56 protein-coding genes, 1 tRNA gene and 1 riboswitch (2 of these 58 running past the window's edge) are annotated in these 55,339 nt (G+C 59.9%); of the genes, 26 read left to right on the top strand and 31 right to left on the bottom strand.

Translation table 11 applies throughout. The features are described 5' to 3' along the window. A protein-coding gene (locus OKC42_RS08340) for an AraC family transcriptional regulator (protein WP_270819492.1) crosses the window boundary here: on the top strand, positions 1-800 show its 3' portion. The gene continues 61 nt to the left of window position 1, outside the view; the window shows 800 of its 861 coding nt (coding positions 62-861); its start codon lies off the left edge, out of view; its stop codon occupies positions 798-800. Positions 801-896: 96 nt separating this feature from the next. Here OKC42_RS08340 and OKC42_RS08335 read toward each other — a convergent pair whose 3' ends face one another. Then, positions 897-1,484, bottom strand: a complete 588-nt coding sequence (locus OKC42_RS08335) for a superinfection exclusion B family protein (RefSeq protein WP_005336432.1) — start codon at positions 1,482-1,484, stop codon at positions 897-899. A gap of 172 nt (positions 1,485-1,656) precedes the next feature. Next, a riboswitch (yybP-ykoY riboswitch) is annotated at positions 1,657-1,764 on the top strand. Positions 1,765-1,851: 87 nt separating this feature from the next. On the opposite strand from OKC42_RS08335, the gene OKC42_RS08330 reads away from it, so the two are divergent. Continuing rightward, a complete protein-coding gene (locus OKC42_RS08330; RefSeq protein WP_270819454.1) occupies positions 1,852-2,838 on the top strand; it encodes a sodium:calcium antiporter in 987 nt (328 codons plus the stop codon). A gap of 67 nt (positions 2,839-2,905) precedes the next feature. Here OKC42_RS08330 and OKC42_RS08325 read toward each other — a convergent pair whose 3' ends face one another. The 3 genes from OKC42_RS08325 to pepA form a co-directional block, all read right to left on the bottom strand. Next, entirely contained in the window at positions 2,906-5,758 is a 2,853-nt protein-coding gene (locus OKC42_RS08325; protein WP_270819453.1) for a valine--tRNA ligase, read from the bottom strand. Positions 5,759-5,822: 64 nt separating this feature from the next. Next, entirely contained in the window at positions 5,823-6,278 is a 456-nt protein-coding gene (locus OKC42_RS08320; RefSeq protein ID WP_040068777.1) for a DNA polymerase III subunit chi, read from the bottom strand. Between the two features lie 174 nt (positions 6,279-6,452). Further along, the gene (gene pepA / locus OKC42_RS08315) at positions 6,453-7,961 is read right to left on the bottom strand and encodes a leucyl aminopeptidase (RefSeq protein ID WP_005336423.1); all 1,509 of its coding nucleotides are present in this window, start codon (positions 7,959-7,961) and stop codon (positions 6,453-6,455) included. Between the two features lie 172 nt (positions 7,962-8,133). Between pepA and lptF the strand changes: the two genes are divergently transcribed. Together lptF and lptG are read left to right on the top strand one after the other, a co-directional pair. Continuing rightward, positions 8,134-9,246: an LPS export ABC transporter permease LptF gene (gene lptF, locus OKC42_RS08310; protein ID WP_270819451.1), complete on the top strand. Its 1,113-nt coding sequence runs from the start codon at positions 8,134-8,136 to the stop codon at positions 9,244-9,246. A 25-nt stretch (positions 9,247-9,271) separates the two neighbouring features. Continuing rightward, positions 9,272-10,342 carry an LPS export ABC transporter permease LptG gene (lptG, locus tag OKC42_RS08305; RefSeq protein WP_128814835.1) on the top strand — a complete coding sequence of 357 codons (1,071 nt, stop codon included), beginning with the start codon at positions 9,272-9,274 and terminating at the stop codon, positions 10,340-10,342. A 74-nt stretch (positions 10,343-10,416) separates the two neighbouring features. Here the strand turns inward: lptG and OKC42_RS08300 are convergent, their stop codons facing one another. Further along, positions 10,417-10,950 (bottom strand): RDD family protein, encoded by a 534-nt coding sequence (locus tag OKC42_RS08300; protein ID WP_167557201.1) that lies wholly within the window; start codon positions 10,948-10,950, stop codon positions 10,417-10,419. A 143-nt stretch (positions 10,951-11,093) separates the two neighbouring features. On the opposite strand from OKC42_RS08300, the gene OKC42_RS08295 reads away from it, so the two are divergent. Beyond that, positions 11,094-11,179 (top strand) — tRNA-Leu (locus OKC42_RS08295). Positions 11,180-11,413: 234 nt separating this feature from the next. On the opposite strand, the gene OKC42_RS08290 is transcribed toward OKC42_RS08295, so the two are convergent. The 8 genes from OKC42_RS08290 to OKC42_RS08255 all read right to left on the bottom strand — a co-directional run bounded on the left by OKC42_RS08290 (position 11,414) and on the right by OKC42_RS08255 (position 21,781). Next, the gene (locus OKC42_RS08290; RefSeq protein WP_064335250.1) at positions 11,414-12,037 is read right to left on the bottom strand and encodes a PepSY-associated TM helix domain-containing protein; all 624 of its coding nucleotides are present in this window, start codon (positions 12,035-12,037) and stop codon (positions 11,414-11,416) included. Between the two features lie 64 nt (positions 12,038-12,101). Further along, positions 12,102-14,144 carry a TonB-dependent receptor gene (locus tag OKC42_RS08285; RefSeq protein ID WP_270819448.1) on the bottom strand — a complete coding sequence of 681 codons (2,043 nt, stop codon included), beginning with the start codon at positions 14,142-14,144 and terminating at the stop codon, positions 12,102-12,104. 294 nt (positions 14,145-14,438) lie between these two features. Beyond that, complete coding sequence (locus tag OKC42_RS08280) at positions 14,439-15,476, bottom strand: acyltransferase (RefSeq protein ID WP_270819447.1); 1,038 nt, start codon at positions 15,474-15,476, stop codon at positions 14,439-14,441. A 222-nt stretch (positions 15,477-15,698) separates the two neighbouring features. Then, a complete protein-coding gene (pbpG, locus tag OKC42_RS08275; protein ID WP_005336410.1) occupies positions 15,699-16,610 on the bottom strand; it encodes a D-alanyl-D-alanine endopeptidase in 912 nt (303 codons plus the stop codon). 260 nt (positions 16,611-16,870) lie between these two features. Next, positions 16,871-18,337: a glutamate/gamma-aminobutyrate family transporter YjeM gene (gene yjeM, locus OKC42_RS08270; protein WP_270819446.1), complete on the bottom strand. Its 1,467-nt coding sequence runs from the start codon at positions 18,335-18,337 to the stop codon at positions 16,871-16,873. A gap of 435 nt (positions 18,338-18,772) precedes the next feature. Then, entirely contained in the window at positions 18,773-19,651 is an 879-nt protein-coding gene (locus OKC42_RS08265) for a DMT family transporter (RefSeq protein WP_333563372.1), read from the bottom strand. Positions 19,652-19,684: 33 nt separating this feature from the next. Then, the gene (locus tag OKC42_RS08260) at positions 19,685-20,605 is read right to left on the bottom strand and encodes an ABC transporter substrate-binding protein (RefSeq protein ID WP_270819444.1); all 921 of its coding nucleotides are present in this window, start codon (positions 20,603-20,605) and stop codon (positions 19,685-19,687) included. Positions 20,606-20,725: 120 nt separating this feature from the next. Next, a complete protein-coding gene (locus tag OKC42_RS08255; RefSeq protein ID WP_019444867.1) occupies positions 20,726-21,781 on the bottom strand; it encodes a porin in 1,056 nt (351 codons plus the stop codon). A gap of 221 nt (positions 21,782-22,002) precedes the next feature. Here OKC42_RS08255 and glpX point away from each other — a divergent pair, with 221 nt between their 5' ends. Both glpX and OKC42_RS08245 read left to right on the top strand, forming a co-directional pair. Further along, entirely contained in the window at positions 22,003-23,013 is a 1,011-nt protein-coding gene (gene glpX / locus OKC42_RS08250) for a class II fructose-bisphosphatase (protein ID WP_005336386.1), read from the top strand. Positions 23,014-23,147: 134 nt separating this feature from the next. Then, positions 23,148-23,399 carry a YkgJ family cysteine cluster protein gene (locus OKC42_RS08245; RefSeq protein WP_005336384.1) on the top strand — a complete coding sequence of 84 codons (252 nt, stop codon included), beginning with the start codon at positions 23,148-23,150 and terminating at the stop codon, positions 23,397-23,399. A 69-nt stretch (positions 23,400-23,468) separates the two neighbouring features. Here OKC42_RS08245 and OKC42_RS08240 read toward each other — a convergent pair whose 3' ends face one another. The 4 genes from OKC42_RS08240 to hemC are packed head-to-tail and all read right to left on the bottom strand — an operon-like array spanning position 23,469 to position 27,349. After that, entirely contained in the window at positions 23,469-24,632 is a 1,164-nt protein-coding gene (locus OKC42_RS08240; protein WP_160880542.1) for a heme biosynthesis HemY N-terminal domain-containing protein, read from the bottom strand. A gap of 10 nt (positions 24,633-24,642) precedes the next feature. Then, the gene (locus tag OKC42_RS08235; protein WP_236322479.1) at positions 24,643-25,692 is read right to left on the bottom strand and encodes a uroporphyrinogen-III C-methyltransferase; all 1,050 of its coding nucleotides are present in this window, start codon (positions 25,690-25,692) and stop codon (positions 24,643-24,645) included. After that, positions 25,689-26,423 (bottom strand): uroporphyrinogen-III synthase, encoded by a 735-nt coding sequence (locus tag OKC42_RS08230; RefSeq protein WP_270819440.1) that lies wholly within the window; start codon positions 26,421-26,423, stop codon positions 25,689-25,691. Before OKC42_RS08230 ends, OKC42_RS08235 begins: the two co-directional genes overlap by 4 nt. After that, positions 26,420-27,349 carry a hydroxymethylbilane synthase gene (gene hemC / locus OKC42_RS08225; protein WP_139473287.1) on the bottom strand — a complete coding sequence of 310 codons (930 nt, stop codon included), beginning with the start codon at positions 27,347-27,349 and terminating at the stop codon, positions 26,420-26,422. The genes OKC42_RS08230 and hemC overlap by 4 nt, the downstream gene beginning before the upstream one ends. Before the next feature lie 323 nt (positions 27,350-27,672). Between hemC and OKC42_RS08220 the strand changes: the two genes are divergently transcribed. Continuing rightward, positions 27,673-30,192, top strand: coding sequence for a class I adenylate cyclase (locus OKC42_RS08220; RefSeq protein ID WP_021231823.1), 2,520 nt, complete (start codon positions 27,673-27,675; stop codon positions 30,190-30,192). A gap of 66 nt (positions 30,193-30,258) precedes the next feature. Here the strand turns inward: OKC42_RS08220 and OKC42_RS08215 are convergent, their stop codons facing one another. Together OKC42_RS08215 and cyaY are read right to left on the bottom strand one after the other, a co-directional pair. Next, on the bottom strand, positions 30,259-30,912 hold the full coding sequence (locus OKC42_RS08215) for an alpha/beta hydrolase (RefSeq protein WP_206874202.1): 654 nt from the start codon (positions 30,910-30,912) through the stop codon (positions 30,259-30,261). Next, complete coding sequence (cyaY, locus tag OKC42_RS08210) at positions 30,909-31,223, bottom strand: iron donor protein CyaY (RefSeq protein ID WP_040068798.1); 315 nt, start codon at positions 31,221-31,223, stop codon at positions 30,909-30,911. The genes OKC42_RS08215 and cyaY overlap by 4 nt, the downstream gene beginning before the upstream one ends. A gap of 73 nt (positions 31,224-31,296) precedes the next feature. Between cyaY and lptM the strand changes: the two genes are divergently transcribed. From lptM to OKC42_RS08180, 6 genes are all read left to right on the top strand, one after another. Next, positions 31,297-31,473 (top strand): LPS translocon maturation chaperone LptM, encoded by a 177-nt coding sequence (gene lptM, locus OKC42_RS08205; protein WP_019444858.1) that lies wholly within the window; start codon positions 31,297-31,299, stop codon positions 31,471-31,473. A gap of 32 nt (positions 31,474-31,505) precedes the next feature. Beyond that, positions 31,506-32,756, top strand: coding sequence for a diaminopimelate decarboxylase (gene lysA / locus OKC42_RS08200; protein ID WP_204480756.1), 1,251 nt, complete (start codon positions 31,506-31,508; stop codon positions 32,754-32,756). A gap of 164 nt (positions 32,757-32,920) precedes the next feature. Then, the gene (gene dapF / locus OKC42_RS08195) at positions 32,921-33,751 is read left to right on the top strand and encodes a diaminopimelate epimerase (protein ID WP_005336371.1); all 831 of its coding nucleotides are present in this window, start codon (positions 32,921-32,923) and stop codon (positions 33,749-33,751) included. Positions 33,752-33,842: 91 nt separating this feature from the next. After that, entirely contained in the window at positions 33,843-34,523 is a 681-nt protein-coding gene (locus tag OKC42_RS08190) for a DUF484 family protein (RefSeq protein WP_216947481.1), read from the top strand. Continuing rightward, positions 34,516-35,493 carry a tyrosine recombinase XerC gene (xerC, locus tag OKC42_RS08185; protein WP_270819435.1) on the top strand — a complete coding sequence of 326 codons (978 nt, stop codon included), beginning with the start codon at positions 34,516-34,518 and terminating at the stop codon, positions 35,491-35,493. The genes OKC42_RS08190 and xerC overlap by 8 nt, the downstream gene beginning before the upstream one ends. A gap of 32 nt (positions 35,494-35,525) precedes the next feature. Beyond that, positions 35,526-36,236, top strand: coding sequence for an HAD-IA family hydrolase (locus OKC42_RS08180; RefSeq protein ID WP_270819434.1), 711 nt, complete (start codon positions 35,526-35,528; stop codon positions 36,234-36,236). Positions 36,237-36,312: 76 nt separating this feature from the next. Here OKC42_RS08180 and OKC42_RS08175 read toward each other — a convergent pair whose 3' ends face one another. Together OKC42_RS08175 and OKC42_RS08170 are read right to left on the bottom strand one after the other, a co-directional pair. Then, positions 36,313-36,711 carry an STY0301 family protein gene (locus tag OKC42_RS08175; RefSeq protein ID WP_005336367.1) on the bottom strand — a complete coding sequence of 133 codons (399 nt, stop codon included), beginning with the start codon at positions 36,709-36,711 and terminating at the stop codon, positions 36,313-36,315. 45 nt (positions 36,712-36,756) lie between these two features. Continuing rightward, a complete protein-coding gene (locus OKC42_RS08170; protein ID WP_021231830.1) occupies positions 36,757-38,283 on the bottom strand; it encodes a cyclic nucleotide-binding domain-containing protein in 1,527 nt (508 codons plus the stop codon). 145 nt (positions 38,284-38,428) lie between these two features. Between OKC42_RS08170 and OKC42_RS08165 the strand changes: the two genes are divergently transcribed. Continuing rightward, complete coding sequence (locus OKC42_RS08165) at positions 38,429-38,812, top strand: hypothetical protein (protein ID WP_040069030.1); 384 nt, start codon at positions 38,429-38,431, stop codon at positions 38,810-38,812. Between the two features lie 12 nt (positions 38,813-38,824). Here the strand turns inward: OKC42_RS08165 and OKC42_RS08160 are convergent, their stop codons facing one another. Together OKC42_RS08160 and yjgA are read right to left on the bottom strand one after the other, a co-directional pair. Further along, the gene (locus OKC42_RS08160) at positions 38,825-39,607 is read right to left on the bottom strand and encodes a gamma-glutamyl-gamma-aminobutyrate hydrolase family protein (RefSeq protein WP_270819432.1); all 783 of its coding nucleotides are present in this window, start codon (positions 39,605-39,607) and stop codon (positions 38,825-38,827) included. 397 nt (positions 39,608-40,004) lie between these two features. After that, positions 40,005-40,529: a ribosome biogenesis factor YjgA gene (gene yjgA, locus OKC42_RS08155; RefSeq protein ID WP_005336359.1), complete on the bottom strand. Its 525-nt coding sequence runs from the start codon at positions 40,527-40,529 to the stop codon at positions 40,005-40,007. Positions 40,530-40,643: 114 nt separating this feature from the next. Here yjgA and pmbA point away from each other — a divergent pair, with 114 nt between their 5' ends. Then, entirely contained in the window at positions 40,644-41,987 is a 1,344-nt protein-coding gene (gene pmbA / locus OKC42_RS08150) for a metalloprotease PmbA (RefSeq protein ID WP_040068810.1), read from the top strand. A gap of 87 nt (positions 41,988-42,074) precedes the next feature. Here the strand turns inward: pmbA and murA are convergent, their stop codons facing one another. From murA to mlaF, 7 genes are read right to left on the bottom strand one after another with little or no spacing between them, the layout of a single operon-like run. Next, a complete protein-coding gene (gene murA, locus OKC42_RS08145) occupies positions 42,075-43,331 on the bottom strand; it encodes a UDP-N-acetylglucosamine 1-carboxyvinyltransferase (RefSeq protein WP_111899806.1) in 1,257 nt (418 codons plus the stop codon). 18 nt (positions 43,332-43,349) lie between these two features. Then, complete coding sequence (gene ibaG / locus OKC42_RS08140) at positions 43,350-43,607, bottom strand: BolA family iron metabolism protein IbaG (RefSeq protein WP_005306001.1); 258 nt, start codon at positions 43,605-43,607, stop codon at positions 43,350-43,352. Beyond that, positions 43,607-43,879 carry an STAS domain-containing protein gene (locus tag OKC42_RS08135; protein ID WP_005336352.1) on the bottom strand — a complete coding sequence of 91 codons (273 nt, stop codon included), beginning with the start codon at positions 43,877-43,879 and terminating at the stop codon, positions 43,607-43,609. Before OKC42_RS08135 ends, ibaG begins: the two co-directional genes overlap by 1 nt. Then, positions 43,876-44,508, bottom strand: coding sequence for an MlaC/ttg2D family ABC transporter substrate-binding protein (locus OKC42_RS08130; protein WP_005336350.1), 633 nt, complete (start codon positions 44,506-44,508; stop codon positions 43,876-43,878). The genes OKC42_RS08135 and OKC42_RS08130 overlap by 4 nt, the downstream gene beginning before the upstream one ends. A gap of 2 nt (positions 44,509-44,510) precedes the next feature. Next, positions 44,511-45,008: an outer membrane lipid asymmetry maintenance protein MlaD gene (mlaD, locus tag OKC42_RS08125; RefSeq protein ID WP_005336348.1), complete on the bottom strand. Its 498-nt coding sequence runs from the start codon at positions 45,006-45,008 to the stop codon at positions 44,511-44,513. 7 nt (positions 45,009-45,015) lie between these two features. Next, positions 45,016-45,795 carry a lipid asymmetry maintenance ABC transporter permease subunit MlaE gene (mlaE, locus tag OKC42_RS08120; RefSeq protein WP_005336345.1) on the bottom strand — a complete coding sequence of 260 codons (780 nt, stop codon included), beginning with the start codon at positions 45,793-45,795 and terminating at the stop codon, positions 45,016-45,018. Next, entirely contained in the window at positions 45,795-46,595 is an 801-nt protein-coding gene (gene mlaF, locus OKC42_RS08115; RefSeq protein WP_270819430.1) for a phospholipid ABC transporter ATP-binding protein MlaF, read from the bottom strand. The genes mlaE and mlaF overlap by 1 nt, the downstream gene beginning before the upstream one ends. A 207-nt stretch (positions 46,596-46,802) precedes the next feature. Between mlaF and OKC42_RS08110 the strand changes: the two genes are divergently transcribed. From OKC42_RS08110 to npr, 10 genes are all read left to right on the top strand, one after another. Then, positions 46,803-47,798: a KpsF/GutQ family sugar-phosphate isomerase gene (locus OKC42_RS08110; protein WP_058057518.1), complete on the top strand. Its 996-nt coding sequence runs from the start codon at positions 46,803-46,805 to the stop codon at positions 47,796-47,798. Beyond that, a complete protein-coding gene (gene kdsC, locus OKC42_RS08105; RefSeq protein ID WP_108542371.1) occupies positions 47,798-48,352 on the top strand; it encodes a 3-deoxy-manno-octulosonate-8-phosphatase KdsC in 555 nt (184 codons plus the stop codon). The genes OKC42_RS08110 and kdsC overlap by 1 nt, the downstream gene beginning before the upstream one ends. Further along, positions 48,349-48,909: an LPS export ABC transporter periplasmic protein LptC gene (gene lptC / locus OKC42_RS08100; protein WP_270819428.1), complete on the top strand. Its 561-nt coding sequence runs from the start codon at positions 48,349-48,351 to the stop codon at positions 48,907-48,909. Before kdsC ends, lptC begins: the two co-directional genes overlap by 4 nt. Next, positions 48,896-49,423 (top strand): lipopolysaccharide transport periplasmic protein LptA, encoded by a 528-nt coding sequence (gene lptA / locus OKC42_RS08095; RefSeq protein WP_040068817.1) that lies wholly within the window; start codon positions 48,896-48,898, stop codon positions 49,421-49,423. The genes lptC and lptA overlap by 14 nt, the downstream gene beginning before the upstream one ends. 3 nt (positions 49,424-49,426) lie before the next feature. Further along, positions 49,427-50,152, top strand: a complete 726-nt coding sequence (gene lptB / locus OKC42_RS08090; protein ID WP_005336333.1) for an LPS export ABC transporter ATP-binding protein — start codon at positions 49,427-49,429, stop codon at positions 50,150-50,152. 65 nt (positions 50,153-50,217) lie between these two features. Continuing rightward, positions 50,218-51,657 carry an RNA polymerase factor sigma-54 gene (locus tag OKC42_RS08085; RefSeq protein ID WP_005336331.1) on the top strand — a complete coding sequence of 480 codons (1,440 nt, stop codon included), beginning with the start codon at positions 50,218-50,220 and terminating at the stop codon, positions 51,655-51,657. 20 nt (positions 51,658-51,677) lie between these two features. Beyond that, a complete protein-coding gene (gene hpf / locus OKC42_RS08080) occupies positions 51,678-51,965 on the top strand; it encodes a ribosome hibernation promoting factor (RefSeq protein ID WP_005336323.1) in 288 nt (95 codons plus the stop codon). A 2-nt stretch (positions 51,966-51,967) separates the two neighbouring features. Then, a complete protein-coding gene (ptsN, locus tag OKC42_RS08075; protein ID WP_005336322.1) occupies positions 51,968-52,414 on the top strand; it encodes a PTS IIA-like nitrogen regulatory protein PtsN in 447 nt (148 codons plus the stop codon). Between the two features lie 45 nt (positions 52,415-52,459). Further along, entirely contained in the window at positions 52,460-53,326 is an 867-nt protein-coding gene (gene rapZ / locus OKC42_RS08070) for an RNase adapter RapZ (protein ID WP_088868292.1), read from the top strand. Between the two features lie 20 nt (positions 53,327-53,346). Further along, complete coding sequence (npr, locus tag OKC42_RS08065) at positions 53,347-53,619, top strand: PTS phosphocarrier protein NPr (RefSeq protein WP_005336318.1); 273 nt, start codon at positions 53,347-53,349, stop codon at positions 53,617-53,619. A gap of 17 nt (positions 53,620-53,636) precedes the next feature. Here npr and OKC42_RS08060 read toward each other — a convergent pair whose 3' ends face one another. Beyond that, positions 53,637-55,339, bottom strand: partial view of a BglG family transcription antiterminator gene (locus OKC42_RS08060; protein WP_270819426.1) — the 3' portion only. It continues 202 nt past the right edge of the window; only the last 1,703 of its 1,905 coding nucleotides appear in the window; its start codon lies off the right edge, out of view; it ends in the stop codon at positions 53,637-53,639.

Raw genomic sequence — 55,339 nt, 5'->3', positions numbered from 1 at the left:
TCTCCATCGAAACGCTGGCAAGCAGTGCCTGCTTGTCTTTCTACCATTTTCACCGGGTATTTACGGCTGTGGCGGGGGAGACGCCCGGGGAGATGTGTCGTCGTCTGCGCATTCAGCGGGCTGCTTGGCAGCTCTGCTATACCGATGCCAGTGTCACGGCCATTGCGTTGGGGGCGGGGCTCGCCAGCTCCCAGGCGTTTGCCAAGGTATTTCGCCGTTACTATGGTTGCACGCCGGGAGAGTTTCGCCGCGACAAGAGCAAGAATGGACACTTGATGAGCAAGGATGGACACGCACTTGTGCAGCCTAATCCTTATGCTGAGGGTCACTCATCAGCAAGGAGCAATACCATGAAAACCATCGAGATGGACGCCCGCACTCTGGCCTATATACGTGTCACCGGCCCCTATGGCGAGGGGTATGACCCCGTCTGCAGCAAGCTGCATCAGTGGGCCAGCGCCCGCGGTCTGGAAGGTGGGGAGTGGATCTTCATCTATCACGATAACCCCGAGGTGACTCCGCCAGCCCAGTGTCGCACTGACATCGGGGTGACGGTGCCTGCGGGGACGGTGGGGATGGAAGCGGTCGAGATCCAGCTTATTCCCGCCGGTCGTTACGCCCAGTCCCGTTATCTTATTACCGACCGCAGTCAGTATGGCCCGCGTTGGCAGGAACATATCGGCGACATCGTTGCTGCCGGGCTGGAGTTTGGCAATGGTCCCTGCTTCGAGCTCTATCACAGCATGAGCGATAATCCGGTGCAGGACGATGTCAGCTTTTGCTCCAGCCTAAAGGGGTAGGGCGCAACAAGACGCAAGGGATGTACAGAACGTCGCGCAGAAACGAGAGAGCCGGACAGTGTCCGGCTCTTTTGCATCTGGCGGATGGGGCGGCGGTTAGCGCTGGAACCCCTTCTGGGCGAACTTGGGACGGGCGTTCATGATCTGCTCCACCTGCTCGTCGCTCATCTTGCCGCGCGACAGCCCCAGCACCTTGTAGGTGAGCAGCGGTCGGGCGGGCAGGGCGATCATCAGGGCGCGGATCTGGTTCTCGTCATCCTTCTCCCGGGTCGGCTTGCCGTAGGCGTAGGTGAGGACGCCGGCATCCATCAGGTTTTTGACGGCGGGCTCGGTGATCGGCAAGTTTATGACGCTTTTACGCTGCAGCACGAACTCGCGCAGCACCGCTTTCTCGTTGAAGTCGAGGAAGCCGATCATCTGGGCCAGCTGGTCCTGCTGACGGCGCGCCTGCCACTCTTCGCATGCCCACTCCCAGGCGATCAGGAAGCCCTGACTGCAGAAGTAGGAGATGGCGATCAGCATGCCGACCCCCAGCCAGGCCGCATGATCCGCAGCCCACTGGCTGACGGCCCCTTTCATCAGCCCGGCCGGAAACAGCAGAATGATGCTGCAGCAGAGCAACAACCAGACCATCAGCCAATTGAGGCGGTTCAGTTGATAGAAATGTTGGATCCACCGTTTCATTGTTCATCCTTCCCAAACTGTTGTGGATAGTGAACTACCTACAGCAATCGGTGTGCCAACAGCGCAATGGTGGCGGGGAGGGGGCGCTGGTGAGGTTACATTCCCTTACAACTTATTGAATGAGTTGTCATTAATTTGCCTTGTGAGGCGGCGGTCGAGTTGCTAAAACGTCCCCTCAGTCATTGGGGAGTAGCAACCCGCCCGCATTCCGGGCCGGGCCCATGTCAACACTCTTGGGTCTTCGGATCCATGGCATGGGCGGCGATAGGCACTATCGCTCTGCAAGACCTTTGGCCTCGATATGCACGCCAGCCGGGCGAGCCATGTCGGGTCCATCGGTTATTCTGCTCGCCTGGCGGTATCTATTATGTTGATTACCCTGCTGTTATTTCTCGTCTCTGCGGTCACCATCTACCTTGCCTGCGAATACTTCGTCAACGGCATCGAGTGGACCGGCCACCACTTCAAACTCTCCCAAAGCGCCACCGGTTCGCTGCTGGCGGCACTGGGTACGGCGCTACCCGAGTGTATCGTGACCCTGACCGCTCTGCTGATGGGCAACACAACCGCCCAGCAGGAGATCGGCATTGGCGCCGCCCTTGGCGGGCCGCTGGTGTTGGCCACCATCGGCTATGCAGCGGTCGGTGTTACCCTGCTGCTTTGCATGGGGCGTACCGAACGGGCCATCGATGGCGAGGTGCAGCGCGAGATTGGCCGGGATCAGCGCTGGTTTATGGGTATCTTTCTGGTGGCCACTGTACTGGGTCTGGTCGCCTTTACCGGTAAGAGCTGGCTGGCCCCGCTCTTTGTGCTGGTCTACCTCGTTTATGTGCTGCGTGAGCTGAAACAGAGTGACAGTCACGAAGTCGAACTGCCGGAGCCCCTCAAGCTGGCCCCCGATGCGGGGATCCCGCCCCTTGGCAAGGTACTGCTGCAGACGCTGGGTGCGTTGGTGGTGGTGGCGCTGGCGGCTCAGCTGTTTGTTCATCAGCTGGAGAGCGTGGGCGAACTGTTTGGCCTCTCGCCGGTGCTGGCAGCCCTGCTGTTGAGTCCGGTGGCGACCGAGATGCCGGAGCTGATGAACGTGCTGATCTGGGTGCGACAGGGCAAGAATCGGTTGGCGCTGGCCAATATCTCCGGGGCCATGATGATCCAGGGCTCTATTCCCAAGGCGTTCTGTTTGCTCTTCACCCCCTGGCTGCTGGATGGCGCCATGATGGCTTCCTCGCTGGTGACGTTGCTGGCTGTGGGGCTGCTCTGGTGGGGGTTCAGAAAAGGAAGCATGACCGCCGGACGGCTGGCGCTGGTTGGTCTGCTCTATCTCGGTTTTTGCGGCTGGCTACTGGTGAGCTGAAACGGGAAGCGCGGATATGAAAAAGCCCCCTTGGCAGGGGGCTTTGTTGTATCGGTTGGGGCGGTGCTTACAGCGCGGCGATTTCAGCCTGCTGGGCTTCCAGCTTGGTCAGCTGGAGACGGTAATCTTCCAGCTTCTCGCGCTCTTTGGCGATGACCGCTTCCGGCGCCTTGGCGACGAAGGCTTCGTTGCCGAGTTTGCCTTCGATACGGCCGCACTCGCCCACCAGACGGGCAACCTCTTTGGCCAGACGGGCCAGCTCGGCATCCTTGTCGATGAGACCGGCCATCGGGATCATCAGCTCGGTAGCGCCGATCAGCTTCTTCACTGACAGCGGGGCGGTTTCACCGTCCGCCAGAACGCGGATGGACTCCAGACGGGCCAGCGACTTGAGGAAGGCCTCGTTGTCGGCGGCGCGCTGGGCATCCTTGGCATCGCACTGGAGCAGCACGTTGAGGGGCACGCTCGGTGCCACGTTCATCTCGGCTCGGATGTTGCGGATGCTGACGATGAACTCCTTCACCCACTCCTGATCCGCCATCGCGGCTTCGTCTACCTTGGCGGCGTCGAATTCCGGGAAGGCCTGAATCATGATGGTGTCGGCGTGTACGCCAGCCAGCGGCGCGACCGATTTCCAGATGGTCTCGGTGATGAACGGGATGATCGGGTGTGCCAGACGCAGCAGGGTTTCGAGCACAGTCACGAGGGTGTGGCGGGCAGCGCGCTGCTCGGCCTCGGAACCCTTGGTCAGCACCGGCTTGGTCAGCTCCAGATACCAGTCACAGAACTGGTTCCAGATAAACTCGTACAGTACGCCAGCCGCGATGTCGAAGCGGTAGGTATCGAGGGCGGTACGGAAGTCACGGATGGCCACTTGCAGCTGGGACTGGATCCAGCGGTCCGCCAGACTGAACTGCATCTCGCCGCAGTTGAAGCCACAATCCTGATCTTCGGTGTTCATCAGCACATAGCGGGAGGCGTTCCACAACTTGTTGCAGAAGTTGTTGTAGCCATCCAGGCGCTTCATGTCCCAGTTGATGTCACGACCGGTAGAGGCCAGCGCAGCCAGAGTGAAGCGCAGGGCGTCGGTGCCGTGGGCATCGATCCCTTCCGGGAACTGCTTGGCAGTACGCTTGGCGATCTTCTCGGCCATCTGCGGCTGCATCATGTTGCCGGTGCGCTTCTCCAGCAGATCTTCCAGCGAGATACCGTCGATCATGTCGAGGGGGTCCAGCACGTTGCCCTTGGACTTGGACATCTTCTGGCCCTCTTCGTCGCGGATGAGGCCCGTGATGTAGACGGTCTTGAAGGGGACTTGCGGCTGTCCGTTTTCGTCCTTGATGAAGTGCATGGTCATCATGATCATCCGGGCAATCCAGAAGAAGATGATGTCGAAGCCGCTCATCAGCACGTCGGTCGGGTGGAAGGTCTTGAGTGCCTCGGTGTTGTTCGGCCAGCCCAGAGTGGAGAAGGTCCACAGGGCGGAGCTGAACCAGGTGTCGAGCACGTCTTCGTCCTGACGCAGTACGGTTACGGCCGGGATGCTGTGCTTGGCGCGCACTTCGTCTTCGCTGCGGCCAACGTAGACGTTGCCTGCATCGTCATACCATGCCGGAATGCGGTGACCCCACCACAGCTGACGGGAGACGCACCAGTCCTGAATGTCGCGCATCCAGGAGAAGTACATGTTTTCGTACTGCTTCGGCACGAACTGGATGCGGCCATCTTCCACCGCCTCGATAGCGGTCTTGGCCATCGGTGCCACGCGCACGTACCACTGGTCGGTCAGCATCGGCTCGATGGGCACGCCACCGCGATCGCCGTAAGGCTGTTGCAGCACGTGATCCTTGATCTCGTCCAGCAGACCCAGCTCTTCCAGCTTGGCCAGAATCGCCTTGCGGGCAGCGAAGCGCTCCAGACCGGCGAACTCGGCCGGGAGGGCAGCGTCGTAGGCAGTGCTCGGGTTGCCGTTGGTGTCGACCACTTCGGCTTCGGCACGCACGTGGGCGTCCAGAGTGAAGATGTTGATCATCGGCAGGCTGTGGCGCTTGCCCACTTCGTTATCGTTGAAGTCGTGGGCCGGGGTGATCTTCACGCAACCGGTGCCCTTCTCCATGTCGGCGTGTTCATCGGCAACGATGGGGATCAGACGGTTCACCAGCGGCAGCAGGATGTGCTGGCCGATCAGCGCCTTGTAGCGCGGGTCTTCCGGGTTCACGGCCACGGCGGTATCGCCCAGCATGGTCTCCGGACGGGTGGTGGCGACGATCAGGTAATCCTTGCCTTCGGCGGTCTTGGCGCCGTTGGCCAGCGGATAGCGCAGGTGCCACATGTGGCCCTTGATCTCGCGGTTTTCCACTTCCAGATCGGAGATGGCGGTGTTGAGTTTCGGATCCCAGTTCACCAGACGCTTGCCGCGGTACATCAGGCCATCTTCGTAGAGACGAACAAACACTTCCTGCACGGCGGCGGAGAGACCCTCATCCATGGTGAAGCGCTCGCGCTCCCAATCCACGGAGTCGCCCAGACGGCGCATCTGGCGGGTGATGGTGCCACCGGACTCTTCCTTCCACTGCCAAATCTTGTCGATGAAAGCATCACGGCCGTAATCGTGGCGAGTCTTGCCCTCTTCTGCGGCGATCTTGCGCTCAACCACCATCTGGGTGGCGATACCGGCGTGGTCGGTACCTGCCTGCCACAGGGTGTTCTTGCCCTGCATGCGGTTGTAGCGGATCAGGGTATCCATCAGGGTTTGCTGGAAGGCGTGACCCATGTGCAGGCTGCCGGTGACGTTCGGCGGCGGGATCATGATGCAGAAGGAGTCTTTGCTGGTGTCGCCGTGGGGCTTGAAGTAACCCTGGGCTTCCCAGTGCTGATAGAGCGCCTGTTCGATGGCGTTGTGATTAAAAGTCTTTTCCATGGTCTCGCCGTAATCTGGATGGATGGAGTCTGGTGTTGATTCTTTATGGATCAATTGGTTGCAGTCAGGGCTGCGCCGGATCCGGTGCGGCAAGGACGGGCTGATCCCTCATTTCGAGGGTATGGCCTGCCTGGCGATAGTGCTTGTAGCGCTCGCGGGCTTGCTGCTTTTGTGTTTCGTCAGTGGGGACAAAATCTACCACTTGAGCGAAGTGTCCTGCAAACAAAGGTGTCGCAGTGGCCAGATTGATGAGGCGGGCGTAGCGCCGTTTCGGTGGCTGATAGCCGATCTCCACCGGGGCCATGCCGCTTTCGCCTTGCAGCTGGTGCGGCACGAAGCGCTCCGGCGGCAGTTGCCACAACAGCTCGTCGAGGCGCAGGGCCTGGGCCTCATCGTTGCAGAACAGGTAGATATGGCCCGCCCCCCACGACTCGGCCGCAAGAGTGCAGGCCAGTCGCTCGACCGCAGAGGCCTGCGCGTCATCCTGTTCGCTCATCAGGTAAAAGGTCACTTGGCTCATCAGGTTGATCCCGTTTTGCGGTGACGGACTGTTGACCGCCTCATGAGGCTGACGGGGCGTTTCCCGTCCGCAGCTCACTGATTCAAGAATGAAACAAGGAAGAGGCGGGCCTCTTCCTTGTGGTTCAGGGTAACGCCAACCCTTTTGATGCACGCATCAGAAGGGATGAAAAAGTTACTCTTTCTCTTCGATATCCACGCCAGCCCGGTTCAGCAGGAACTGGGTCAGCAGGGGCACCGGACGACCGGTGGAGCCTTTATCCTTGCCACTCTTCCAGGCAGTCCCGGCGATATCCAGGTGGGCCCAGTTGTACTTCTTGGTGAAGCGTGACAGGAAGGCGGCTGCGGTGATGGTGCCGGCCGGACGACCGCCGATGTTGGCCATGTCGGCGAACGGGCTGTCGATCTGCTCCTGATACTCGTCAAATAGCGGCAGACGCCAGGCGCGATCACCCGCCTGTTCGGAGGCGTTGAGCAGCTCGTGGGCCAGCGGGTTGTGGTTGGCCAGCAGACCCGAGGTGTGGTGGCCCAGCGCGATGACGCAGGCACCGGTCAGGGTCGCCACGTCGATGACGGTTTCCGGATCGAAGCGGTCCACATAGGTCAGCGCATCACACAGCACCAGACGACCTTCCGCATCGGTGTTGAGCACTTCGATGGTTTGGCCGGACATGGAGGTGAGAATGTCACCCGGACGATAGGCGTTGCCACCCGGCATGTTCTCGCAGCCTGCCAGTACGCCGATGACGTTGATCGGCAGTTGCAGCTGGGCCAGCGCATGCATGGTACCGAGCACGGAGGCAGCGCCACCCATGTCGTACTTCATCTCGTCCATACCGTCGGCCGGCTTGATGGAGATGCCGCCGGAGTCAAAGGTTAGACCCTTGCCGACCAGCACGATGGGCTTGGCATCCGGATGACCCTTGTATTCGATGATGGCCATCATGGCTTCATTGTCGGAGCCGCGGGCCACCGCCAGATAGGAGTTCATGCCGAGCTCGGCCATCTCCTGCTCGCCCACCACCTTGGTGGTGATGTTGTCGTAGGCATCGGCCAGACGACGGGCCTGGGAGGCCAGATAGGCCGGGTTGCAGACGTTGGGCGGCATGTTCGCCACGTCGCGGCAGACCCGCACACCCTTGGCCACGGCCAGACCGTGAGCGATGGCTTTTTCACCAATGGTCAGTTCCCGACGCGTCGGCACGTTGAATACCAGCTTGCGCAGCGGGCGACGTGGCTCGGCCTTGTTGGTCTTGAACTGATCAAAGCTGTAGAGGCCCGCCTTGGTGGTTTCTACCGCCTGGCGCACCTTCCAATAGGTATCCCGACCCTTGACGTGCAGCTCGGTGAGGAAGCAGACCGCTTCCATGGAGCCGGTTTCGTTCAGGGTGGTGATGGTCTTGTTGATGATCTGCTTGTACTGGCGTTCGTCGAGTTCCCGCTCCTTGCCGCATCCGACCAGCAGTACGCGCTCGCTGAGCACGCCCGGTACTTGATGCAGCAGCAGCATCTGGCCTGGTTTCCCTTCCAGGTCACCACGGCGCAGCAGCGAACTGATATAGCCATCGCTGATCTTGTCCAGTTGTTCGGCAACCGGAGAGAGGCGACGAGGCTCAAATACGCCGACTACGACGCAGGCGCTCCGTTGCTTCTCTGGACTGCCACTCTTTACACTGAACTCCATGGAATCTCCTACATCCTAAAGACAAAAGGCACCTTTTATTGAATAATGCGGTGCTTGTTGGGGTATCAGAGGCGGAGCGAACAGCCACAGGCTCCGCAGTTCAAACTGGTAAAAATCCAATATACGGCCCTATTTTTCAGGCATTCGACTAAAAACACAAGTTTACTTGGGAATGACTGTGATCGTTTTCCGATATTTGTTCAGGGAAACCCTGAAAACCCAGCTGGCAGTGTTATTCGTATTGCTGCTTATCTTTGTCAGCCAACAATTTATCAAGATCATCGGTGACGCCGCCGATGGCGAGGTGCCGACACGTCTGGTCTCCACCCTGCTGCTGCTCAACTTGCCCAATATGGCGTTGTTGATGCTGCCTATCAGTCTCTTTTTAGCCATTTTGTTTGCCCATGGTCGCCTCTACGCCGAAAGCGAGATGACGGTGATGCATGCGGTCGGCTTCAGCCACCGTTTTGTGATGCGCAGCGCCATGTTGCTGGCCTTGCTGACGGCGGTGGTTGCGGCGTTCAACACTGGCTGGATCGCCCCGCAGGCCAAGGAGCGCGAGTATCAGGTGATCGACGAGTTCAAGTCGGATCCGGGTATCTCCTTCCTGCAGGCGGGCCGCTTTATGGAGCTCGACAAGGGGCGTCTGGTTGCCTATATCCAGGATTTGAACGACAACGGCTCAAAACTGCAAAAGATCTTCGTGCTGCAGCGGGCGGAGGGGAACAATCCTCCCTCGGTGGTGGTGGCGACCGAAGGGGTGGTGACGGTCGATGAGAACGGTCTGCAGTGGCTGACTCTGATGGATGGTTCCCGCTACGAGGGGTACTTCTCCGGCAAACAGTTCCAGATCTCCGATTTTCGCGAATATGGTCTGGTGATCCGCCAGCAGGAGATGGAGCGTTCCAACCGCAAGGCAGCGGCCAAGCCGACCATGGAACTGTTCGGTACCCAGGACAACGCCATGATGGCGGAATTGCAGTGGCGTATCTCGCTGCCCCTCTCCATTCCGGTGCTCACCCTGCTGGTGGTACCGCTGGCGCGGGTCAATCCCCGTCAGGGGCGCTACGCCAAGCTGCTGCCGGCCATCATGCTCTATCTCTCCTACTTCCTGCTGCTCAGCGCCGCCCGTTCGGCCATCGACAGCGGTCGGCTGCCCTACTGGCCGGGGATGTTCCTGGTGCCGCTCGGTTACCTGCTGTTTATCGGCCTGCCCCTCAATGTGCAGGGCACCAGCTGGTGGAACGGGGTGAAAGGGCGCTATTTCAACAGAAAATCAGCATGATGCTGCAACATAGGAACTTCTGCTGATGTTTGGCATTCTCGATAGGTATATCGGTAGGGTCATCTTTATGTCGATCCTGCTGTGTGAAATCACGCTCGTTGGCCTTGCAGCGCTCATCAAGTATGTGGAGCAGCTCAAGTCGGTCGGTGACGGCAATTACGACATGCTCAACGCCCTCTACTATGTGCTGCTTTCGATGCCAAAAGAGGCGGTGCTCTTCTTCCCGCTGGCCGCGCTGCTGGGTGGCCTGATTGGTCTGGGTCAGCTGGCGACCAGTTCCGAGCTGGTGGTGATGCAGGCGGCGGGTCGCTCCAAGATCAGTATCGTGATGGCGGCGCTCAAGACGGCGATCCCGCTGATGATCATGGTGGGGTTGATGGGGGAATATGTGGCCCCCATCGCCAAGCGGATGGCCGATGACATCAAGGCGGGCGCGCTGTCCGAAGGTCGTCTGACGGTTTCCGCCTACGGGGTGTGGGCTCGCGATGGCAACAACTTCGTCAATATCAACGGGGTGCGTAACGATGGCGCCCTCACCGGCATCACCCTCTATCGCTTCACCCCCGAGCGCAAGCTGATCGACGTGGTGCAGGCGCAGGAGGGGGTGTTTGAGCGTCACCACTGGCTGCTCAAGCAGACCCAGGTTACCCGCTTCGACGACCCGGCGCAGATCCGCAGCGAACAGCATGACAAGATGGAGTGGAGCTCGGAGCTGACGCCCAAGCAGCTGGGGGTGGTGAGTATCGACCCCGAGAACCTCTCGGTCTCCGGTCTGCTCGACTACATCGGTTATCTCGATGCCAACAAGCAGGATGCCGGTCGCTACAAGCTGGAGATGTGGCGCAAATTGCTGTCACCGCTCTCGGTGGTGGCGATGATCCTGCTGGCCTCCTCCTTCATCTTCGGCCCGCTACGTTCGGTGAGCATGGGGGCTCGGATGCTGATGGGGATCATGACCGGCTTTGCCGTCTATGTGAGTGATCGGGTGTTTGGCCCCATCAGTCTGGTCTATGCGGTACCGCCGATTCTGGCGGCTATTGCGCCCAGCCTGCTGTTTGGCGGCATCTCCTTCTACATCCTCAGCCGCAAGCAGTAACCCGCACGAGGTTATGAGGAAATGCAAAGAGGGCACCTGTTGGTGCCCTCTTTCGTTGCTGCATTGCTTCGGTATTACTTGTTAAGCAATTCCAGATTTTCCTGCTTGCTCAGCACGATCACTTCGCACTCGGCCCAGATATCCTGAAACGCCCGCGGACGCTGGCGGTTGAACAGGCACATCAGGTTGCCCAGACCAAAGGCGGCGGTGGCGAGACGGATCAGCGCCTGGGTAATACGGATATGGCTGCCATCTTCGTTCTGAATGCGCAGCCGCCAGGCGCGCATGCCGACGGTCTGGCCAGCGCGGGTCCAGAACCAGGTGTAGAAACCACAGATGACGAAGGCGAGCCACAGGGTGTAGATCAGGCTCAGGTGGTGGCGGGTCAGCAACCAGACGGTATCTTCACCCGCGGGTACGCTGGCCATGCCGGTGACCAGCAACAGCTTGGCGACACCCATGCCGATAAAGCCGGCGATGATCAGCAGCGAAGTCACCACCAGCGCATCATAGATGAGGGCGCCGAGGCGACGCATCAGACCCGCTGACGGGTATGGCTGAGTGGCGGGAGAGGGGGATTTTTGTTGGACTTTTTTAGGCTTGGCCATCGTTTTTATTCCATTAAGATGATGGCGGCATTCTATGTAACTGGCCCCGCATCGGCAAGGCGTTGAATAAATGAACAAACGGGAGTGTTCAATCGAAAAACACCTTGCATGGCATCGCGCCATTCGTATAATCCCTCGCAGTTGCCCGGGTGGCGAAATCGGTAGACGCAGCGGATTCAAAATCCGCCGGTGAATAACCGTGTCGGTTCGAGTCCGACCCCGGGCACCATAAAATTCATGACAAAAGGCCATCAGCAATGATGGCCTTTTGTTTTTTGGCGTTCCTGCGCATTGGTGCGTTGCTGCTGAGCAGGCAGTACTTCCCGTTACCTCTTGGTATCCCTTCTCTTTTGCCGCTCTCCGTTATTTCCTTTTCTTGATGTGGCCGCCGGCATCACCGCCAGCGGTCTGTTTCTATTGCGTTTTTTTCCAAACCTTGCTGCATCAGAACATGGTTGCCGTGCTATCCCAGCAGGGCAAACAGCAGGGTACCGAGGGTGCCAGCGAGCGTCAGCGCGATGATGGCTCTGGGTGTACCGTGCAGCTTGGTCCACATAAACAGGCTGGTGAGGGCGAGCAGCAGCAGGGCCAGGGCGGCGATATCGCCAAACAGCTGCCAGCCGAGGCCGGTACCCATGCCGCGGTGCAGCCGGTTTAGGCTGGCGGCAAAGTTAGCCAGTTGCAGGTCGGTACGTACCAGCAGGGTACCCTCAACATAGCTTGCGGCCACGCTCTGGCTGAGGGTGACGCCGCGCATCTCCCACTTGGCGGGCAGGGTGAGCGGGCCGTTCGGGGTGGGCAGGGTCTGGGCCGGGGTGATCATGGTTCGCCCGTCGGCAAAGGTATCGGGATAGCGCTGTTGCAGCAGGCTTTTCAGCTGCTCCGGGCTGGCGAGCGGTGCCTCCAGCACTATCTCTTCACTCGATTTGTCGGTGTGGGGGCCGGGGATGGGCAACACGGCACGGTGTTGCAGCCAGAGACCGGTGATGCCGTACATCAGCATCAGGGCGAGGGTAAAAAAACCGGCCCAGGCATGGAGGCGGCGTACCCATTTGTTGTTGTGAAGGGGAACTCTTCTGCGTTTCATCGTGGTTGCTTCATAAAAAAACTGGCCAGCAAGGGCTGGCCAGTCAGGGTGGTTGTCACAGAGATCAGAAGCGGTAGGTACCGGTCAGACTCAGCTGACGGGGTGTACCCGGCATGATCTGGGTGGCACTGGTGGCGCTGACAAAGTACTCGTGATCGGTAAGGTTTTCGGCGCTCAGCTCGGCTTCCCACTGCTGCCAGCGATAACCGGCGCGCGCATCGAAGCGGGCGTAACCGGGCAGTGTGGTGGTGTTGGCGTTGTCGGCGAAGCGATCGCCCACCGCCGTTACGCCGGTTTCACCGAACCAGCCCTGCTCGCCACTCTTGTAGCCGAGGTAGAACTGGCCATTCTGGCGGGAGACGTTCATCGGGCGCTTGCCCTGCAGATCCGCATCCGCCTTGACCTGCTCCGCATCCTGAATGGCAAAGCCGCCACGCAGATAGATCTCGTCGGTCAGCTCGGCACGGGCGCTCAGCTCGATCCCTTCGGTTCGTTGCAGGCCGGTGAGGATTACCTTGGTGGGATCCAGCGGATCCTTGGTGCGTTTGTTGTACATCTCCAGTCGATAGAGGGAGAGGGTGGTCGCCAGCTTGCCGTTCAGCCAGTCACTCTTCACACCTCCTTCGTAGAGGCGGGTGTGCTGGGGTTCCAGCCCGTTATTCTTGTCACCCGGGGTGATGCCGATCAGCTCGCCGCCCACCGGAGTGAAGGTCTTGCTGTAGGAGGTGTAGAAGGCGTGATCCTCGAAGGGATTCCACACCAGGCCGAGGCGCGGGCTCAGGCTGTTGACCGAGACGCTCTCCTCCTTGTTGAGGTCGTAGCGGCGACTGGTGACGGTGAAGTCGTCACGGCGTAGTCCGCCAACCAGATGCCAGTCACCCAGGCTGAGCTGATCCTGCAGATAGAGGCCATTGCCGCGCACCTTGTGTTTGGCGTCGCTGGAGAGCTTCATGGCGCCATTGTAGGTAGGCAGTGAGCCCGGGTCGTAGGGGTTGCCGGACGGGATGGCGGTGGCGTTCTGGTAGAGCTTGGGTGTGCGCTCCTGCCAGTTCTGCTCGAAGCCAACCAGCAGGCGATGTTCCACCGGGCCGGTCTGGAACAGACCCTCGGCCTCGGTGTTGCTGATCAGGTTCTTCGCTTTCAGATCCTGCTGCCAGCGGGAGCGGGTCACCTTATCCCCTTTGACGCTGGTGACATAGGTGTTGTCAAACTGGCTGTCGAGGGTGGAGTAACCGAGCTGCTGGCGCAGTTGCCATTGATCGTTGATATCCCAGGAGAGTCGTGAGCGGGTGGATTGTGCCACGTCATCGATGAAGTCGCGGCTGGTATCGCTGTAAACATACTCTCGCGGCACATCGGCCGGACGGCCATTGACCCCGGGAATGCCGCGATCCGGGGTGCGGTCATGTTCGTTGCGCTCGTACTGCACCAGCCAGTTGAGGTTGTCGCGGATCTCCCAGTTGGCGGAAGGGGCCAGCAGAGTGCGCTTGCTCTTCACGCCGTTGCGGAAGCTATCTTTGTCCTCTTGCGCCATGTTGAGGCGCAGTTGCACCTGCTCACTCGCCTCGCCATTGAGGTCGGCGGCCAGCCGCTGGCTGTCAAAGCTGCCGACCCGGGCGGTGACGCTGGACTCCTGCCCTTTTTGCGGCTTCTTGCTGACTCGATTGACGATGCCCCCCGTGCTGCCGCGGCCGTAGAGCACGGCAGCCGGGCCCTTGAGCACTTCCACTCGCTCGATGTTGCCGAGATCCCGGGTGTACTGCATGTCGTCGCGGAACCCGTCGAGATAGAAGTCGTTGCTGGCGCTGAAGCCGCGGATATTGACTCCATCGAAGCGGGTATCACCGCTGGCGTTGACCCCGGGAATGCCGCTCAGGGCTTCACTCAGCGTCGGTTGGCCGAAGGCGGTCAGCTCGCTGACCTTGACGCTGTCGATGGTCTGGGGCACCAGCTTGGCTGGCGTATTGGTACGGGTAGCGGTGGCAACTTCCTGATGCTGGGAACGTTTGCCAACCACAGTCATGGTTTCATCGGCGGCCTGGGCTGTGAAGCCGGTGCCCAGCAGTGCCAGCGAGACCAGCGTTCTGCGAAAGTGAGGGTGCTGCATATTCAATATTGACTCTTTGGATGTCGACCTGACGGCTCGAACATATTGATTTAATTATAATTAGCCTGACCTGCTTAAGCGGGATGCCAATGATATTGATTTTCATTTGTCTGGCAAGGTGAAAATGGAGGGGGGTATTGGAGGCGGGTTGTGCGGTCGGGGGGAGCTCGGCTGAAAAGCAGAGCCATTGCAGCAAACCGCGCGAACGAAGCAAGGGAAAAAGGGCGTAGCGGAAGAGAAAGGGACAAAACGTGAAGAGGCATCCGGCCCGATAGGACGGGCCGGATATCGGACTCAGTGGGTGCGCAGCAGTCGGCGGGTGAGGGGCTGTGCCGCCAGCAGGCGATAGACTAGCAACGACGATCCCAGCAGCAGCGGCACCTTGGTGATCTCCCACAGGATGGATGCGCCCTGCGGGCCGAATACGAAGAGCCAGACCACCAGCATCATGTGCAGGCAGTAGATCCCGAGCACTTTGGGGGCCTGGCGCTCAAGCCAGCTGCCCTTGCCCCACTCGGGGTTGGCCAGCAGCAGGCCAAACAGGCCGATAGCCCAGGGAAGGGAGCCGAGCAGGAAGTCGTGGCGGGTGAGCGGCACTGCGGCGAAGTGCTGCAGCGCCCAGGCTTCACAGCCATAGAGCGCCACGCCCGCCAGCAGCAGTTGCCAGCCGGTGCGGGCATCGGGCTGCCACTGACGCTGGCGCAGCAGGGCCCCGAGCGCCACAAACAGCAGGGAGAAGAAGGGGCCGTTACGGGTGAGTAGTGGCCACTCGGTGCCCAGCAGCGGCTTGGCATAGGAGCCCCCCAGCAGCGCCAGCAGGTAAAGGCCAAGACCCAGCCAGAGGGCGAGCGATGGTCTGCCAAGCCGATAGCAGAGTGCCAGCAGGGCCACCGCCATCACCAGGGCTGGCAGAAACCAGAGGTGGATCATGCCGCCCACCAGCCAGCCATTGAGGGGGTCGCCGAGCTGGAATTGCCACTGCCCGCACAGGGAGGCCAGATAGCCCTGTTGCACGGCATCCAGCGGATTGAACGGCACTAGCAGGTAGACCAGACTCCACACCAGCCAGAGCAACAGCAAGGGGCGGCAGTAGTGCCAGGCAACGGTCAGCGGCGCTTCGCGGCTCAGTCTCGGCTGCAGAAAGTAACCGGCACAAAGGAAAAACAGCGGCACTGCAAAGCGGCATAACTGGTTGATGGTGCCGCTCAGCCAGAGCCAGGATCCACTTCCCCACAGAGCGGGATTGAACGGATTGGCGAAGGGGGATACGTGAATGGTCATCACGGCCAGAATGGCCAGTACCCGCCCGCACTCGATACTGGAAATACGCATGGTGGCTCGTCGTTACAGGGGTTGTGATAGCACGCTAAAATTCTTGCTGCCAGGTTACAACCAATTGATTCTATTAGTGTGAATCACGCTGTTGAGTAGTTACGTTTTGTAACGGGATGGAGGAAGGTGTTACCTGTAACGGGAGCAAGCTCCCGTTTTTTGGGCGCGCTCATGCAGATAAAAAAGCGAGGCGGACGCCTCGCTTGGTTGGGGAGCTCGAGCTTACTGGTGAGTCAGCATGCTGCTCTGGTTGGCGGCCAGGGTGGTTCTGCCCGAGCTCTCCAGCCAGGTTTTGATCCGCTTGGCGTCGGCGACCCGATCGTTGGTGGTCTCGGCATTGAGCAGCACCATGATCACCGGCTCACGATTGACCTTGGTGCCCAGCACCAGACAGCGGCCCGCTTCGCGGATATAGCCGGTCTTGGAGAGGGTGAACTCCCATTGCCCTTCGCGGATCAGCCGGTTGGAGTTGAGGTAGTGCAGCTGACGCTTGTTGGTGCGCACATAACTCTGCTCATCGGTGGAATATTGGCGGATCAGCGGATAGGAGGCCGCTGCGGCGGCGAGTTTGGCGAGATCCTGCGCGGTGGAGACATTGCGCGGGTTGAGCCCGGTGCTGTCGGCGTAGCGGGTATTCCACATCCCCAGCATGCGGGCCTTGGCATTCATCGCCTCGACGAAGGCGCGCTGGCCGCCGGGATAGTGGCGGGCCAGCGCCGAGGCGGCGCGGTTTTCAGAGGACATCAGGGCGATATGGAGCATTTCGGCGCGGCTGAGCCTGGAACCGATGGCCAGGCGCGAGCCGGTTCCCTTGATGCGGTCGATGTCGGCATTGGTCACGGTGAGCATTTCGTTGAGGCGCAGGTTGGCATCCAGCACCACCAGCGCCGTCATCAGCTTGGTGAGTGAGGCGATGGGCATTACCCGATTGCCGTTGCGCTCGGAGATCACCTCGCCGGTTCTGTGGTTGGCCACCACGAAAGCGGCCGAGCTGAGGTTGGGCACATCCCGTCGCTCGAGAAAGCCGCTGCTGCTCTTGCTGCTGGCGGAAAAGGGGTTGGCATGGGCACTGTCCATAGTGGCCGGCAACATTACTGCGCCAAGCAACAGGGGAAGGAGGGAACGCATCATCATGATCAGCTCTACCGGACGAAATACAGGGATATCTCGCTAAGTTATATGTCGTGAACTGGCGCTTCACAATCATTCTCACCTTGATATTGATAATTTACGGCGTTGAGCGTGCTTTGACGGCGAGGAGTGCGTAAAAAAGGTCTCCATTGAGTCTTTTTTTTGCATTGAAACTATGGACTGGCCGTGATGGCGAGCGGAAGCCGGCGCTAAAAAAATCGGGACCAAAACGGTCCCGATTGGCATGGAGCATTGCCTGCCGGTTAGTGGGTATCTTCCTGCTTGATCTTGAAGCGCATGGCGATCACCACGAACAGCAGCGGGCCAATGATGGTCCAGACGCCGGTGGAGATATCGCCGGAGATAAAGGGGGCGACCACGGTAAAGACGTTGCCGAAGGCGACCAGGATCAGGCTGATGATGGTGGCAAGCAGTACCGAGCCCGCGCTCTTGAAGAAGGTCAGGTCCTTGCCCAGCGCCGGGTTGTTGCGATAGCGATACCAGGCGTAGATGAGGAACATGTAGGGCAGGGTCATGCCGACGTTGGTCATGGTGATGATCAGCTCATAGAGGGCGGCGGCCCCTTCCGGGTTGATCAGGGTAAAGATGGACTTGGCGGCAATGAACAGACAGACCACCCAGGCTTGCACCTTGAGGGCTTCAATCCGCACGCCATTCTCGTTCTCGCGCTGGAAACGCTCCGGCCAGAAGTAGCTCGGGGTGCCGGTGATGAACTGGCGCAGCGGTGCGTAGGAGAGGGCGATAAAGGCACCCAGATAGCTCAGGAACATGCCCAATCCAGCAAAGCGCATGAACACCTGTCCCAGCCACTCGCCACCAAGATGGCGCCCCAGCTCCAGCATGATGATGAAGAGGGCGGAGAGAGAGGTGATCCCCTCGGCCGGGAAGTCGTTCCAGCGCATGATGGAGCCGACCGCCAGAAAGCCGATGATGTAGCAGAGCACGATGAAGGCGCCGGAGAGGAAGATGCCGCGCTTGAGGTCGCGCTCCGGATCTTCCAGCTCGTCAGCCACCCCGGCCATCGCCTCGACCCCGCCGTAGGCGAAGATGGCGAACACCATAAAGCCGAGGAAGGGGATGATGTCGTTGAACGCTGCATTGGGAGACGCCGTCAGCGATGCCTGGGTGAAGGGCTCCTGCAGGGTCATGCCGCTCACCGCGAAGGTGAAGACGCCGCCGACCAACAGCAACACGTTGAGTGCCACCACGGAGAGACCGCCGATGGCTGCCACTTTGGCGAAGCGGGCGCTACCCAAGGTGATGAGCTTGGTGACGGTGGCCACCAGTGCGATGGCGACCACACCCAGAATAAAGGGGCCAAAGTCGATGCCGGTACCCAGGGTGACCGGGATGACGGTGATGTCGCGGCCAAACAGCATGAAGGAGAGGGGCACCCACATAGAGAGCGCCTTGCCAAACATCCAGATGACGTAGGAGGCGAACCACATGGTCAGACCGATAAAGGCGAATCGGGTCGAGACCGAGTGGCGCATCCAGGTAAAGATACCGCCTGCCTCTTTGCGAAAACCGGTGCCGAATTCGATCATCATCAAAATGAACGGGATGAAGAAAAACAGACCGCCGATCACGAACATCGGAATGGCGGCATATCCCATTCGGTAAAAACCGATCCCGATATTAGTGACGCCAAATACCGATGTTAATATCATCAATATAAAAGCGCCCAACTTCAGCTTTTTTGCCGACATATTAAAAACTCCCTGATGGTGCTGGATTTAAAATAATCAAAAATTAAACAGACGAAACCGGACCCATTAATAACGCGGTAGCGCCATGCCATCCTGCTGTGGCGGGCGCGATCGGGTCATCTCTGACCTGGCTGGCTTACCCGTCAGGCGGTCAATGAATGTATGTGCGGAGCGGCATGGTCTGTACCATGCGCTGTATTGGTCAGCGTTGCCGAAAATTAACTGTGAACGATTTTATCATTAATGCTGCTGGGCAGGTAAGTTTCCCGAATGAAGCTGTGGTTGAAATAAACAGACCTGCCAGTTAATTGATACGTTGCGGATGTAAACATTTACGCCCGGGCCGACACTTATTTCCATTATTCGTATTCGGCATATTTGGCGGAGTGAATTACGCCATCCTGCCTGATAAATACGCACCAATGGCGACAGGGCTTATCCTCCCAGCCGGGTCAGCAGCACGCCGCCAGTGATAATGGCCGCCGCCGTCAGCCGCATGCGCCCGAGCGGCTCTTTCAGCAGCCAGACCGAGAGCAGCATGGCAAACAGCACACTGCTTTCGCGCAGAGCCGCGACCACGCCAATGGGGGCTTGGGTCATGGCCCAGATAACAATCCCATAGGCGAGCAGTGACATGGCACCTCCTGCCATTCCCGCCATCGCATGGCGACGGATCTGGCGCCATGCGTTGCGTTTCTGGTGGACGAGCAACACCAGCAGCATCGCCAGCCCGGTACAGGCAAAGAGCCAGAGGGTGTAGCGTACCGGTTCACCCCCTGCGCGGGCGCCGGCTCCATCCGAGAGGGTATAGGTCGCCGTGAACATGGCCGTGATCAGTGCTGCCCGAACTGCCTTGCTGTCAAGGCGCTGCTGCTCACCTCGCCAGGCCATCAGCAAGACCCCCATGATCAGCACGCAGGCGCCGATGATGCCGCCGTAACCGGGGTAGTCCCCCAGCAGCAGGGCACTTAACACCATGGCGAGCAGCGGGGCACTGCCACGGGCCAGCGGATAGATCTGGCCAAAATCGCCCTGATTGTAGGCATGGCTGAGAAACAGGCAGTAACCTATATGGAGCAGGACTGAGAGGCCGAGCCAGGGCAGCTCGGTAGCAGAGGGAAGCCCCATGGGCAGCAGCGCCACGGCGGCGATAAGCCCTGAGAAGATCGCCACCAGTGACACGCCCACCAGCCGCTCTTCGCCAATTTTGACCAGCGCATTCCAGCTGGCGTGAAGCAGGGCTGCCAGAAGAACGGCAAAAAAGACGGTGGTGCTCATGGGAAAGGGCTCTCGGGCGATGGGGGTCAACAGCATACCCGCCCGGAGCCTGATTGGCCGAGATCTTTATCAAGGCTTCGGCTTTTCGGGGCTCGCCTTCTGCGTGGTGGCGTTACCCAGCTGCCCCAGTACCAGTTTGGGATGGGGGTCGGTCTGCAGCGGAATATCCTGCAACTCTGTTCCCTGCTGATGGCGATGGATGATCCCGGCGGCCATCTTGCCCAGCGCCTCGTAGCTGCTGATGGTGCCAACGCTGCAGCCGTTTTCAACGAACAGCTCGGCACTGCAGATGGTAGGGATGGCCGCTTCGTTGAGCGCATTCAGCAAACGGGGGGCGATGGAGAGCAGATAGCTGTCTGCGGCCAGAAAGACGATGTCGTTTTTGGCATCCTGTTGCAGCCGCTTTAGTTCGTTGTCCAGCCGCCGTGGGTCAGGGGCCATTCGCCAAGTGACCATCTGCCACTGATAGCGTTTCGCTTCATTGAGCAACATATCGGCCACCAGCAAGGTGTTCTGCTCACGGGGGTTGAAGGGTAGCAGCAGCCGTTTTCCGGTGGTCAGATGCTCGCTGGCGTTGGCCAGTTGCAGTGCCATCGGCACCATGTTGCTTACCCCGGCCACCATGCTGTTCTGGGCTTTGTCTTCCGAGAGGATGTCTGCCCCGACCGGATCGGATACCACGTTGAAGATCAGTGGCTTGCGGTTGGCCACCAGACTCTTGGTCATGGTGGTGGCGGTGGTGCCAAAGGTGTAGATGTAGTCGTATTCGGCCAGTTTCGGCAGCATCTGCTGGCGCAGCATGGTTGCCAGCGCAGTACGATCCTGATCGGCGTTATAGGTGGTGATGGTGGCCTGATAGCCAAGGCGGGTCAGCTCTGCCCGAAAGCCCGCTTCGGCTGCGGTTTCACCGCGCCACAGCACCATGGCGATAGAGAGGGCGTGAGCGGGAAGAGCCAGCAGCAACAGCAGGACGAAAAGCAGCCTGACCATGATCATCTCTCCGGCGATACATCTACTGTTGAGCCTAGGCCACTTTCTCCGGTCGTGAGCGACGCTCAGCAAAAAGCGCGATGGCAAGCCATCGCGCTTTGGGGGTCCGCAAAACCTCGATTAGAAGTCGTAGCGGGCAGCCAGCTGGAAGTCATCCTTGACGTTGAGCTTGCCGCTCTCCTTGCTGTCCAGATTGTTGATACGGTACTCGCCAATCACCCGCAGGTTCTTGTTGAACTTGTACTGGGCACCCAGGGTGTAGTAATCCACGTTGTCTTTCTTGATGCCAGCCTTGTCCTGCTCCTGTTTGTTCCACAGGGCCATCAGACCGAAGCCGTTCTCGAAGTTGTAGCCCAGCGCGGCTTCCCAACCGGTATGATCAGTGCCGGTCGCCAGGAAGTCGCTGCCATCGGCATAGCTCAGGGCGGCGTAGGCGGCCTTGTTGTCGAACTTGGCGGAGATCAGCCACAGCTTGGCATCTTCTTCACCGCTCTTGTCACGGATACCGACGTTGTAGGCGGTACCCAGTGACAGGTTGAACGGGAAGGTATAGGCCACGGCAGCACCGTAGGCGGCGTCGCTATCCTTGCTGGTGGTCTCTTCGGTGTCACCACCGTCGAACTTGTAGCTGGTGTCGAGCTGGAAGCCATTGAACAGGCCGGAGTATTTCAGCACGGAACCGGCGCGGTTGGTGGCGAAGGTGTCGGTCTTGGCGCCCAGCGCTTCGTTGCCGTAGCCGTCGGAGAGGGAAACATCAGTCCAGTCGGCCAGGAAACCCGGGGCCCCTTTCTGGCGACCGAAGGTCACGGTGCCCCAGTCAGCGCCGACACCGGCGAACGCCAGACGGGTGCGCAGGTTGTCGGAGTTCTCGCTGATGGTCTTCTCGCTGTCATTGATATACATCTGTACTTCGTACTGAGCCAGAGCCTTCAGGCCGCTCTGGATCTGGGTCTCGGCCTTGGCGCCGAAACGGACAAACTGGTTGGCACCCTGTTTGTCGCTGTATTCGCTTTTCGGTTTGCCGCTGGCATCCAGTTCCTTCTTGTCACCAAAGAAGTGGCCAGCGTAGATACGGCCATAGAGATCCAGCATGGAGGTGTCATTTTTGTACACTTCAACGGCTTGAGCCTGGAAGGCTGCGGTGAGAGCCAGTGCCACTACAGTCAGCTTTTTCATCTTAATCCCTTGTGGTGTTGCAAGCTTTTGTTTTGAAAACGGGGTCATGCTAGGCAGCGGGGATGACAGCGGGGTGACAGTTGGATGAAGAGTCGATGGCAATTGGGTTGCAATTGGATGAATTGGCTACATTCTTGCTCGCAGCGGCTACTTTTGTGCGCAAAGGTTTGCCCTTGTGGTAGAATGCCGCCCGTTTTCGAGCTCCATAGGTTGGATATGCGATGAGACGTGAACTGGCAATCGAGTTTTCCCGAGTGACGGAAGCGGCTGCACTGGCTGGCTACAAGTGGCTCGGACGTGGTGACAAGAATATCGCTGATGGGGCGGCCGTAGCGGCCATGCGCCACATTCTCAACCAGATCGAGATCGATGGTGAGATTGTGATCGGCGAAGGTGAAATTGATGAAGCGCCGATGCTCTATATTGGCGAGAAGGTTGGTACCGGACACGGCGACGCGGTGGATATCGCGGTCGATCCCATCGAGGGTACCCGCATGACTGCCATGGGTCAGGCCAACGCGCTGGCCGTGCTGGCGGTGGGCGACAAGGGGTCTTTCCTGAAAGCGCCCGACATGTACATGGAAAAGCTGATCGTCGGGCCCAAGGCCAAAGGCGCCATCGACCTGGATCAGGCTCTCGAGCTGAACCTGAAGTCCGTGGCCAAGGCGCTGGGCAAGCCGCTCTCCCGTCTGACCGTCATTACCCTGGCCAAGCCGCGTCATGACAAGGCAATCAAGGAGATGCAGGGTCTGGGCGTGCGGGTGTTCGCAATTCCTGATGGTGACGTTGCCGCCTCCATCCTCACCTGTCTGCCGGATAGCGAAGTCGACATGCTGTATGGCATCGGCGGCGCACCGGAAGGGGTGATCTCCGCTGCGGTGATCCGCGCGCTGGATGGTGACATGCAGGCCCGTCTGGTGCCGCGTCATCGCGTCAAGGGCGACAGTCCGGAAGTGCGTGCATTGGGCGAGCAGGAAATTGCCCGCTGCGAAGCGCTGGGCATCGATGTCAACAAGGTGCTCAAGCTGGAAGACATGGCGAAGAATGACAACGTCATCTTCTCCGCCACCGGCATCACCAAGGGTGATCTGCTGGATGGCATCACCAGCGATGGCGTGATGGCGACCACCGAGACTCTGTTGATCCGTGGCAAGTCGCGCACCATTCGCCGTATCAAGTCGATCCATTACCTTGAGCGCAAAGACAGCGTGGTACGCGATATCATCCTGTGATGATGGCTCGCTAAACCGGCTGTGTTGTCTGAAGCCCGATCGCCCGTGCGGTCGGGCTTTTTGTTGTGCGCCAGCTACGTTTGTGCCGCCGCTTCGGCTATGGTGGCTCAGACCGTCCCAAAGGAGTGGAGTCTATGGAGTGTCGTAGTGGCTGCGCTGCCTGTTGCATCGCCCCCAGTATCAGCAGTGCCATTCCCGGTATGCCAGATGGCAAACCGGCTGGCGTCCCCTGTATCCAGCTCGATAGCGCCCTTGGCTGCAAGATCTTCGGTCAACCGGAGCGGCCGGCGGTGTGCGGCGGTTTCCGCCCCATGATGGATGTGTGCGGCAGTCATCGCGCCGAGGCCATCTGGCTGATCGGCGAGCTGGAGCGGCTCACCACCTGACGAGGGCAGGGCGAAAAGATAAAAAAGAGGCCGCATGATGCGGCCTCTCGCGTTTCTGTTCGCTGGGGATCAGACTCCCGCCAGTTCCAGTGCCTGACGATAGTACTCGTTGGCCTTGTTGGTGAGGCGGCGCTTGTCCATCAGCTGGCCGAGGGCGTGGTAGGCGGCGGCGCTCGGCGCCCGCTCCACCTCCTGCTCCAGCAGCTTCTGGGCATCGTCCAGCTGACCTGCCAGCAGATAGAGCTGGGCCAGTGCGGTGTCCACATCCGGTTGCCCCTGCTGTTTTTGCAGCAGCGCCAGCAGCGGCTGGTAGCTGTCGAGTTTCAGCTTGGGCAGACGAGCCAGCAACTGGGGCATCGGCTGTTTTCGCAGCGCCTCCTGCCACAGGGTGGCGGCCTCGCCATCGGCGCCCAGCTGGCGCAGCAGATCGCCGTAGCAGGCCAGCAGTTCCGGCTCGAGGCGCAGCTTGCGCGGCAGATCCTGCCATACCGCCTTGAGGGTCTCGAGGCTGCCGGCAGCCTGTTGCAGACGACCAGACCAAGCCTGTTGCAGCAGATCTTCTTCCTGTTTCGGGGTCAGCTTGCCCACCTTGTGCAGTGTCGGGATCAGGTCGCACAGGGCGCTCCAGTCCTGACGGGCCAGATGCACCTGACGCAGCTGATCCAGCACCATGGGGTGGCGCGGGTTGAGGGCGTAGACTGACTCCAGCATCGCCAGCGCGGTATCGTACTGGCCCTGCTCGATCTGCAGCTGGGTTTGGGTCAGGGTGAGCGCCAGCTCGGCCTTGGGGTTCTCCTCCTGCGCTTTTTGCAGGTATTGATCCCGGCGGGCGTCGTCACCACGGGCCTGTGCCGCCTTGGCGGCGCTCAGGTAGTTGAGCAGCGGGGTGTCGCTGTTGCTGGCCCCCTTGATCAGCAGCTTTTCAGCCTGACTGTAGTGCCCTTCGGCCATTGCCAGGGTGGCGGCGACGGTCTGTTGATTGGCCTTGCGGCGGCGGCGCGAGCCGTACCAGCCGAGGGTCTTGCGGCGCAGGCCGAATACCCGACCCAGCAGCCACTCGACGATCAGCAGGGCGCCGTAGAACAGCACTGCCAGGATCACCGCGCTGGTGACGGAAGATTCGATGGTGTAATTGCCAAGGGCAATCAGCACATAGCCCTTGTTGCCGGAGGCTTGCGGGCCAAAGATCAGCCCTGCGACCATCACGGCAACCAGAATGATTATACGGATCATGGTGCCCTCCTCAGCTGCTGGCCAGAATGCGTTGCAGGCGTTCGGTCAGCACCTGCTCCAGTATCGCCTGGGTCTTGAACTGGGCCGGATAGTCGATCTGGATTTGCTCACCCTTGAGCTTGTCGATCTCGCCCTGCATGTAGCGGGTGGCGCTGTTGTCGGTGTCGAAATACTGGGTCAGCCAGCGCTGGGCCTTGTCCAGGCTGTCTTCGTAGAGCGCCTGCTGCTCGCGATAGACGGAGAGCTGGGCCTGCAACAGCTTGGTCTTGAGGTTTTCACGCAGGAAGATCTCCTGCTGCGGCGAGAGCAGCGCCTCTACTGCACCATCGCGGCGGCGGATGGTGACGAAGTTCTCGGTGAACTTGACCCAGTTCTTCTTCAGGTTGCTCTCCCACTCGTCGGGATTGGTGCTGACAGCCTGATCCGGTTCGGCCTTGGCTTCCGGCATGCTGACGGTGGAGAGGGGCAGCAGCTCGATCTGGTCGGACAGTGCCGCCAGCTTGAGGGTCAGCCCCTCGCGGTCGATGCGCGGCATCCCCTTGAGCTTGGCGATATCCTCGGCCAACGCCTTGCGGATCGGCATCAGGCTGGGGTCGTTGAGGGCGGCGATGCGCTCGTCGGCATTGCCGAGCAGGGTGATGGCGGAGACGAGGTCATGCTCCAGCCACAGTTTGCGGCCCGCCATCCGTACCAGATATTCGGATTCGGCCAGCATCCAGTCGTTGGGACGTTTGTCGTTGAGATCCAGTACCCGGTTCTGCAGACCCTGCATCTCCCCCTGCAGCCGCTGCTGGGTTTGATCCAGAGCGGCCAGCTGCTCGGCATCCTTGCTGCTGGTCTGGTCGATCTTGCTCAGGGCGCTTGCCAGCTGCTGCTTGAGCTGTGCCAGTTCGGCTTGCTGGGCCACGGCATTCTTGTGACCGTGCAGATAGAGACCGCCGGTCAGGCCAAGGGCCAGCAGGATGGCAACCCCTCCCAGTACGGCACCGGAGCGGCTCTTGCTGCCATTGACCGCAGCGGTCGGCTGGGGTTTGACCTGGGATTCTTGTTGTTCTGTCATTCCATCTTCCTCAGTTCCAGTGCGGCCGTCAGGGCCTGGTTGGATGCACCTTGGGCAATCGTGATATGGATAAAGCCCGCGGAGTGGGCCATCTCGGCCACGCGCGGGCTGGGGACCACCAGCAGGCGGTCAAAAAGCCAGGGCTGCTGGCTGGTGGGAACCAGCTCCAGCAGGCGTTGCAACAGTTCACCACTGGTAATGAGCAGGCTGTCCAGCCCCGCTGCCTGCCAGTGGCGGGTTAATGTGTCCCCGTCTAGCTCGGGGTAGTGGCGCTCATAGGCCGCACAATAGTGCACCAGAGCACCGCGTGAGGCCAGCGTGCTGGCGATGAGATCCCGCCCGCCATTGCCGCGCAGGATCAGTACCCGTTTGCCTGCTACCTGCAGCAGGGCGGGCAGGGCGAGCAGCCCTTCGCTACGCGGGTCATCCGGGCAACTTGCCGTGATGCCGATGGCTGCAAACGCATCTGCGCTGGCCTGACCCACCGCAAAGTACTCAATATGTGGCCAGGTCTGACCAGTTTGCAACAGAAAATCGTGTGCAAAATGAACGGCATGGATGCTGACGGCGATAACTGCGTCGGCACTGCGCAGCAGGCCGGGCAGGAGAGGGAGTTCGCTGCCCGCCACGGTTTCCAGCAGCGGGCAGCAGAGTGGTGCATGACCGTGCTGGCGCAGCAACTGCACCAGCTCGGCGGCCTGGGCGGCCGGACGCACCACCAGCGGGGTCATGCGCGGTAGACCTCGGCCAGGATCTCGTCGGCACCGGCGGCCAGCAGGCGCTGGGCCAACTGCTCGCCGAGGGCCTCACCATCGGCCAGCGGACCGCGGATCTCGTCGCGGATTACCTGGGTGCCATCCGGGCTACCCACCAGACCGCGCAGCCAGATCTGCTCGCCGTCGACCAGTGCGTAGGCTCCGATAGGCACCTGACATCCCCCTTGCAGAGCGCGGTTCATGGCGCGCTCGGTCAACACCCGGGCGCGGGTCTCGGCGTGCTCCAGCGGTGCCAGCAGAGCGTGCAGCTCAACGTCGTCGAGGCGGCATTCGATGCCGACAGCCCCCTGACCGTTGGCGGGCAGACTCTGCTCCGGCTCGATAAAGGCGGTGATGCGGTGCGCCATCTCCAGTCGTTTCAGACCTGCGGCGGCGAGGATGATGGCGTCGTACTCACCGGCATCCAGCTTGGCGAGGCGGGTGTTGACGTTGCCACGCAGGTCGCGGATCACCAGATCTGGGCGCGCGGCGCGCAGCTGGCACTGGCGGCGCAGGCTGGAGGTGCCGACCACGGCCCCTTGCGGCAGTTCGGCAATGGCCTTGAAACGGTTGGAGACGAAGGCATCGCGGGGATCTTCCCGCTCGCAGATGGTGTGCAGGCCGAGCCCCTCGGGGAACTCCACCGGCACATCTTTCATGGAGTGAACGGCGATATCGGCCCGTCCTTCCAGCATGGCGGTCTCCAGCTCCTTGACGAACAACCCCTTGCCACCGACCTTGGCCAGCGGGGTATCGAGGATCTTGTCACCCTGAGTGCTCATGGGCACCAGTTCGACCTGCAACTGCGGGTGCAGGGCTTCGAGCCGGTCTTTGACAAAGTTGGCCTGCCACAGGGCCAGCGGGCTCTTGCGAGTGGCAATTTTCAGGGTTCGGGCTGCCATATCAATCAGTTGTTTCATTTTTAGAAGGAAATCGATATTACCACCCTTTGCCCGGGCTTTCATGGCGGAGCCGGCAAAAGCGGGGCCAAGCTCAAAAATGCACGCTGAAAATGATTTTCATTAAGCAAGGGGTGTTGATTAATTCATTGAATGTATTGGAATTTAATGATTTCCCCTGATACTTGATGTGGTCATACCAGAAATAATCTGACGTTTAGCTGAAGGCTTGTTTACCACCGCTGTTTGCATTGTTAACATGATCACACTTTTTTGACGTATCCCCCTTTTGGTGCGTCATTTTCACTTAGGTGATAGGCAGGGCATTGCAGGAACACATCGATACGCTGGTTGCGCGTTATGACGACATTACCCGTCTCAAGACGCAACGGGCGTTAGGCCTCATGAGTCGCTATGGGCAGCAGGTATTCCAACTGCTGCCTGTCATGCTGCACTTCAATCATCCCCTGCTGCCCGGTTATGTCTCCGGTGATGTCCCTCATGGCATCTGGAGCTTCAGCGCCACCGCCGAGCAGCAAGCCTTTATCGATGACCTCTGCCGCAACGCCAACTGTCAGAGCGGTCTGGCAACCCATGATCGAGCCATTCAGGGGCTCTACTCCATGGGCAGCACCTCCTCCATCGGCCAATGCTGTCACTCCGATCTCGATATCTGGGTCTGCCACGTGGCCGGTTTGTCGCAGGAGCGGCTCGATCTGCTGGAGCTGAAGTGCCAGCAACTCTCCAAGTGGGCCGAACAGCGCGGGGTCGATCTCAACTTCTTCCTGATCCCGGAAGACAAGTTCCGCCAGACCAACGATGCCCAGATGCAGGGGGAGAGCTGCGGCAGTGCCCAGCACCTGCTGTTGCTCGACGAGTTCTACCGCAGTGCCATGCGTATCGCGGGCAAACGCTTGATCTGGTATCTGGTGCCCACCGAATGTGATGATCACTACGATGAGTATGTGAACGAGCTGTTCGAGAGCGGCAAGCTCAAGCAGGACGACTGGCTCGATCTAGGCAGTTTTGACCGTATTCCGGCCGAAGAGTATTTCGGCTCCGCCCTGTGGCAGCTCTACAAGGGGATCGACTCCCCCTACAAGGCGGTGCTCAAGTCGGTGCTGATGGAAGCCTACTCCCACGAGTATCCCAATACCCGCCTGCTGTCGATGATTGGTCGCGATTGGTTCCAGCACAACGAGGGGATGCACTACCGGCTCGACAACTACTGTCTGATGCTGGACAAGGTGACCAACTACCTCAAGTCCATCGGCGACATGGCGCGGCTCGATCTGGTGCGCCGCTGTTTCTACCTCAAGGTGTGTGACGGTCTCAGCCATCCCAAGGATGATCACTCCCCCGAGTGGCGCCGCGAGCAGATGAGCCAGCTGGTCTCCTACTGGGGCTGGAGTCAGGACAAGCTCTATCAACTCGATCATCGCCACGAATGGAAGATCGAAGAGGTGAAGATCGCCCACGCCGAGCTGCTGGAAGCCCTGATGCAGAGCTACCGCAACCTGATCCAGTTCGCCCGCCGCAACAACATCAGCGAGTCGATCAACCCGGAAGATATCGGCATTCTGTCGCGCAAACTCTACGCCGCGTTCGAGAGCCTGCCGGGCAAGGTGCAGCGCATCAACCTCAAGATCGCGCCAGATCTGAGCGAGCCGGACCTCAGCTTCGTGCAGGTGCCCCACGGTCGCCTCAACCGCGCCGGCTGGTATCTCTACAAACATTCGCTGGAGCCGGTGGACATCATTGGCCGCGCGCCGCTGGAGTTCAACGGCTACATCAGCAAGCTGGTCTCCTGGGCCTACTTCAACGATCTGTTGACGCCCCAGTCGCGGGTGCACCTGTTCAATCAGGGGTCGGATCTGCACATCGACAATCTGCACCAGTTCTGCCGTGATCTCTCCGGCTGCTTCCCCGAGAAGTACCCGCTGGCCACCAATCTGGCTCTCAGTCGGCCGTGCGAGATCCGTCAGCTCTCGATCTTCCTCAACCTGGAGATGGACCCGACCAGCCACTGGGTCGGTCAGGTGATCGAATTTGACGCCAATACAGTGGATGTCTTCTCGTTCGGTCGCAATCAGGAGTGTCTGGTCGGCTCGGTGGATCTGGTCTATCGCAACTCCTGGAGCGAGATCCGTACCCTGCACTTCCAGGGGGATGAAGCCGTGGTCGATGCCCTCACCACCATCCTCGGCAAGATGCATCAGGATGCTGCCGCCCCCGAGATGATCGAGGTGTTCTGCTACAGCCAGCACTTCCGTTCTCTGGTGCGCTCCCGTTTCCAGACTTTGGTGGCGGAGTGTATCGACCTGCGCCTTGCACGGGACAAGCAACAGCTGGTCAAGACCATGGCCCTTGGCCGCGAGAAGTACGGCATCTTCTTCGAGCGGCGCGGTGTGTCGGTGAAGAAGCTGGAAAACGCCATCGATTTTTACCGTCACATCTCCCACAACAAGCTGGATCACTTGCCGCTGCGGCTCGACAAGACCCACAGCCAGCATCTGCCGAGCATCGTCGATGCCTACGCCAGCGAAGGGTTGGTGCAGTTCTTCTTCGATACCCGGGATGCGGGCACCAACATCTATATCCTCGATGAGGCGAACCGGGTGGAGATCTACCAGCACTTTGCCGGCAACAAGGATGAGCTGGTGGCGGGGGTCAACCGCTTCTACACCTCCAATCACGAGCGGTTCAGCGATGATGGGCAGTTCATCAACTTCAACCTGCCGCAGTACTACGAGATAGTACAAGTGAATGGTGAGCTGGATGTGATCCCCTATCGCAGTCAGGGCACTCTGCGCGAACAGGTGCCGCCCGCTCGGGAAGTGGGCTGACCCGTCAGTTGGTATCGCCATAAAAAACGGCCTGCAGATGCAGGCCGTTTGCTTTGTCGGAAGGGCTCACGCGCCGAGGCGGGCCAGCAGCCAGCTGCGAATGTCGCCGAGCTGCGGACGGCAGATCTCGTGGCGCATCGGGTACTCGTGCCACTCGGGGGCGAGCCCGGCAGCTTCAAGCCGGTTCTTGGCATCCCAACCGAGCGACAGGCTCACCACATCGTCATAGATGCCGTGCATGTAGCAGATGGGCAGGGTGCGAGCAGCCTCGCTCATCTCGCCGAGCAGCTTGTCGGGGGCGGCCAGATAGGTGGACATGCAGAGCAGGCCAGCCAGCGTTGCCTGATAGCGCAGCGCGGTGAAGGAGGCAATCACCCCGCCCTGAGAGAAGCCCGCCAGCACGATATGCTCGGGGGCAAACCCGTCGGCTACCAGCTGATCGAGCAATGCGGCAATCTGGTCGGCCGATTCACGGACATGGGACTCAACTGCCCGCTCGGCGGGATCCTCGAAGCTCTTGATGTCGTACCAGCCGCGCATCTTGTAGCCCATGTTGATGGTGATGGGGCGCTCGGGGGCATCCGGCAGCAGGTGACGCACCGGTAGCTCGGCGGGCAGGTCCAGCGCGTCCACCAGCGGGGCGAGACCGGCGCCGGAATCACCCAGCCCATGCAGCCAGATCACCGCATGACGGGCGCCCTGCGGGTGCAGGTCAATCATGGGAACACCACCTCTTCGCCCGCCTGGGCGGAGCAGGATTGGCTCAGCAGTGCCTTGAGTTCGTGGCCGAAGCGGTTGTCGATCCAGGTGTCACCCTGCAGTTCGAAGTGGAAGCCGTTCTCGCGGGTGGCGACCCAAATCTGGTGCAGTGGCTCCTGCTTGTTGATGATGACCTTGGTCTTGTTCTCGAAAGAGAGGGTCAATACTCCGCCGCTGCGTTCGCAGTCGATATCCGGATACCCCTCGTCGAGCGTGTCTTCCACATATTGGAAAAAGGCGTCTGTCAGGGCGTGATACTCGTGATCCTTCATCGGTTTATCCTGTTGCTTTTAACAATGTGAGTGCGATTATAGAGGGCCAAAAATTTTTTCGCAGCGAACCATTATGATCACTCAGTTTACCAAGTGTCTGCTTGCCACTCTTCTGTCCCTCGGGTTGGCCGCGTGCGGTCTGAAGGGGCCGCTCTATATGCCGCCCCCCGAGCAGCCACAGAGCCAGAGTACACCGCAAGCAGCACCGCCTGCGACCACTGAGGCTGCCACAGAGGCCGCGCCGCACTAATGCCGCACCCATTCTAGGAAGGAACCGCCCCCTTGGATCACTTTAACTACGACGCCGACGGCCAGCTTCAGGCCGAGCAAACCTCGCTGCAACAGCTTGCCGAGCAGTACGGTACCCCGCTTTACGTTTACTCCCGTGCGACCCTCGAGCGCCACTGGCACGCCTTCGACAAGGCCGCTGGCGATATTCCCCATCTGATCTGCTATGCGGTGAAGGCCAACTCCAACCTGGCGCTGCTCAACCTGCTGGCCCGACTGGGCTCGGGGTTTGACATCGTCTCCGGTGGTGAGCTGTCGCGGGTACTGGCGGCGGGCGGTGATCCGGCCAAGGTAGTCTTCTCCGGGGTGGCCAAGAGCGAGGCCGAGATGCGCCTCGCGCTGGATAAAGAGATCCTCTGCTTCAATCTGGAGTCGGAAGCCGAGCTGGAGCGCCTCAATCGGGTGGCGGGCAGCATGGGCAAGAAGGCTCGCGTCTCGGTGCGGGTCAATCCGGATATCGATGCCGGTACTCACCCCTATATCTCCACCGGCCTCAAGCAGAACAAGTTCGGCATTCCCATCGAGCTGGCGCCCGCCATCTATCGTAAGGCAGCCGCGATGGCGAACATCGAGATCGTCGGGGTGGATTGCCATATCGGCTCGCAACTCACTGAATTGAATCCCTTTATGGAAGCGGCTGACAAGTTGCTGCGGCTGATCGACGGTCTGGCGGTGGAAGGCATTCATATCCATCATCTGGACGTGGGGGGCGGCCTTGGGGTCAACTACGGTTCCGAGCAGCCACCCCATCCGACCGAGTATGCCGAAGCGCTCAAGCAGAAGCTGGCGGGCCGGGATCTGACCCTGCTGTTCGAGCCGGGCCGCGCCATCGTCGCCAATGCCGGCGTGCTGCTGACTCGGGTCGAGTATCTGAAACCGGGCGAGACCCGCAACTTCGCGCTGATCGATGCCGGCATGAACGACATGCTGCGCCCCTCGCTCTACGGCGCCTGGATGAACATCATCGAGGTGGATAGCCGTGCCGGCCATGCTCCCGCGATCTATGACGTGGTGGGCCCGGTGTGCGAGACCGGCGACTTCCTCGGCAAGGAGCGCACCCTGGCCATTGCCGAGGGCTCCCTGCTGGCAGTGCGTTCGGCCGGTGCCTACGGCTTTACCATGTCATCCAACTACAACACCCGTCCCCGTGCCGCCGAAGTGCTGGTGGATGGTGCCGAAGCACACTTGATCCGCGAGCGTGAGCAGTTGGCCGATCTCTGGCGCGGTGAGCACCTGCTGCCCTGATGCAGTAGATAGAGATGACAGAATTTTACAGCCCTAACAGCACAGGAATGCACGATGTGGATAGATTGTTCCAGGATGCATGGGGCTTTGGACAACGACTTCATGGCGCTTGGCGACCCTTGGTTCGGTGAATTTTTACAGCCCTAACAGCACAGGAATGCACGATGTTGATAGATTTTTCCAAGATGCATGGCTTGGGCAACGACTTCATGGTGGTGGATGGCGTCACCCAGAAGGTATTTTTCAGCAATGACGTCATCAAGAAGCTGGCAGATCGCCACTTCGGGATCGGCTTTGACCAGCTGCTGCTGGTGGAGCCGCCCTATGACCCTGAACTCGACTTTCACTATCGCATTTTCAATGCCGATGGCAGCGAGGTGGAGCAGTGCGGCAACGGCGCCCGCTGTTTTGCCCGTTTCGTGCGTCTCAAGGGGCTGATCAACCGGGATCGCATCGCGGTCAGTACCGCCCGGGGTCGCATCGTGTTGCAGCTGGAGGGGGAGAATCAGGTCACGGTCAACATGGGGGTTCCCCAGTTTGAGCCGGGCAAGATCCCGTTCCGGGCCCAGAAGGCAGAGAAAACCTATCTGCTGCGGGCGCAGGAGCATACCGTGATGTGTGGCGTGGTCTCCATGGGCAATCCCCACTGTGTCATCGAGGTGCCTTCGGTCGCCGATGCACCGGTCGAGACGCTCGGTGCCATCATGGAGCGCCACGAGCGTTTCCCTGAGCGGGTCAACGTCGGCTTCATGGAGATGGTCAACGCCACCGAGATCAAACTGCGTGTATTCGAGCGGGGCTGTGGCGAGACCCTGGCCTGCGGCACCGGTGCCTGTGCGGCGGCGGTGATTGGCATCAGTCAGGGCAAGCTCAAGGAGCGGGTCACCGTCAGTCTGCCGGGCGGCAAGCTGACCATCGCCTGGAAGGGGCCGGGCCAGCCGGTCTATATGACAGGCCCCGCCGAGCATGTGTTTGACGGCCAGATAGAGGTTTAGCCGATAAAGGTTCAGGTACGGGGGGCGTTGGCCCCCTTTGCCCATGATGTCGGGGCAGCGAGCCCCATTTCTCTGATGGATCAACCAATTTATGAGCGAACTCAAACGGCAGGAGCAATCGGTGGATGAAGCCACTGTGCTGGAGTACCTGGCCCGTTATCCCGAGTTTTTCCAACGCCATGCCGCCGTGCTGGACCGGATCCGCATTCCCCATGAACGCAAAGGGTCGGTCTCGCTGGTCGAGCGCCAGCTGGAGCGTCAGCGCGAGCGGATCGAACAGCTGGAGCAGGAGATCACCGAATTGATGGGGATCGCCAGCGAGAACGAACGGATCTTCCGGGTCTATGCCGATCTCTACGGCGAGCTGTACGGTTGCCAGACCCTGTTCGAAGTGAGTGCCGTGATGGGCAAGGCCTTTGTCCAGCGGCTGCGCCTGACCGGGCTGCGACTCTGGCTCAACCCCAAGAAGTTTGCCCTGAGCGGGCCCGAGCAGCGCTTTCTGGCACAGGGCAAGCAGCTCGAATCCCTGCTGGGTCAGCGTCTGCCGGGGCAGGATTACTACTTTGGCCGCCTGAGCCAGAGTGAGAAGCAGGCACTGTTTGGCCACGATGTGCTGGTCAACTCGGTGGCCCTGATGCGGCTCGGCGATCTCGGTGTGCTGGCCTTCGCCAGCTCGGATCCGGGCCACTTTACTCCCCATAACGACACCCTGCTGCTGGGCCAACTGGGGCGCCTGCTGCAACTGCGTCTGCCCGAGTTGATTCATGGCTAGAACACCGGCCAGGGCGCCAGCCAAAGCTCCCGTCGTCGCACCGCCACTGCCTGCGGAACTGGCGGACGAGCTGGCGGCCTTTATCGAATACCTGAGGGTTGAGCGTCAGCTCAGCCCTCATACCCGCAATAACTATCAAGCCCATCTGGAGGCGATGACCGCCGAGCTGGTGGCCCTGGGGCTCACTGACTGGGGTCGGCTTGAGGCGAGTCAGGTGCGCACTCTGGTGACCCGGATGCACAAGGCGGGCCTTGCTCCTCGTTCCCTTTCCACCAAGGTCTCTGCCCTGCGCAGCTTTTGCGACTGGCAGGTGCGGCAGGGGCGGCTGACCGCCAATCCGGCCCGTGGCATCGTCACCCCCAAACAGGGGCGGCCGCTGCCGAAAAACCTCGATGTGGACGAGATGCACCAGCTGCTCAACATCACCGACGAGCAGGATCCGCTGGCGGTGCGGGATCGCGCCATCATGGAGCTGATGTACTCTTCAGGGCTGCGTCTCGCCGAGCTGGTGGGGATCAATCTGGTGGATCTGAAGCTTGACGACCGTCAGCTCAAGGTTACCGGCAAGGGCTCGCGGGAGCGGGTGCTGCCCATCGGCCGGATGGCGGTCGAGTGGCTGCAGAAGTGGCTCAAGGTGCGCCCGCTGCTGGCCGGGGACGAGAGCGAGGCGCTGTTTGTCTCCAGCCGCAAGCAGCGGCTGTCGGCGCGCTCGGTGCAGGCCCGCCTCGATGGCTGGGGCAACAAGCAGGCGCTCAACGCCCACGTTCATCCCCACAAGCTGCGCCACAGCTTCGCCACCCATATGCTGGAGTCCTCCGGCGATCTGCGGGCGGTGCAGGAGCTGCTGGGTCATGCCGACCTCTCTACCACCCAGATCTATACCCACCTCGACTTCCAGCATCTGGCCAAGGTCTACGACAGCGCTCACCCCAGGGCCAAGCGTGACCCTGATGCACAGGACGATGATTAACGGGCCCTGAGCCCCGTTGCAAAGGAGAGTCCATGCACTTCTATCGCCGCTGGCAGCCGGTTGCTGCCATCTCGTTTGACCTCGATGACACCCTCTATGACAACGGCCCCGCCATCGTGCGGGCCGAGCAGTGGATGCTGAGCCATCTGCGTAGCGAATATCTGGCTACCGCCATGCTCGACAAGCCGCGCTGGCTGGAACTCAAGCGCAGTGTGCTGAACGGTTCCCCCGAGCTGCGCCACGATGTCAGCCTGGCGCGCCAGCAGACCATCCGTACTGCTATGGTCGAGGGGGGGATGGCCGACCAGCAGGCCAGCCGCGAGGCGGAGCAGGTGTTTGCTGCGTTTCTGGCAGAGCGCTCGAAGATCGAGGTGAGCGAGTCCACTCATCAGCTGCTGGCCAGACTGGCCGAACGCTACCCGCTGGTGGTCATCACCAACGGCAATCTGGATCTGGCGCAGGCAGGGCTGGATCGCTACTTCACGCTGGTCTGCAAGGCGGGGGCGGGCGCCAGAATGAAACCGGCACCGGATATGTTTGAGCAGACCCGCAGTGCTCTCAAGCTGCCAGCAGAGCGGATCCTCCATGTGGGGGATCATCCCGAGACGGATGTACTGGGTGCCCGTCTGCATGGCTTTCGCGCCGCCTGGCTCAACGAGCGGCAGCAACCGTGGCAACAGTTGCAACTGTTGCCGGACGTGGAGCTGACGGCACTGGAGGAGTTGGCCGAGCTGCTGCTCTGATGGCGCTGGCGGGTGGCCCGGCTTAGGCGGTAATGGCTGTCAGCGAATAGCGATATATGGCAAGGGATTACGCCCGCTATTTGCGACAAACCAGCCCGAGCAGGGTGTAGCGATCGCGCTGGTTGACGCGGCAGTAGCTGATGCCGACGGGCAGCGCCTGCTGCAGGGTGATGGCGCTGTTCTGATAGCGGCAGACCAGATAGAGCGGGCGCAGGCTGCTATCGAGCTGGCTCCAGTAGTGGATCTCGTCGCTGTCGCCATTATCCGGTTTGAGCTGGGCCAGCTCGGCAGGATCTCCGTCGAACAGGGCCAGATTATCGAGCCGATGGCTGAGGGTTTCGTCCGGTTTACCATCGTCATTGCGGGTGAACGCCTGCCAGCCCTGCTGCGGGGTCAGCAGCTGCTGGCGAGTCTCGATGGTGGCGGGACAATCAAATTGCAGGCTGGCGGCAAGGGCCAGGGTAGTCAGTAACATGGCTGCGGTTCTCTCTTCACGTCCTCAATACGATGCCATGCTACGTCATCTTCCGCCGAACAGCTTCATCAGTTTATCAAGCAGATCAAGCTGTTGTGGTGGTTGCTTCATGGCTTCCGCCTCCCGCTCCAGCAGCGCCCGCTGCTCCTGCTGGCGGTCGCTCAGCACCCGGTAGAGGGGCTCGACCAGCGACTCGCGCTGCATCACCAACTCCTGAAACATTGCCTGATTGATGCGATAGGTTTCGACGGTGGCCACCGCCCGCACCGTGAAGGAGCTGGGCTCCCCGGTGAGCAGGCTCAGTTCGCCAAAAAAGTCTCCCGCGTTGAGCGTACCGAGTTTCAGCTCTCGCCCTTCGACATTGACCACCATCTCGGCCTCCCCTTTGACCAGCACGAACAGCCAGCTGGAGACATCCCCCTGCTCCAGCATGATGTCGCCGCTGACGAAGGGGGCGAACTTCACCTGATCGGCCAGCTGGAGCAGCTCGTTCTCCTGCAACATGGCAAACAGCGGCAGCTTGCGCAGGGTATCGGTTCGTTCGGCGGTGTGGCGCTTGTGGCGGGCATCCAGATGCTGCTTCTCCTTGGCCATAAAGACGTTGAAGATCGGCGGGGTGAGGCGGCGATCGTTGCGGCGCAGGGCGGCATCGATAAGGCTGCGCACCATGGAGTCGGTCGGATCGTCGCGAGCCAGGTCAGTGAGCCAGTAGCGCACTGCATAGCGGGCGATGCCCCCCTCGACGTTCATCAGCAGGCAGTCCGGTTGCGGATGCTTGGCGACGCAGGGGAGCTTGGTCTCCCGCAGGGATTTCTCGATCAGCGCGATGATCTGGGTCGGCAGGGTATCCAGGGTCAGATCGAACCAGACCCAGCGCCGCCACTGCAGCGGTTCGCCGCGACGGCGGCCAAGCACGGTGAAGCGCTGTTTGAGCAGATGGCTGTTGGGGATGACGACCGTCTCCCAGTTGCGGGTCTCGATGGTGGTGGCACGCCAGTTGATCTCCACCACCCTGCCCTGGGTGGTGTCGACTTGCAGCCAGTCACCGATGGCGATGGAGTTGTCGAGCTGAATGGAGACCCCGGCCAGCAGGTTGCCCAGGGTGTCCTGCATGGCGAAGGCGATGACCGCAGTGATCACCGCCGAGGTGGTGACTATCTCCCCGAGCGCCATGCCGGAGGCGTAGAGGCGAAACAGACCCCAGCCGATATAGCCGATGGTGATGACGATATCGGCGATGATCCGCGGGATCCGCACATGGCAGAGGGGGAGCAGAAACTCGAACAGCAGGATCCCCCATATCTTGACCAGTATCAGGCCGGCCAAGAGGGTGGAGATCTCGATCAGCAATTGATGGGGCAGCGGCAGTTTGAACCAGCCCCCTTCCAGCTGGATCAGCAGGATCACCACCGCGCTAATCATCACGAAACTGAGCTCGGAGAGCAGCTCCCGTCGCTGTCCCGGACGGCGCCAGAAGTGGATCAGCATCAGGGAGAGGGTGAGCAGGGTCCAGAACGGGTGTTCGCCAATCCAGATCAGCGTCGGTAGCGCGGTGAGGTTTTCGCCAGCCATAGCAGCACCTTATTGTGGTTTTATTTCCAGCATAGCTGCTGCGGCGCGGGGAAATGGTGCGTTGGGGCGGCAATTTATTTATCCTGTGCAGAACCGGGCAAAGGAGTGCGATTGAGTGAAATTTTCAAAGAAAATCATCTGTTTGATGGCCCTGTTGCCATTGGCTGGCTGCGATCTGCTGGCCGAGAAGTATCGGGTCGAATTCCGGGATGGCTCCTGGCGTGAAATAGCCATTACCCCCTTCTCCAGCGAGGCGCGCTGGCGTGAGGGGTGTGCCACCGGCGAGGTGCTGAGTGATATGAAGGTGCCCATCAAGCGGGGTGACACGGTCAATGGCCGCGAGCAGTTGCTGATTGGCGGCGAGAAGTTCGAGCTGGATGACAACAACCTCTACCGCAGCAACGGCATGGTGTTTGGCCATTCGCCTGACCATATCCAGCGCGGGCTCAAGGGGATGGATATCTGCCGCACCTTGCGCCCCGAGCGGGGTGGGCTGCCCAAGCTCAAGGCGCGCGGGTTTGGCGACTGAATCGATGAGGGGTTAACTCGCAGCCATCAATGCACAGCGTTGGCGGCAGGCATCGCCAAAGGCTTGAAAGATCTTGATGGAGTGGGGGTTTTCATTGGCCTTCCACTCCGGATGCCACTGCACTGCCAGCAAAAATGGTGACAGTGCGGGAGCATGAAGCGCCTCGATCAGCCCATCTTCGGCGTGGGCCAACGGCTCCAGACCCTTCCCCAACCGGTTGATGCCCTGTCCATGCAGGGAGTTGACCGGAATCTGTTCTTCCCCCATCAGTTCGGCAAACCAGCTGCCCGGCAGCAGTTTGATCTGATGGCTCGGCCCATACTGCTCGTCGACCGGATCGTCGGCATCCTCCCGGTGATCGTCATAACCCGGCTCGTTATAGACCTTCTGATGGATGTCTCCCCCCAGCGCCACGTTGATCTCCTGCATGCCGCGGCAGATACCGAGGAGCGGCAAGCCACGGGCGAGCGCCCCCTTGATGAGGGGCAGATCGAACAGATCGCGATCCCTGTCCTGCTGTTTTTCCGGCGTGAGGTTCTCCTGACCGTAGAGGGCCGGATCGATGTTGGAACCGGCGCCGCTCAGATAGACCCCATCGGCGAGATCCAGATACTGCTCCAGATCGGCGGTGCCGCAGCAGGTGGGCACCAGCAGCGGGACGCAGCCGCTTATCTCCACCAGCGGCATGATGTATTTGTGGGTCATCACCTGATAGGCGTGGCCGTTGCGGGGCTGGGCACCCATGGTCATCAGCACGACAGGTTTACGGGTGGCGGGAGGCTGGGGATTTGGCATAGGGCACCTTGATTATCCTTGGCGTTGAAGTCTCATCCTGCGCCTTGGGCAGGCCCTTGCAAACCGGCAGGGCAAGGGCATGCCTCAAGACATGGTCATGGGATCCCGCGTCGGGCCGGGTGGCAGAATCGTTGGTCAGCCTGGGCAGCGACAGCCTGGATCCTCTCTTCAGTCTGCCAAGGCCGTTCAATATGTCAAACAAAATGATACCAAATTGTTAACGCGTCTGTTTTGGTCTGCTCTGAAGCGGCGATTTAACAGGGTTGTTGAGATGGGCCGTTATGGCTGGGGTAGCAAAATGGTGGATATATTAAACGCGCAGGGATGGCGGGGGGATGTGGAGAGAAAAAGGCATCAATAGAAGCACGCCTCCGCAAGGGGAGGCGTGTTTCGGGGATCACAGCAGGTCTTCGATCTCGCCGCGCAGATACTGGTACATCTCGCGGTAGGCGACCGGCGGCTTGTTCAGTTCCCGCTCCTTGTTGGCGGAACGGATCAGCTGGCGCAGCTTCTGGCGATCCAGCTCGTGGAACTGGGACATCAGTTCGTTGAGGGCGCTGTCACCTTCGGTGATCAGGCGCTCGCGCCACTGCTCCAGGCGATGCAAGCGGGCATTCACGGTGGAGTGACGGTTCTTGATGATGGAGAGCGCTTCGGCAATCGGCTCGATATCGCGGCTGCGCATCAGGCGGCCGATAAACTGCAGATGGCGACGGAAGGACTCATCCTTCTTCGGCTTGAGTTTGCGACCCAGCTCGACAGCTTCTGCAAGCTCTTCATCCAACGGGATTTTTTCCAGCTCGCTGTGGCTGAGGGAGACGATCTCTTCCCCCATTTTCTGCAATGCTTCGGCATCGCGCTTGAGCTGGCTCTTGCTGGGGCCCCAGTCTTCGAACTCGTTGTCGTCTTGATATTGACTCATCGGTCTCTTGATTCCTGTCATTCACGTTTGGCGGATATGTTACCAGCTTCTCCCGCTGGGCGCAGGGGTCTGATATGCTTACCCCCCTTTCCTTCTTTCATACAGATGTGAGTTATGGATCAGCAAGACCAAATCCGCCAGGATCAAGCCCATCTCGAGGCCGTGGTTGCCGAAGCCCTGGAGATAGCCAAAGGACTGGGCGCCTCGCTGGCCGAAGTCTCCATCAGCAAGCAGACCGGGTTGTCGGTGAACACCCGGGGTTGTGAACTGGAAAGCATTGAATTCAATAAGGATGGCGCCCTCGGTATCGCCGTCTATCGCGATGGTTGCAAGGGATCCTCCTCGACCACCGATCTGAGCAAACCCGCCATTCGTGCCGCTGTTGAAGCGGCCATCGAGATTGCCCGCCACACCTCGGCCGATGATTGCGCCGGTCTGGCGGACGCCGAGCTGCTGGCCTGGGATGCCCCCGATCTGCAACTGTGCCACCAAATCGAACTGGATCCCCAGCGCGGCATCGAACTGGCCATCGAGTGCGAGCGACTCGCTCTGGGCCGCGATGCTCGCATCAAACACTCCGACGGTGCCGGTTTCTCCAGCCATCTTGGCATCAAGGTCTATGGCAACAGCCATGGCTTCGTCAAAGGCTACGCGGCGTCGCGCAACTCTCTGAGCTGTGTGCTGATCGGCGAGCAGGATGGCGACATGCAGCGTGATTACGGCTACTCCTCCAGCCGTACCCTCGATGGACTCTGGAGCCCGCAGCGCATTGCCGACGAAGCCGTTGAGCGTACCGTCTCCCGCCTCGGCGCCCGCAAGATCTCTACCCGTCACGCGCCTGTGCTGTTCCACCCAGACACTGCCTCTGGCCTGTGGGGCCACCTGGTGATGGCCATCAGCGGCGGCAACCTCTATCGCAAGTCGAGCTTCCTGCTCGACAAATTGGGCAAGCAGATCCTGCCCGAGTGGCTCACTATTCAGGAGTTCCCCCACCTGCTGGGCGGGCTCGCCAGTACCCCGTTCGATGGGGAAGGGGTGCGTACCCGCGACATGGATATCATCCGAAATGGCGAGCTGATGAGCTGGCTGCTCACCTCCTACTCCGCCCGCAAGCTGGGCTTGACCACCACCGGTCATGCCGGTGGTATTCACAACTGGCAGGTCTCCAATACTGGCCAGGATTTTCAAGGCATGCTGAAAGAGATGGGCACCGGTCTGCTGGTGACCGAGTTGATGGGGCAGGGGGTCAATATCGTCAATGGTGACTACTCCCGCGGCGCTGCCGGTTTCTGGGTCGAGAATGGCGAAATAGCCTATCCGGTCGAGGAGATCACCATCGCCGGCAATCTGGCCGAGATGTTCAGCCATATCGTGGCGGTGGGTCGTGACGAGGATGAACGATCCAGTCTCAAGACTGGCTCGGTGCTGGTTGAAAATATGAAGCTGGCGGGTCATTGATCCCGGTTTCAACAGAACCGAAACCATGAAAAAGGCCCCCTCGCCAACGCGAGGGGGCCTTTTTATCGGCCAGCGATCAGGGGGCTATCAGCCCTTGATACGCTCGATGCGGCCACCCAGACCCTGCAGCTTCTGCTCGATATCTTCGTAGCCACGGTCGATGTGATAGATACGGTCGACGATGGTGGAGCCTTCGGCCACGAAGCCGGCCAGTACCAGACTGGCGGAGGCGCGCAGATCGGTCGCCATCACCTGAGCACCCTTGAGTTGCTCGGTGTCACGGCAGATGGCTACGTTGCCCTGCAGTTCGATGTCTGCGCCCATCCGTACCAGCTCGGGAACGTGCATGAAGCGGTTCTCGAAGATGGTCTCGGTGACCATGCCGGTGCCTTTGGCGACGGCGTTCAGCACGGTGAACTGTGCCTGCATGTCGGTCGGGAAGGCCGGGTAGGGGGCAGTCTTGATGGTGACCGGCTTGAGCGTGCGGCCAGTCATGTCGAGGGTGATCCAGTCTTGACCCTTCTCAATCAGGGCGCCAGCCTCTTCCAGCTTGACCAGTACCGCTTCCAGCAGGGTCGGGTCGGTCTTGCGGCAGGTGATCTTGCCGCCGGTGACCGCTGCGCCCACCAGGAAGGTCCCGGTTTCGATGCGGTCAGGCTGCACGCTGTAGTTGCCGCCGTGCAGACGCTCGACACCGTCGATGGTCAGGGTATCGGTGCCCGCGCCCTGGATCTTGGCGCCCAGAGTATTGAGGAAGTTGGCCAGATCGACTACTTCCGGCTCGCGCGCGGCGTTTTCGATCACAGTGCGGCCATCAGCCAGGGTGGCGGCCATCATCAGGTTTTCGGTGCCGGTCACGGAGACCATATCCATCAAGATGTGGGCGCCTTTCAGGCGGCCATCGACACGGGCCTTGATGTAACCATCTTCGATGGTGATCTTGGCACCCATCAGCTCCAGGCCGTGGACGTGCAGGTTGACCGGACGGGCACCGATGGCGCAGCCGCCGGGCAGGGAGACATCAGCAGCACCGAAACGGGCGGCCAGCGGGCCCAGCGCCAGAATGGAGGCGCGCATGGTTTTCACCAGCTCGTAGGGGGCGACGTGGTTGTTCACCGCACCGGTCAGCACTGTGACGTTGCCGTTGACCTTGGTGGTCGCGCCCAGCATTTCCAGCAGCTTGATGGTGGTGCCCACATCTTTCAGGCGCGGCACGTTGGAGAGGTGAACCTCTTCATCACAGAGCAGGGTTGCGAACAGGATCGGCAGCGCGGCGTTTTTGGCGCCGGAGATGGTCACTTCGCCGTTGAGAGTACAACGACCATCGATTTTGAATTTGTCCATTTTTACTTCGTTACCAAATCAGGAGGGCAATAGGAATTTACGTTCGCGTTTCCACTCGGCGTCGGTGAACGCCTTGATGGAGAGGGCGTGAATGGCGTTGCTGGCGATCTTGTCCATCAGCGGGGCATAGATGGCCTGCTGCTTCTTGACCCGGCTCATGCCGTCAAACATGTCACCGACGGCGATCACTTGGTAGTGACTACCGTCCCCTTTGACATGGACTTCGGACAATGGCAGAGCCTCAAGGAGTATCGCTTCAATTTCAGAGACTTGCATTATGCGTCCTCAGTTGTGAGCGGGGTTGACTGAAACAGCCCGGCCACCCCGTAGAGGTTGGCCAGGGTATAGAAATCACTGGAGGCGCCCACCAGTTGCGGTGTGGCGCCTCGCGCTAATACGGCTTTGGCCCATTTGACCAGCAGGGCCAGTCCGGCAGAGTCGAGGGTGGTGACGCCGCCGAGCTCGAGCTGGTCGTCCTGCCACCATTCGGCGCGGCGTTGCCACAGGTCATTGACCTGTGGCGCCTGCAGCTCACCGCTGAGGGTCATGGTTTGAGTACCAGCGGCTTGGCGTTGTGTTCGCGCAACTGGGCGATCACCGCATCAATGCCGTTCTGGCGAATGAGGCCGCCCAGCTCGCTCTGTTTGGCGGAGAGCAGGCTGATCCCCTCGGCCACCATATCAAAGGCTTTCCACTCGCCGGTCTTGTTGTTCTTGCGCAGTTTGAACTCGAGGAAGATGTCCGGCTTGCCGGCCTCTTTCACGCTGACGTTGACGGCGGTGATGTTGCCGCTGGGGGCTTTGCCCGGCTCGACCTTGACGGTCTGCTTGTCAAAATGGGCCAGCGCATCGGCGTAGGAGCTCACCATGTACTCGGTGAACACCTCGACGAAGGCATTGCGCTGCGCTTCGGTAGTCTCTTTAATCTGGTTGCCAAGCACCTTGTAGGCGGCGAAGCGGTTGTCCACATAGGGCAGCAGCTCTTCGCGGATGATCACCCGCAGGTGATCCGGATTGCTCTTCACTTGGGCCTGATCGGCTTTCAGGCGGGCAAAGGTCTGCTTGGCAGCCTGATCCACCAGCGCGTTGGGGTCGGTGGCATCGACTGCGGCCTGGGCAGACAGGGAAAAGAGCATGCTGGTCATCAGACCCAGCAGCAGGGCGATTTTCTTGAACATGATTACTCCTTCTTGCTGTCTGATTTGCTGTCGGAGGATTGGCTGTAGAGGAACTTGCCAATCAGATCTTCCAGCACGATGGCGGATTTGGTGTCTTCAATCAGGTCGCCATCCTTGAGCATCTCGGTGCCCATCTCCTCATCGCTGAAGCCGGGGGCCAGACCGATGTACTGCTCGCCGAGCAGACCGGAGGTGAGGATGGAGAGGGAGCTGGTATCGGCGAACTCGCCAGCGCTCTTTTGCATCATCAGGGTCACTTCGGGCACCTGGGTTTTCGGGTCCAGTACGATGTCGCTGACCCGACCGACCACCACGCCGCCGACCTTGACCGGCGAACGGACTTTCAGGCCGCCGATATTATCGAAATGCGCGCGCAGGGTATAGGTTTCTCCTTCCGGTTTGAAGCTCAAACCGGCCACTTGCAGGGCCAGTGCCAGAATGGCACCGATGCCAGCCAGCATGAAGGTGCCGACCAGGAATTCTACTTTGCTGAACTTCATCTTTACCTTATCCAAACATGACTGCAGTGAGTATAAAATCCAGGCCGAGCACGGCGAGGGATGAGTGGACCACAGTTCGGGTCGTGGCCTGACTGATCCCGGCCGAGGTCGGCTTGGCATCATAGCCGTTAAAGAGCGCAATCCAGGTGACCACCAGGGCGAAAATCAGGCTCTTGATGGCGCCCTGCATGATGTCTTCATGCCAGTCGACGGAGGCCTGCATGGCAGACCAGAAGCCCCCTTCGTCCACGCCGAGCCAGTCCACGCCGACCAGCTTGCCGCCGAAGATGCCGATCAGGCTGAACATAAAGGCCAGCAGCGGCATGCTGATGACGCCAGCCCAGAAGCGGGGGGCGACCACCCGGCGCAGCGGGTCGACCGCCATCATCTCGAGGCTTGAAAGCTGCTCGGTGGCCTTCATCAGGCCAATTTCAGCGGTCAGGGCCGAACCGGCACGGCCGGCAAACAGCAGCGCCGTGACCACAGGACCCAGCTCCCGCAGCAGGGAGAGGGAGACCAGCGGTCCCAGACTCTGCTCGGCGCCGAAATCCTTCAATACGTTGTAACCCTGCAGCGAGAGCACCATGCCGATGAACAGGCCTGAGACCAGAATGATGGCCACCGACTGCACACCCACCACATAGAGCTGCTGGACAAGCAGCGGGAAGTGCTTGCGCGGCTCGGGTTTGCCCGCCAGCGCATGGAACAACATGATGGTGGCGCGACCGACGGAGCTGATAAACCGCACCCCGACCCGCCCCAGCTTGCTTATTTGACTTATCAACATCAGAGATCCTGTAGCAGATCGCCTGCCGGAAAATGAAACGGAACAGGACCATCGGGCAATCCTTTGAGGAACTGCTCGACTTCGGGATTGTGCTCCTCGCGCAGCTGATCCGGTGTGCCGTGCGCCACCACCTTGCGATTGGCGATGATGTAGGCGTAATCGGCGATGCTCAGCACCTCTTTCACATCGTGGGTGACGATGACGGAGGTGATGCCGAGGGCATCGTTCAGCTCCTTGATCAGCTTGACCAGCACCGCCATGGTGATGGGATCCTGCCCGACGAACGGCTCGTCATACATGATGAGGTCGGGGTCAAGGGCGATGGCCCGTGCCAGCGCCGCCCGGCGCGCCATGCCGCCGGAGAGCTCGGAGGGCATCAGTTTTGCTGCGCCGCGCAAGCCCACCGCCTGCAGCTTCATCATGACGATGGTGTGGATCAGCTCCTCCGACAGGCCGGAGTGTTCCCGCAGCGGGAAGGCCACGTTGTCGTAGACCGTCATGCCGGTAAACAGGGCGCCGCTCTGGAACAGCATGCTCATCCGCTTGCGCACTTCATAGAGGCGCGATCGGGAGAGGGTGGGGATATCTTCCCCGTCAAACAGAATGTGACCGGACTCCGGCTTGAGCTGGCCACCGATCAGCCGCAGCAGGGTGGTTTTACCGATGCCGCTCGGGCCCATGACGGCGGTTACCTTGCCACGAGGAATGGTCAGGTTGATCCCGTCATACAACAGCCGATCTCCGTGACTGAAGGTCAGGTCGGAGATGGTGATCAGGTCATTGTTCAAACAATTGTCCATCCGGTGTAAATGAGGTGCGAATTTTATGGGGTAGTCTAGGTCTAAGCAACAGCAAGGAACAACTATTGAACAGGCTGCAAGCCCATTTGCACGACAGTTTTCTGTAACAAAGTGCGTCATCGAGAGCGGGACTTGCCATCCGATTCGCTTATCCGGGCAGACTTTTTTATAATCCCGCAGCTAATTTCGGCCCGGAGCTGTGTCTTTATGTCTGTAAAGCCTGAGAAAGTGTCTGAACTGTTCGATTTTCGTCGCAGTGCCCGCGCGGTGCTGGACACAGAAAAGCAAGCCATTGATGGACTCTATCAGTATCTGAATGACGCCTTCGACAAGGCGTGCGAAATGGTACTGCGCTGCGGTGGCAAGATAGTGGTCACCGGCATGGGCAAATCGGGCCATATCGGCAGCAAGATCGCCGCCACCCTCGCCAGCACCGGCACACCGGCCTTCTTCCTTCATCCGGGAGAAGCGAGTCACGGTGATCTGGGGATGATCTCCAGCGGCGACCTTATCATCGCCATCTCCAACTCCGGCGAGAGTGACGAAATCCTGGCCCTGCTGCCGGTACTCAAGCGCCGCGGCATTCCGCTCATCTGCATGACCGGCAATCCCGCCTCCACCATGGCCAAAGAGGCCAACGTGCATCTGTGCATCAAGGTAGAGAAAGAGGCCTGCCCGCTGGGTCTGGCACCCACTTCCAGCACCACGGCAACCTTAGTCATGGGCGATGCCCTGGCAGTGGCTCTGCTGGAAGCGCGCGGTTTTACCGCCGATGACTTCGCCCTCTCTCACCCGGGCGGTTCCCTTGGCAAGCGTCTGTTGCTGCGGGTCGGCGATCTGATGCACAGCGGTGAGCTGTTGCCCCGGGTGGGGATAGATGCCACCATCAGCCAGGCGCTGCTGGAAGTGAGCCGCAAGGGGCTTGGTATGACGGCGGTGGTCGATGGCAATGGCCTGCTGGCCGGGCTCTTTACCGACGGCGACCTGCGCCGCATTCTCGACCAGCAGATCGATATCCATCACACCCCCATCAGCCGTGTGATGACGGCCAACTGTGTTACCGTAGGTCCAGAGATGATGGCTGCGGAAGCCGTCAAGCTGATGGAAACGAGAAAAATCAACGGATTACTGGTCGTGGATGAAGAGAAACGCCCGCTCGGCGCCTTCAACATGCACGACCTGCTGAAAGCCGGAGTAATTTGATGCAAAACGTACCGACCCTCTATGGTCCGGTGACGCGCAGCCAGTTCGACAAGGCGGCGCAAATCCGCCTGCTGGTGTGCGATGTGGACGGGGTGCTCTCCAACGGCCTCATCTACATGGGAAACAACGGCGAAGAGCTGAAAACCTTCTGTACCCGCGATGGTGCGGGCATGCGAGCGCTGCTCAATGCCGGGATCGAGATCGCCATCATCACAGGGCGCAACTCCCGTATCGTCAGCGATCGGATGAAAAGCCTGGGTGTGGCTCATGTGGTGCAGGGGGCTGATAAAAAGCTGCCTCACTTCGAAGCGCTGCTGGCCAAGCTGGGGCTGAGCCCGGAGCAGGCTGCCTATATGGGCGATGACACCATCGATCTGCCGGTGATGGCCGCCTGCGGCTTGGGTATCGCGGTGGCCGATGCCCATCCGCTGGTGCTGAGCCGTGCCGATATGGTGACCCGGCTTGGCGGTGGCATGGGCGCGGTGCGTGAGGTGTGTGACCTCATTTTGCAGGCGCAGGGCCATGACGATTATCAGCCCGAGGCCTCGGTATGAGCAGACAGACCCTGTTGTTTGCCCTGCTGTTTCTGGTTGCACTGGTTGCCTGGCAGCTGGGCAAGGTTGAGCTGGTGCCTGAGAGCGCCGTCAAAATCGAAAACTATCAGCCGGATTTTGTCGCCAAAGATCTGGTGACCACCCGTTTTGATATCAACGGCAAGCGCACCGAGCGGCTGGAGTCGACCTACGCCGAGTATTATCAAATCCTCGAGCAGGCCACCTTCGACAAGCCGGTGGTCTACATGTATGACGCTCAGGGTGCTGCCGAGTGGAAGGTGACCGCCGAAACCGGCGTGCTCAACACCGGCGACAACGTCATCCTGCGGGACAAGGTGCATCTGGATGGTCTGCTGCCCACCTCCTTTATCTCCACACTGGATACCCCTTATATGGAGCTGGATCTGGTGACACAGGATGTGCGCAGCAACCGGGAAGTGAACATTCTGGGTCGGGATTTCCAGACCCAAGGGGTTGGCCTCAAGGGCCATCTGGACCGCAAATATTTTGAGTTACTGGATCAAGGCCATGCCATCTATTTCAATGAAAAACGCTAATCTGGCCCTCGCAGCCCTGTTGTTGTGTGGTGCGGTGACCGCCAAAGAGTCCGACTTTGCCGAGAAGGTCTACGTCGATGCCGTCAAACAGGTGGCCGAGATGCAGGACAACCGCATCACCTTCGAAGAGGATGTGACCATCAATCAGGGCACCATCCGGATCAAAGCTGACAAGGTGGTAGTGACCCGTTCCGGCGAGAAAGGGGCCGAGGTGATGACTGCCTACGGCAAGCCCGCCACCTTCTTCCAGATCCTGGATAACGGCAAGCCGGTCAATGCCCACGGCAACACTATCCGCTACGAGCTGAAGAACCGGCTGGTGACCATCACCGGCAACGGTCAGCTCAAGCAGGAAGATAGCCAGGTCAATGGCGATCTGATCCGCTACGACATCGTCAAACAGAAGATGATTGCCGAGAGCAAGAGCCCGAGCCAGCGGGTCAAAACCGTGTTCCTGCCGGATCAGGTAGAGAATTTCGACAAGCCCGCCGACCAGAAGAAGCAGGGAAAATAAGCCATGGCAGTGTTAAAAGCAGTGGGCCTGCAGAAGAGCTACAAGCGCCGCATGGTGGTGAGTGACGTCAGTCTTGAAGTAGGCACCGGCCAGATTGTCGGCCTGCTCGGCCCCAACGGGGCGGGCAAGACCACCTCCTTCTACATGATCGTGGGGCTGGTGCAGCGCGATGCCGGTCTCATCACCATCGACGATCAGGACATCAGCCTGCAGCCCATGCATGTGCGGGCGCGCAATGGCATCGGTTACCTGCCGCAGGAGGCCTCCATCTTCCGTCGCCTGTCGGTGTTCGACAACCTGATGGGCGTGATGCAGACCCGCAAGGGGTTGAGTCGTGAGGAGCGTGAGGACAAGGTTCAGCAACTGCTGGAAGAGTTCAATATCACCCACATTCGCGACAACCTGGGTCAGAGCCTCTCCGGCGGTGAACGCCGTCGGGTCGAGATCGCCCGTGCGCTGGCGGCCGAGCCGCGTTTTATTCTGCTGGATGAACCCTTTGCAGGGGTTGACCCGATTTCTGTGATAGACATCAAGAAGATCATTCAGCATCTGAAAGATAGAGGCCTTGGCGTCTTGATTACCGACCACAACGTCAGAGAGACTCTGGACGTATGTGAGAAGGCCTATATCGTCAGCCACGGCAAGATGATTGCCGAAGGTGCACCGGCTGACATCCTTGCCGATGAGCAGGTCAAGCGCGTCTATTTGGGCGATCAATTCAGTCTATAGTAAGGGGGCATGCCTTCATTTCCTTTGACGAGTGCCTCGCTGAACATAAGGATATCCCGACGTAGATGAAGCCGACATTACAGTTGCGTCTCGGTCAGTCCCTGACCATGACGCCGCAATTACAACAAGCGATTCGTCTGCTCCAGCTCTCCACTCTGGAACTTCAGCAGGAAATTCAGCAAGCGCTCGAAAACAACCCTCTGCTGGAGCAGGAAGAGAGCGAGGCGCAAGAGACCAGTCCGGAAGCGCCGGTCGATGCCAGCCAGCTGGATTCCAGCGATGCCATGGCTCAGGAGCAGATGCCGGACGAGTTACCGGTGGATACCACCTGGGACGAGGTTTACTCTGCCGGCACTGCCCAAAGTGCGGGCCCCATCCACGATGGGGAAGATAGCGTCTATCAGGGTGAAACTACCGAAAACCTGCAGGATTATCTGCTGTGGCAGATGCGGCTCACACCTTTCAGCGATGTGGATGCCGCCATCGCGCTCGCCATCATCGATGCCATCGACGAATCCGGTTATCTGACCGTTGCGCTGGAGGATATTCAGGCTGCCGTCACCAGCGATGACGTAGAGGTGGAACTCGATGAGGTCGAGGCGGTACTCAAGCGGGTGCAGCACTTCGATCCGGTCGGCATTGCTGCACGTTCTGTGCAGGAGTGTTTGCTGATCCAGCTGGATCAGTATGACCCGCAGACCCCCTGGCTCAACGAGGCCAAGGAGGTGATCCTCGAGCACATGGAGCTGCTCGGCAACCGGGATTACCGCACCCTCGCCCGCAAGACAAAACTCAAAGAGAGCGACCTCAAGGAGGTGCTGGATCTGATCCAGCTGCTGGAGCCGCGTCCCGGTAACGGCATCATCCAGAGCGATTCCCAGTACGTGATCCCCGACGTCTCCGTGGTCAAGAAGGGCAGCAAGTGGGTGGTCGAGCTCAATCCCGACTCCGCCCCCCGCATCCGGGTCAACGAGACCTATGCCGCCATGGCACGTAACGCCCGCAGCAGCACCGACACCCAGTTTATTCGCTCCCATTTGCAGGAAGCCAAGTGGTTCATCAAGAGCCTGGAAAGTCGCAATGACACCCTGCTGAAAGTGGCCAGTTGCATTGTCGAGCAGCAACAGGGCTTTTTCGAGTATGGTGAAGAGGCGATGAAGCCGATGGTGCTCAATGACATCGCCGAAGCGGTAGAGATGCATGAGTCGACCATCTCCCGGGTGACGACCCAGAAGTACATGCATACCCCCCGTGGTATCTTCGAATTGAAGTTTTTTTTCTCCAGCCATGTGAACACCGAAGGAGGAGGAGAGTGCTCATCGACCGCAATTCGCGCGCTCATCAAGAAGCTGGTCACGGCAGAGAATCCTGCCAAGCCGTTAAGTGATAGCAAGATCGCGGATTTGCTGGCCGAACAGGGTATTATGGTGGCGAGACGCACGATCGCTAAGTATCGCGAATCCTTGTTTATCCCACCTTCCAATCAGCGCAAACGCCTGGTTTAGGCAAACAAAAGGATGATGTTATGCAAATTAACCTGACCGGACACCATGTCGAGATCACCGAAGCTCTACGTGATTATGTGAATAACAAATTTGCCAAACTCGAGCGTCACTTCGACCACATCAACAATGTTCATGTGGTGCTTAGCGTGGAAAAACTGAACCAGATAGCGGAAGCCAAATTGCACGTCAGCGGTGGCGAAGTGTTTGCCAACTCTGAACATGCCGATATGTATGCTGCGATAGACACCTTGCTCGACAAGCTGGACAGGCAGATCATCAAGCACAAAGATAAGTTAAATAAAAAATAACCATGCAACTTGAACACATACTGAGTCGGGACTGCACCAAGAGTGCAGTCCCTTGTACCAGCAAGAAACGCGCCCTCGAAATCATCAGCGAGCTGGCCGCCGAACGCCTTGGCACCTCCCGTCAGGCGCTGTTTGAATGCTTGCTGGCCCGCGAAAAAATGGGTAGTACCGGGATCGGTGCCGGTATTGCGATCCCCCACGGTCGCATTGACGATGAATTCCCGCCAACCGCGATCCTGATGACCTTTGCCGACCCTATTCCTTTCGACTCCATCGACAATCAACCGGTTGACCTGCTGTTTGCCTTGCTGGTGCCGGAAAGCGAGTGCAAGCAGCATCTCAAGACCCTTTCTCTGATGGCTTCCAAGCTGGGTGACAAGGCGGTTTGTCGCCAGTTGCGTCAGGCAACCAGCGACGAAGAGCTCTATCAGATCATGACCTCGGCCTGACAGCAGGCCAAGGATGAGACACCCGTTTTGGCGTGAGGGAACAAGATGCAGTTAATCGTGGTAAGTGGACGTTCGGGCTCCGGTAAAACGGTAGCCCTGCGAGTGCTGGAAGATCTGGGTTACTACTGTGTGGACAACCTGCCGGTCAATCTGCTGCCCCAGCTTATTGTCTCGGTGGAGAGCCAGTACGACAAGCTGGCGGTCAGCATCGATGTGCGCAACCTGCCGAGCGATCCTGAGAAACTGGAAAATCTGCTGGCACAGGTGCGCAATGAGGGGCGGGTAGAGTTCTCCAGCTTCTTCTTCGACGCCGACAACGGCACCCTGCTCAAGCGCTATGGCGAGAGCCGCCGTTTGCACCCCCTCTCACGCAACAAGCTGTCGCTGGATGAGGCGATTCGGGAGGAGACCCACCTGCTGGCGCCCATCTCCTCGACCGCTGACCTGCGCATCGACACCACCTCCCTCAGCATTCACGACCTGAGCGAGCTCATCAAGACCCGGGTACTCGGCAAGAAAGAGAACGAGCTGGTGCTGGTGTTCGAGTCGTTCGGCTTCAAGTACGGCATTCCCAAGGATGCCGACTTCGTGTTCGATGCCCGCTTCCTGCCTAACCCGCACTGGATCCCCGAGCTCAAGCCGTTCACCGGCAAGGATGAGCCGGTTGCCAACTACCTCTCGGCGCAGGCCGATGTGATGCTGTTTACCCAGCAGATCGAAAACATGCTGGTGACATGGTTGCCCCATCTGGAGCGTAACAATCGCAGCTACCTCACGGTCGGCATCGGTTGCACCGGCGGTCAGCACCGCTCGGTCTTTATTGCAGAGCGGCTTGCGAGTGCATTCCGTTTGCTTGGCAAGAACGTGCAGATCCGCCACCGCACTCTCGACAAGAGTGCCCCCCAATCCTGACGGACCAATAGGACGACCCGATGACTGTTTCCGCCTCGGTTGAAGTGAAAAACAAGCTGGGTATTCATGCCAGACCAGCCATGATGCTGTTCGAGCTGGTGCAGGGTTTCGATGCCCACGTGCTGCTGCGCAATGAAGATGGTGTGGAGGCCGATGCTGACAGTATCATCGGCCTGCTGATGCTGGATTCCGCGCAAGGGCGGCAGGTGGAAGTACAGGTTGAGGGTCCCGAAGAGGTCGAGGCCCTGGCCGCCGTGGTGGAGCTGTTCACCTCCGGCTTCAATGAGGAGTAGTCACTCCTCGTTTTATGTTATGAACCGGTACGCGCCAGCGCTTTGAAGCTGGCAAAATCGCGACAAGCCAGCAAATTCCTGCTGGCTTTTTCGTTCATCAGTGCCAGAAACAGGTCGTAGAGACCCATCGCCTCCTCGTAGTCGGCCTTGCTGATGGCCAGCACGAAGATGAGCGTCGCGATTTCTCCGTTGCCCCAGTCGATCCCCTGCGGGGCCTGTACGGTGTAAACCAGAGTGCGGCGCGCCAGCAGACCGAGGGAGTGGGGCAGGGCGATCCCTTCTCCCAGCATGGTGGATACGATCCGCTCCCGCTCCTGCAGTGAGGCTCTGAAGCCGCTCTCCACCAGATCTTCCGCCTCCAGCTGATCACAGATACGGGCAAACAGTTCGGCCTGGGTAAGGGGTTCTTTGACCACCATGAAGTGGTCGGCATCGAAATATTTGTCGAGCATGTAGGGGCGGGTGCGGTCGATCAGCACCAGCTTGCCAAGCTGCTCCAGCTGGTATTGGGTCGGGAAGGGGGCAACGAGTACCACGGGGGCGTTTTTTTCGTTCACCTTGACGGTACTGATGACAAAGTCCTGCGCGATCTGCGCCAGTCCTTCGTAATCCCGCACCGATTCAAGCGTGGTCAGCTGCAACTGGGGATACTCCCGCTTGATACGTGCTTCCAGCACCCGGAAGGTGGCGTTGCCCGCATCGCAAAGCAATAGCGCCTGCGGGCGGCGGGTATAGCCGATATCGTAATGGCGCTCCAGCCCGACCCCGATATGGATCACCAGATAGCCGATCTCGTGGTGGGTCAGTCGGTAGGGGGTCTGCTTGATCCACTCCGAAATGGCCGCCAGCGTGATGTCGTAGGCGAGGGGGTAGTACTGCTTGATGTGATCGGCCAGCGGGTTGTGGTTGCCAATCTGGTATTTGACCCGTAGCAGCATGGCGCTGATATGGGTTTGCAGGTCGGCTCGCAGCTGTTGGTCGCCTCGTAGGTCGTAAGGGTAGTGTTGATGAATGTAGGTCAGCAGATGCTCCACCAGCTGTTCGCTCTCGGCGGCCATCGCCGGGCTGAGCTGGGGAGTATCGGCAATCAGGCGCGCCTGGATCTGGATGGCGAGACCGGCGATCTCGTCCTCTACGGGGGGCGTCAGGGTTGGCAATACCGCATATATATCGCGAGATACTGCCAGCAGCGGCAGAGTCAGATCCTCGCTGGCGAAGTGGCGCAACTCGTGACCGGATGCCTGACGCAGCAGGGCAACGGCGCAGTAGATGGTGAGCTGCTGCAGGCTCTCGTCAGCGAGACGCAGCTGATGTCGGGCAAGCTGGGCATGGATGTGATTGCCCACTACCTCCATCGTCTTGCTGGGGCAAAGGTTGGGCAACAGGGTTTGCAACTGGTTGTTGTGCAGCAACTCCTGATAGAGCAGTTGGGTCAGACAGGCTCGGATCGCCGTCTCCTCCCCCTGAATGCGCATCCCCAGGCGGGGTTTGCTCTCGACGCTGAGCCTGAAGTGGCTGAGTTGCTCACGGACTTCCGCCATATCCCCTTGCAGTGCCGCCCGGCTCAGATACCAGGTATCAGCCAGCTCATCGAGCTTGATCCCCTGCTCTGCCGTCAATAGCAGGATCTGAAGGTGCAGCACCCGCTCCCGGCTGGTGCGTGGCAGGCCGCTATCCTGACCCTGGGCCGCCAGCAGAGCCTCGAACAGTCCCTGATTGT

Origin of the sequence: Aeromonas sp. Y311-2, assembly GCF_027706025.1 — a bacterium.
Classification (GTDB): domain Bacteria; phylum Pseudomonadota; class Gammaproteobacteria; order Enterobacterales; family Aeromonadaceae; genus Aeromonas; species Aeromonas veronii.
Note: the sequence above shows the minus strand (reverse complement) of the source record. Positions and strands in the feature narration are given on the sequence as shown.

Coding starts and splice junctions, on each gene's coding strand:
- OKC42_RS08335 (WP_005336432.1), bottom strand. CDS start 1,484: ATGAAACGGTGGATCCAACATTTCTATCAACTGAACCGCCTCAATTGG.
- OKC42_RS08330 (WP_270819454.1), top strand. CDS start 1,852: ATGTTGATTACCCTGCTGTTATTTCTCGTCTCTGCGGTCACCATCTAC.
- OKC42_RS08325 (WP_270819453.1), bottom strand. CDS start 5,758: ATGGAAAAGACTTTTAATCACAACGCCATCGAACAGGCGCTCTATCAG.
- OKC42_RS08320 (WP_040068777.1), bottom strand. CDS start 6,278: ATGAGCCAAGTGACCTTTTACCTGATGAGCGAACAGGATGACGCGCAG.
- pepA (WP_005336423.1), bottom strand. CDS start 7,961: ATGGAGTTCAGTGTAAAGAGTGGCAGTCCAGAGAAGCAACGGAGCGCC.
- lptF (WP_270819451.1), top strand. CDS start 8,134: ATGACTGTGATCGTTTTCCGATATTTGTTCAGGGAAACCCTGAAAACC.
- lptG (WP_128814835.1), top strand. CDS start 9,272: ATGTTTGGCATTCTCGATAGGTATATCGGTAGGGTCATCTTTATGTCG.
- OKC42_RS08300 (WP_167557201.1), bottom strand. CDS start 10,950: ATGGCCAAGCCTAAAAAAGTCCAACAAAAATCCCCCTCTCCCGCCACT.
- OKC42_RS08290 (WP_064335250.1), bottom strand. CDS start 12,037: ATGAAACGCAGAAGAGTTCCCCTTCACAACAACAAATGGGTACGCCGC.
- OKC42_RS08285 (WP_270819448.1), bottom strand. CDS start 14,144: ATGCAGCACCCTCACTTTCGCAGAACGCTGGTCTCGCTGGCACTGCTG.
- OKC42_RS08280 (WP_270819447.1), bottom strand. CDS start 15,476: ATGCGTATTTCCAGTATCGAGTGCGGGCGGGTACTGGCCATTCTGGCC.
- pbpG (WP_005336410.1), bottom strand. CDS start 16,610: ATGATGATGCGTTCCCTCCTTCCCCTGTTGCTTGGCGCAGTAATGTTG.
- yjeM (WP_270819446.1), bottom strand. CDS start 18,337: ATGTCGGCAAAAAAGCTGAAGTTGGGCGCTTTTATATTGATGATATTA.
- OKC42_RS08265 (WP_333563372.1), bottom strand. CDS start 19,651: ATGCTGTTGACCCCCATCGCCCGAGAGCCCTTTCCCATGAGCACCACC.
- OKC42_RS08260 (WP_270819444.1), bottom strand. CDS start 20,605: ATGGTCAGGCTGCTTTTCGTCCTGCTGTTGCTGCTGGCTCTTCCCGCT.
- OKC42_RS08255 (WP_019444867.1), bottom strand. CDS start 21,781: ATGAAAAAGCTGACTGTAGTGGCACTGGCTCTCACCGCAGCCTTCCAG.
- glpX (WP_005336386.1), top strand. CDS start 22,003: ATGAGACGTGAACTGGCAATCGAGTTTTCCCGAGTGACGGAAGCGGCT.
- OKC42_RS08245 (WP_005336384.1), top strand. CDS start 23,148: ATGGAGTGTCGTAGTGGCTGCGCTGCCTGTTGCATCGCCCCCAGTATC.
- OKC42_RS08240 (WP_160880542.1), bottom strand. CDS start 24,632: ATGATCCGTATAATCATTCTGGTTGCCGTGATGGTCGCAGGGCTGATC.
- OKC42_RS08235 (WP_236322479.1), bottom strand. CDS start 25,692: ATGACAGAACAACAAGAATCCCAGGTCAAACCCCAGCCGACCGCTGCG.
- OKC42_RS08230 (WP_270819440.1), bottom strand. CDS start 26,423: ATGACCCCGCTGGTGGTGCGTCCGGCCGCCCAGGCCGCCGAGCTGGTG.
- hemC (WP_139473287.1), bottom strand. CDS start 27,349: ATGGCAGCCCGAACCCTGAAAATTGCCACTCGCAAGAGCCCGCTGGCC.
- OKC42_RS08215 (WP_206874202.1), bottom strand. CDS start 30,912: ATGATTGACCTGCACCCGCAGGGCGCCCGTCATGCGGTGATCTGGCTG.
- cyaY (WP_040068798.1), bottom strand. CDS start 31,223: ATGAAGGATCACGAGTATCACGCCCTGACAGACGCCTTTTTCCAATAT.
- lptM (WP_019444858.1), top strand. CDS start 31,297: ATGATCACTCAGTTTACCAAGTGTCTGCTTGCCACTCTTCTGTCCCTC.
- dapF (WP_005336371.1), top strand. CDS start 32,921: ATGTTGATAGATTTTTCCAAGATGCATGGCTTGGGCAACGACTTCATG.
- OKC42_RS08190 (WP_216947481.1), top strand. CDS start 33,843: ATGAGCGAACTCAAACGGCAGGAGCAATCGGTGGATGAAGCCACTGTG.
- xerC (WP_270819435.1), top strand. CDS start 34,516: ATGGCTAGAACACCGGCCAGGGCGCCAGCCAAAGCTCCCGTCGTCGCA.
- OKC42_RS08180 (WP_270819434.1), top strand. CDS start 35,526: ATGCACTTCTATCGCCGCTGGCAGCCGGTTGCTGCCATCTCGTTTGAC.
- OKC42_RS08175 (WP_005336367.1), bottom strand. CDS start 36,711: ATGTTACTGACTACCCTGGCCCTTGCCGCCAGCCTGCAATTTGATTGT.
- OKC42_RS08170 (WP_021231830.1), bottom strand. CDS start 38,283: ATGGCTGGCGAAAACCTCACCGCGCTACCGACGCTGATCTGGATTGGC.
- OKC42_RS08165 (WP_040069030.1), top strand. CDS start 38,429: ATGGCCCTGTTGCCATTGGCTGGCTGCGATCTGCTGGCCGAGAAGTAT.
- OKC42_RS08160 (WP_270819432.1), bottom strand. CDS start 39,607: ATGCCAAATCCCCAGCCTCCCGCCACCCGTAAACCTGTCGTGCTGATG.
- yjgA (WP_005336359.1), bottom strand. CDS start 40,529: ATGAGTCAATATCAAGACGACAACGAGTTCGAAGACTGGGGCCCCAGC.
- pmbA (WP_040068810.1), top strand. CDS start 40,644: ATGGATCAGCAAGACCAAATCCGCCAGGATCAAGCCCATCTCGAGGCC.
- murA (WP_111899806.1), bottom strand. CDS start 43,331: ATGGACAAATTCAAAATCGATGGTCGTTGTACTCTCAACGGCGAAGTG.
- ibaG (WP_005306001.1), bottom strand. CDS start 43,607: ATGCAAGTCTCTGAAATTGAAGCGATACTCCTTGAGGCTCTGCCATTG.
- OKC42_RS08135 (WP_005336352.1), bottom strand. CDS start 43,879: ATGACCCTCAGCGGTGAGCTGCAGGCGCCACAGGTCAATGACCTGTGG.
- OKC42_RS08130 (WP_005336350.1), bottom strand. CDS start 44,508: ATGTTCAAGAAAATCGCCCTGCTGCTGGGTCTGATGACCAGCATGCTC.
- mlaD (WP_005336348.1), bottom strand. CDS start 45,008: ATGAAGTTCAGCAAAGTAGAATTCCTGGTCGGCACCTTCATGCTGGCT.
- mlaE (WP_005336345.1), bottom strand. CDS start 45,795: ATGTTGATAAGTCAAATAAGCAAGCTGGGGCGGGTCGGGGTGCGGTTT.
- mlaF (WP_270819430.1), bottom strand. CDS start 46,595: ATGGACAATTGTTTGAACAATGACCTGATCACCATCTCCGACCTGACC.
- OKC42_RS08110 (WP_058057518.1), top strand. CDS start 46,803: ATGTCTGTAAAGCCTGAGAAAGTGTCTGAACTGTTCGATTTTCGTCGC.
- kdsC (WP_108542371.1), top strand. CDS start 47,798: ATGCAAAACGTACCGACCCTCTATGGTCCGGTGACGCGCAGCCAGTTC.
- lptC (WP_270819428.1), top strand. CDS start 48,349: ATGAGCAGACAGACCCTGTTGTTTGCCCTGCTGTTTCTGGTTGCACTG.
- lptA (WP_040068817.1), top strand. CDS start 48,896: ATGAAAAACGCTAATCTGGCCCTCGCAGCCCTGTTGTTGTGTGGTGCG.
- lptB (WP_005336333.1), top strand. CDS start 49,427: ATGGCAGTGTTAAAAGCAGTGGGCCTGCAGAAGAGCTACAAGCGCCGC.
- OKC42_RS08085 (WP_005336331.1), top strand. CDS start 50,218: ATGAAGCCGACATTACAGTTGCGTCTCGGTCAGTCCCTGACCATGACG.
- hpf (WP_005336323.1), top strand. CDS start 51,678: ATGCAAATTAACCTGACCGGACACCATGTCGAGATCACCGAAGCTCTA.
- ptsN (WP_005336322.1), top strand. CDS start 51,968: ATGCAACTTGAACACATACTGAGTCGGGACTGCACCAAGAGTGCAGTC.
- rapZ (WP_088868292.1), top strand. CDS start 52,460: ATGCAGTTAATCGTGGTAAGTGGACGTTCGGGCTCCGGTAAAACGGTA.
- npr (WP_005336318.1), top strand. CDS start 53,347: ATGACTGTTTCCGCCTCGGTTGAAGTGAAAAACAAGCTGGGTATTCAT.